The following is a 57,671-nucleotide window of genomic DNA, read 5'->3' on the forward strand; positions in this document are numbered from 1 at the left end:
CATCAGCTTGAGCTTGTTCTAACAATGCTTTTTGTGACTCAATATTGGCCAAAGCATTGTTATAGCTTGCTTTAGCAGTCTCTACATTGGCCTGAGCCTGTTGTACAGCGGCTTGATTGGCGCCGGCGCTAGATTGGTAGTTTTCTGGGCTGATTCTATATAGAGGCTGACCCTTTTGGACCATGCGGCCTTGCGGAAATAAGATTTCATCCACCACCCCAGTAACTTGAGGGCGGATATCGGCAACCTCATAAGCCGCTGTACGACCCGAGAATTCTTGAACTAAAGGAACTGTTTGGAATTGTACAGGAATGACATTGACCACAGCGGGCGGCATTTGCTGCTGAGAAGCGGCAGCATCTGCAGCCTCATCTTTTTTGTCGCAACCGGCAATAAATAAACCAGATACAGCTAAGCTAATAGCAATGAAAAGGTGCGAGTGTTTCATGTAAAAAAACCTTAAATAGTGGGTCATCACAAGCAAATATTTGCTAGCTTGTTACGCTTAAGAATAATGGAAGTTTACAAATTATACGTACTTTAGCAATGATGAGTAAGGCACTTGTTTTAAATTTGTAAATATCCCTTGGCTCAGCCGATATCAAATTAGAATTATGACTGATAATCGTTATGCAGCTATACATAGCTACCTATTTTACCCTCTCATTTGGCAGTTGTTTTTGAGTATAAGCACGCATTACCAAAAACTTTGAGACTTTGATTTTTTGGATAATAAAACCCACCTAAATGCTGTAAAGATAGGTGGGGTGCTTGTTTGGAAGATCGAAAAGAGGTGAAGATAGGTTGACCAATTAGGATATTTAAGCCAATTATGCGGCCTATTATATATTACAAGTGTAAAGTATAACAAACTTTAAATGGTGTTTATGAGCAAATAAAGTTATAACGGGGTTAATAAAGCCAATAAAAAAGCAGCAGCCCATCAGTTACTGGTAGGCTACTGCTAAACCACGCGGGGATTAAGCGCCGGTTATATTTAAGTATAAAATGTCCATGGGTGACGCTACGCCAAACGTGAGCTGGCAAGCTGAGTTAATTGCCACAGACCTTTGCGGTACTCATTATCGGGCAGCTGCGCTAAGGCTTGTTGGGCTAATCGGGTCTCCTCCAAGGCACGATTACGGCAATACTCTAAGGCGCCAGAGTCTTGTACCAATTTTATCAGGCTGGCGGCATCCTCAACTTTACCGGTCTGAACAGCGATACGCAGCTTATCGTAATCGGCAGCGTTACTTTGTTTTAGGAGACGCAGTGCTACGATGGTAGGTAGTGTGGGCTTACCTTCACCCAAGTCATCGCCTAGGTTTTTGCCCATAACTTCGCTATCTCCACTATAATCAAGGACGTCATCGATAATCTGAAAGGCATTACCAAAATGCTGACCGAAGTCGCTAAAGGGCTGCATAAATTCAGGTTTATCTTGCAAGATAGCCACGCCCGCGGTCGCCATCATAAATAGCCGTGAGGTTTTGCCGTCAATGATGTTCATATAATCTGTTTCGGTGGCTTCAGGATTGTGCTGGTGTTGTAGCTGTAGCACTTCACCCTCAGCGATGTCACAGGTGCCATCTGAGAACAGCTTTAATAAAGGTAAGCTTTGAAAACCCACCAATAAGTTAAAGGCGCGGGCAATAAGATAGTCGCCCACTAAGACCGCAGTAGGATTATCCCAAGTGGCATTGGCAGTAGGGCGGCCACGACGCATGCCTGACTCATCAATCACATCATCATGGACTAAGGTCGCTGTGTGTAACATCTCGGTGATGGCAGCCAAATGCATCGCATCTTTAGACTGCTCATCTTTACACAGTCTTGAGCACAACAAGGTAATCAATGGACGCATGCGTTTACCGCCGGCATTAATCACATGCTGAGAGACATTCATTACCAGCTGTACTTTTGAATTTAAGCTACCAAAGACCTGCTTATCCATAATGGCGAAGTCATCGGCGATAATTTGCTGGATATCGGCATAATCGAGCGTTTCATCTTTAATAGTTTCATCTTTAATAATAGGGGTATCGGTTGAAGAGGGCGTGTTTGGTGTGGTCATATCATTGTCAACTGAAGTCAAAAAGAGGTGAGGCATAAGATAAGGCTAATATAGACAGTTAACTCATATAAAGGCCATTCACCTCTACACGATATAATAAAAGATAATTAGCTCAAGCCAACAGCACGTCACCTACAAATGCGTGATAGTTTATTGTGTTATATACTCAGGGTAAGATGGCCAATTTAAAGCACATGGCTTGCAGCGATCTTAAGTGGCGATATTGTAATATAGTTTTGTGTGCAGTAACGGTAAAATATCGTCTTAAGGTTGTGAGTTTGTCTTATTTACCCTTAATTATCTCAAGATGGCCATTGAAAGTGGCTCTTAAGCCAAAGTCAGTATAAAACAACATCATAACATAGGCTTAAATTGCAATCATCTATTGCAATTTAAGCCATAAATGCGTAGAATTCCGTCTTCATATTCAAAGCTTATGCAGTATTTGCTTTCATGACTCAATAAGGTTTGTGCTTAGTAGGCAGATCTTATAAAGCGTAAAAGTAAAATTGTTGCAAAGCTATTTTCTGTAACTTTCCCTGTCGTGTACGTAAATCAGGCAAAAGCTGAAGCGTTATTACAGACACCTTTTGGTATCTTGATAACCACGGCACACGGGTTAAACGGAGTCATAAGATGTACGCAGTTATTAAAAGTGGTGGTAAACAGCATCGTGTAAACGTTGATGAACTACTAAAAGTTGAGCTACTTAAAGCTGAAAAAGGCGAGACCATTAAAATTGAAGACGTATTAATGGTTGTTGATGGCGATGATTATAAAATTGGTCAGCCAGTTGTTGAAGGCGCAAGCGTTGAAGCTGAAGTAGTAGAGCACGGTCGCGGCAAAAAAATCCGTATCGTTAAGCACAAGCGTCGTAAGCATTATCACAAAGAGCAAGGCCACCGTCAGTGGTACACGCTTCTTAAAATCAAAGCGATTAATGTTTAATAGCTGGTAATCACCTTTACACTTATACAGTCAGTCACGTTAAGTAACATTAATTATTTTACAGTACTTATCGAAGTGCTTTAAGATGAACTGACTTATAGTAATAAAGTTTTATAAATTAGTCTCAGTAAGGAGATTTCTCATGGCACATAAAAAAGCCGCAGGTTCAACTCGTAACGGTCGTGACTCTAACCCAAAAATGCTTGGCGTAAAAGTATTTGGTGGTCAAGATGTTGTGGCAGGTAATATCATCGTTCGTCAACGTGGTACTGAATTCCACGCAGGCGCTGGCGTAGGCATGGGTCGTGACCATACTCTATTCGCTTTAACTGATGGTGTTGTTAAGTTCGACACTAAAGGTAAATTCAACCGTCGTTACGTTTCTGTTCAAGAAGCCTAAATAACGATCGCCTAATTATAAAGGTTTTGCCATTTTGTAGAGCTTCTCTAATTAGGTTGCGAATTTATAGGGTAGTGCTTAGTTAACTACCCACAAAAAAGCTCTGATAGCAATATCAGAGCTTTTTTTATGGTCTAAATTCATCTGATAAATCAAGCGGATAGATCATACCGCATAAAAAATAACCGCCAATTAGCACAACCTAAGTTAACAAAAAAGCCTTGTGTGTCACAAAATCGCGGATTGTCCAAAGCAAGTCATAACTGTGTAACAAGCCAGCAGTTTTATTTGCAAATTTCGTCTAGTCAGGTAATAAAAGAAATGGCACACTACCCATCAAGTTATACATCTTCTTGTATATAAGCTATCAATATAATAAAGACGGTGGTGATTTAACGTTGCTACGGTCATTACTTAACCCTTGCTTTAATTTTTGAAGGATAATTTACAACATGCAAAATTCAGTGAATCCTAAAAACAAAACAACAAAAATGATGAAAAATATTATGGGCACCGCGTTATCAGGTGCACTTATCTTTGGCATGCCGATGATGGCAGTGTCACAAGCAGCACAGGCGGCGACAGCAGCGGATAACTTAACTGCAGCCAAGCGTTTAAACGCGCTATTGGCTAATACTAAGAGCATGACGGCAAACTTCACTCAGACCACTAAAGGTGCCAATGGCGGCAAAAGTGGCCTCAGCGCAAAAAATGGTACTTTTTCAGGTAATATGAGTCTGCAACGCCCAAATAAATTCCGCTGGAACATCACCTCACCGTTTGAACAGCAAATCGTGACCGATGGTAGTGCCATGTGGGTATATGACAAGGACTTACAGCAAGCGACCCGTCAAAATGCCGATCAGCAATTAGGTAATACCCCAGCTTTACTGCTATCAGGCGACCCAAGTAAAATTGCCAGCAACTTTAAAATCACTCAGCCTGATGCCAAAAAGAACTATTATGTCCTTTATCCAAAAGCCAGCGGCAGTAACTTTAACAGTCTAGCGGTGAGCTTCAATGGTGGCAAACCCATTATGATGGTACTTAATGACTCTTTGGGCCAAGTGACCTCTATTAAATTTAGCAATGTAAAAGTTAATCCAAGCATTAATAGCAGCCAGTTTAAGTTTACGCCGCCTAAAGGTGTCGACATTATTAATCAGTAAGGGAGTCGAAGAGACTCAGACAGTAGGCTGCTCATCGGTCATTGGCGTTTCTTATAGTCTGTTATTGATGACCTAATATTTTAAGTCTAATTTTTTAAGTATAATTAAAGTTAAATTTAATAAAACCCGAGCTTAATGCTTGGGTTTTATTGGTTTTGAGTAAAGTGCTTTACATGGGGCGGTGTGCTTTAATATGGTCTGAACATCAATCTAGTCTCAGCATGCTTCACTTCAGAGCGTATAAAGTTTAGATATGATAAACTTAACTTTTGGATACGTATTTTCGCTATGACATAGTGAAGGTTATTCGGTTTAAACAAACTTATTTTTAAATCATTAAGATACAGTAATTAGTGAGGTTTAAAGGGATAAGAGGATAGAGCAATCTGGGTGATTTTAATCCGTTTTTATTTGCTAACCTGCTGTCCACTTATCGCTTGGAGGTGAAGTGACCATGAATTCAAAAGTAAGCTGTGCTCCGCAAAAACGCTCAGAGCAAAAGCGTTCACGTGAGACCAAATGCAAAATCATTAAAGCGGCACTTGCTGAGTTTGCGTCTGCTGGGTTTGAGGGTGTATCAACCCGTGCCATTGCCAGTAGAGCGGGAGTGAATCATACGTTAATCACTCATCACTTCGGCACCAAAGAAGATCTATGGAAAGCGGCAGCTGCTGCTATATTTGACACTTATCTAAGCGAGTCAGAAAAGTACCGACAAAGCCTTGGCCATCTTGAGCAAATTGAAGTGGTTCGAGAATTACTCAAGCATTATATTAACTTTAGTGCAGAATTTCCGGACTTTCATCGCTTTATGATTCAAGCCAATCATGGCGACTCTGAGTTATTAAATTGGTTCACTGATGAATATATCAGTCCTTATGCCGACTCTGAGTTAGATCTATTACAGCAGGCTCAAAAACTGGGCTTAATGCCAGAAGGGGATAGCTTGCACGTTCGATACTTATTTATAGGGGCAGTAAATTCTATATTCACCTTTGCCCCACAATTTAGGAGATTATCAGCAACAGACCCTTTTTCTAAGCAAGTAGTAGAGCGCCATGTGGAGTATGTGCTGTCACTATTTTCTGGAAAAAAGTTGTAAATAACGGCGATGCAGCTATTCTACAAGCCTTTAAGCCACAGCGCTTATCCATTTTTTGCAAATAAAATCAACCCTATCATAATAACGGCTATACCTGTAAGCCCGATAAAAGAAGGCATGGGATTGTTTAAAAATACCATGCCGCCTATCAAGGCAAAGATCACCTCGCTGGCCTGAGTGGCATCCACCCCCGCAACTTCACTGGAAGTTTGAGCCCGCTCACGCGCGAACAAGAACAGGCTAGTCGCAATCACTCCTGATAATAAAGCCACCACGAGTGTATTTGTTATCTGAAGCATGTCTGGTAACTTTGGCTGTACCACGGCAGCTAAAACAAACCAAAAAGGAGCGCTGCCTAGCGTCATTAGCCAAACCTTGTTAAAAGAGTTGCGCAGTAACTTAGTATCTATGCTTGGAATAAGACTAATGGCTCGAGACAGCTTTGACTGCGGTAGCGGCTGCGACTCAATCACACAGTTGTTTTCATAAAAATAATCGGCCATATTTAGCGAGATAATTCTGGGCGCAAGTGTGGTCAGAGGCTGAAAGTCACTGTCCACTGACCAAAATTGTAGCTGGCTAATTTTTTGGGCTTGATTGGCCCGTTGTGAGTTAATAACCCGAGCATTGTAAGAGGCCTGCCAGACCAATTGACTGCCTATGGGGTAACTAAAAGAGGCGATAAGGCAAGGCAGGGCGCCATAAAGCACAACATGAGATAACGGAATATCAATAATCATACCTGCCGGAGCGGACAGGGCTTCACTGAGATTCACTAGAATGACACCCAGTAAAAGCAGTGCAGCATAAGCAATAAGCTTTTTGTGAAAGCGGTGGCCAAAAGCCATAAGTACCAATAAACTTGCCACAACAGTGAACATAAAGGTAGCGGCAACCACCCAGCCACTGACATGATCTGCGGCATAACATAGCCCAGCATAAAAAACACCAAAGCCAATACTGCCGGTGAGTATCCAAAATATCCAGTGATCGGTAAACAGTCGCCAAAGCTCGCCAATACGCCTCATACCATGTTGAGCTGCGATGACAAGCGTCAAAATAAGCAAGGTAAATAAATAGCGTAAACTGGCGGACCAAAACCAATGTCCGCCAACATTGCTCATTAGCTCATTTAGAATATAAGTTGAGCTAAAAAATGCACTGGCGATTAAGGTAATAACAATCAGCCTGACCATAAGTAACTCCTTGTAGCTCGGCTGTAGTGGGTTGTTTATTTATTTATTTATTTATTTATTTATTTATTTGCCTTTGGCATCGGCCCAAATGATTTTGTGTAGCTGTAACTGAAGTCTTACTGGTAGGGCATCTGCCAATATCCATTCAGCAAGTTCTCGCGCTAAATTGGGCACATCTACTGCTGCCACATCGCCTTGAGCATCATCATGGACATTAAACATAGGGGAGAACCAGACAGTGCCCACCACTTTATCCAAATTGTGCTCGGCCAATTTCTGTTTGGACCAGTCGTAATCGCTGCGATTCATAATCACAAATTTTAGCTGATCGTGCTGGGTTAAGTACTCTAAGTTCGACCATAGATTCTTATCCGACTCACCGCTACTGGGCGTCTTAATATCCATCACCTTACTGACGGCAGCAGGCACGTCTGCCACTGATAAAGCGCCAGCAGTTTCTAAAGAAATCTCATAACCCTCATCAAGCAGTCTTTGCATCAGTGGTATGGCATTGGGCTGTGCTAGCGGCTCGCCACCGGTTAGACAGATGCGCTTACAAGGGTACTGAGCGATATCGGCCATAATCGCCTCTAAAGACAGACGCTCACCGCCTGTGAAAGAGTAGGTGGTGTCACAATACACGCAGCGCAATGGGCAGCCCGTTAGGCGTACAAATACTGTGGGTAGACCTGCGGTAAGCGCTTCACCCTGCAGGGAGTAGAAAATCTCAGTCATGCGTAAGCCGGCTTCTGGATCAGTAACAGGAATGGCTTGGCTACGCAGCGGTGTATTTTGAGTCATAATGTGTGCCTTGATGAAAGTGGCATGATTTAACAACAGCCAAATCACGCCATAAAGCGATGAATCGATAAAAATGAATAAAGGTGCTTAGAGTTATCTAAGCACCTTATCTAAATCCGTGAGGCTAATTCTTTTCGTAAAGTAGGGGTAAACCCAACAGTTGTAACTGTCATTATCTGGCTGAAGTCAGTCAGTACCGCTCAGCAAGTAGCGTTTAGGTATCAGGTATCAGGTATCAGGTACCTAAGCCATCAAGCCAGACGCAGTAGCTCATTAATGCTGGTTTTTGAACGGGTTTGTGCATCGACTTTTTTGACGATAACGGCACAATACAAGCTGTGTGAACCGTCTTTTGAGGGCAGGCTACCTGAGACTACCACAGAGCCGGCCGGTACGCGGCCATAAGTAATTTCGCCAGTTTCACGGTCATAAATCTTAGTGGATTGGCCGATATAAACACCCATTGAGATAACAGAGCCCTCTTCAACAATAACGCCTTCAACAATCTCAGAGCGAGCACCAATAAAGCAATTGTCTTCAATGATAGTAGGGTTGGCTTGTAGGGGTTCTAATACGCCACCAATGCCGACACCGCCTGATAAGTGTACGTTTTTACCGATTTGAGCGCATGAGCCCACTGTGGCCCAAGTATCAATCATCGCGCCCTCATCCACGTAAGCACCAATATTGGTATAGCTTGGCATTAATACCACGCCTTTGGCGATAAATGAGCCACGACGTGCTACCGCTGGTGGTACAACACGGACGCCGGCTTCAACGAATTGCTGCTCAGTCCAGTTAGCAAACTTAGTGGGAACTTTATCATAAAACTGTACATGCTCACCGGTTTGCATAGGGTAGTTATCGTTCAAGCGAAAAGATAAAAGTACCGCTTTTTTGGCCCACTGATTAACGATCCATTCACCGTCTTTTTTTTCAGCGACACGTAGGCTACCGTTATCAAGTTGGTCTAGTACGCTATTTACCGCATCTTTTACCTCTTGTGGCATAGTCGCGGGGCTATATTCGGCACGTTTTTCAAAGGCTTGTTCAATAATTTGTTCTAATGACATAGGGGTTCCAAATAAAAGGGTTTAAGTGCAAAGCGTCCGATTAAACCGGAAAATAACGCTCAAGCTATTGTCGCTAATTTTTTGCTTATTAGCAAATCAGACCACTTAACAGTAGCGGTCAAAGTTTAAGACTGACTTATCTGTGTGTTTAACCAGCTTGCAAGCTCTGCATAGACGTCTTGCTTGTCTGTTTCATGCAGCGGCTCATGGCGCATGAGCGGATATATTTGACGACTTATCTTAGTGAAGCCTTGCTTTTTTAAGCGTTTGGTCAGTTTGCGAATACCTTTTCCCATATTGCCCACAGGATCATTTTCACCACTTACAAAAAACATAGGGAAATCATGGTCTATGGTTTCAGCCCAGTTTTTGTCAAGGCCGGTATCCATTAAGTTGAATAAAGTCCAAAACCCATTATTGGTAAAATAAAAACCACAAAGTGGATCATTTTCATATTCAGCAACCCCTTCAGGATTACGTGCCAGCCAAGCAAAGGGCGAGCTTGAAGATTTGTCTTTTAGTTGGGCATTAAACAGCTTAATCATTGCTGTTGCTAAAACGGGGTTGGGGCGTTTAGGCTGCAACTGATTGAGCACTTTGGCGATGGGTAATGCCACCTTAATCAAGGGGTTATAGTCACTGCTGCCCATGATTATGGCACCAGCAAATTCACTACTGTGCACTTGTAGCACATTGCGCACCACAAAAGAGCCCATAGAATGACCCATAATAAAATGGGGCACATCAGGATAATGAGACTTTAGCTGGTCAGCCATAATGACCGCATCTTTTAGCAGGGTTTGTACCGGATATGACTTGGTAAAATATCCCAGCTCTTCGGCATTATTGATGCTGCGGCCATGACCCAACTGATCGTAGGTTAAAACGGCAATGTCTTGATCGGCCAAATATTGAGCAAATTTCTCATAACGACCGCTGTGCTCGGTCATACCATGGACTATTAATAAAGTGGCCTTGGCATTATTTTTAGGTGCATATAAAGTGTGATGTAGAGTATGCGCTTGATCTGAAGACAAAATGGTCTTAGCCATGAAAGGTCCTTATGAGTAGGCATTAATTTTGATCTGTTAAAAAGGTATTTATTTAGATGGTTATGATAGTTCTGGAGTCAACTCTAGCTTAATGCTATGAATGTGAGAGACTTTCTACCTATATTTGACGAATTTTTTGATAAACCGTATAAAAGATACTGTCTAGGTAGTCGGTTATGTGGATATTATAACTTAAATGGCGTGATTGCGTTATGCTGTCGTCTGCTTATTGCTTATCTTTTGTGTCACCTTATATTTACCCCCTAAAATGGGTAGTTTTACAGTGATTTATAATAAAAAGGAGGCCCATGAGTTAGGCCTCCTTTTTATTTGATGGTATTTTACGAATTAAAATAGCGCTTAACAGCCAAGCTTACCCTCAGCTTCTAAAGCTTTTTTGCTGCGAATTGGGGCAGGGCAGTCTTCACCATAATACTGACGATCAGCAAAATAGCTTGAGCGAACCATAGGGCCGGCCCAAATGCTAAAAAAGCCGATTTTTTTGCCATAATCCATATAGCGCTGGAACTCATCAGGATGGACATAACGATCGACAGGGGCATGGTTTTTACTCGGCTGCAAGTACTGGCCAATGGTAATCATATCCACATCGTGTGCTTTTAGATCATCAAGTAGAGCGTATACTTCTTCTTCAGTTTCGCCTAGGCCAACCATAAAGCCGCATTTGGTAGCGATATCAGGACGACGCGCTTTATACTGTTTAAGTAAGTCTAGTGAGTGCTGATAATCTGAGCCCGGGCGGAACGCTTTGTACAAGCGAGGCACTGTTTCGATATTGTGGTTAAACACATCAGGCGCGGTTTCGGTTAACAAGTCTAATGCCACATCCATACGACCACGGAAATCTGGCACTAAGATTTCAATTAAGCAGTTTGGGCTTAACGCTTTTGACTCATTGATGACATCCACAAAATGCTGAGCGCCGCCATCTTTTAAATCGTCACGGTCGACAGAAGTAATCACCGCATATTTAAGTCCCAAGCCTTGAATGGTTTCAGCAGTATGACGAGGCTCATCTTTATCAAGCTCATTAGGACGACCGTGCGCCACATCACAAAATGGGCAGCGTCGGGTACAAATATCACCCATAATCATAAAGGTGGCGGTACCATCCCCAAAGCATTGCGGCAGGTTAGGGCAAGCGGCTTCCTCACAAACGGTGTACAGCTTCTGTTTTCGCAAGGTTTTTTTGATGCGATCGACCTCAGCAGGTGAAGACATCTTAACGCGAATCCAATCTGGTTTTTTAGGCGCTTCAACCGTTGGAATGACTTTAATTGGGATTCGAGCCACCTTGTCATAGCCACGTAGCTTTTCGCCTTTAATGGCTTTTTTTGGTTTAGGTGGTGCTTCCGGCACGAAGGTTTCTACTGTAGTTGTCATAATCAGCTTTTGTCCTAACCCTTGATAGTATTAGGGTTTGTTGGTGGGTCAAATTATAAAAATTATTGCGCTTATTATAGCAGATATTAGGTTAAACGCGGAGAATTCAACCCGATAACAACAGCAAAATAACCTTAAGTTAGTCAGCCTTAATTTTTAATTAAAGTGGATCTTGTAAGTCAATGCCAAGCTCGGTTAGGGCATCAATGGCGGCTCGGAACGCCTCTTGGGTGGTCGGCGCGCCGCAGTAAGGTAAGCTGTGCATGAGTACTTCACGGATTTCGGCAACGGTTGCGCCATTATTAATAGCACCTCGAACGTGACCTTTAAGCTCTTGCGGACTTTTTTGGGCAATTAAAAAAGCCAGGGTAATTAAGGAGCGATACTTACGCGGCAGTATGTCATCATCTTGCCAAGTGCTGCCCCAAGCGTGTTCGATAATCCAGTCTTGAAGTGGCTGAGTGAACGGGGTGGCAGTCTCTAAAGAGCGTTTGACATGCGCTTTACCCATCACTTGGGTACGAACTTCTAGGCCGTTTTTATAAAGATCGCTTTTTGACATCACTGATACTCCTAAATCTACGGTTAAAAAATATAAAAAACAAAAGATAAAAAATATAAAAAACAGTGGGCTTCGCTGCGGACGGCCTAGATTTGTTAAAAATAAGCCGTTCTTTTTTGTGAGCAGGCTCAAGGTTTGTGAGCAAGGTTTGCGGCATGATATGAATGACAATGGTCTCTTATTTTACTGTGCTTACCTAAAATTAATAGGGGCTATGCGTGCTCAATAGTGACCTGCTGAGCGCTGAAATTATAATATGGGCTGTGCGCCTTGAACTATAGTAGGTATTTTTAAAATAAATATTGGATATGGCCTTAAAAAACCTAGCCTGTGACGTTTGGTGATTAACTTTTTGACCATTTTAGGCTATATTAGTGGCGAAAGTTAAACCCACCTGCAAGGTGCCGGAAGCCACCACAAAAATTTCACTATTGGCTATTTATAGTTATGCAAATTTATAGCTAAGCAAATCGACAATAGTGACCCATCCCAAGTGGAAGCAACCTAGCCTGCATAAAATAATGAAAGAGGACGCTTATTGTGTTAGACGCCTATCGTAAACATGTCGAAGAACGTGCCCAACTTGGTACAGTACCCCTACCACTATCTGAGCATCAGACTGCCGATTTAGTTGAGCTATTAAAAAACCCACCAGCCGGTGAAGAAGAGTTTTTGATGGACCTTTTGGTTAACCGTGTACCTGCCGGTGTTGACCAAGCAGCTTATGTAAAAGCGGCCTTTTTAGCAGCGATCGTAAAAGGCGAAGCAACCTCACCATTAATCACTAAGCAAAAAGCAGTAGATATCCTAGGCACTATGCAAGGCGGTTATAACGTATTGCCTTTAGTTGAAGCGCTAGATGATGCTGAAGTGGCTGAGAACGCAGCAGAAGCTCTAAAGAAAACCCTATTGGTATTCGATGCTTTCAATGATGTGACCGAAAAAGCAGAAGCGGGTAACGCTAAAGCCAAAGAAGTGGTTCAGTCATGGGCTGACGCTGAATGGTTCTTAAACCGTCCTGAAGTACCACAAAAATCGACTTATACGGCGTTCAAAGTAACGGGCGAAACTAACACAGATGACTTGTCTCCAGCACAGGATGCGTGGAGCCGTCCGGATATTCCACTTCACTCATTGGCTATGCACAAAAACTCTCGTGACGGCATCACTGCTGATGAAGAGGGCGTACGTGGTCCAATGAAGCAGATTGAAGCGCTAAAAGAAAAAGGCTTCCCTCTAGCGTATGTGGGTGACGTTGTGGGTACCGGTTCTAGCCGTAAATCTGCTACCAACTCAGTACTTTGGTTAATGGGCGATGATATTCCTAACGTGCCAAACAAACGTGCTGGCGGTCTGGTATTGGGCGGCAAAATTGCGCCTATCTTCTATAACACGATGGAAGACTCAGGTGCACTACCGATTGAAAATGTAGCTGTTGATAACATCAATATGGGCGATGTATTTGATGTTTATCCTTATGAGGGTAAAATCACTAAGCATGACTCAGATGAAGTACTATCAACCTTCAAACTAAACTCAAATACCTTACTAGATGAAGTTCGTGCCGGTGGTCGTATTCCATTAATCGTGGGCCGCGCCTTAACCAACCGCGCTCGTGAATACATGGGTCTTGAGCATTCAGACGTATTTGCAAAACCTGAGCAGCCTGCGTCATCTGATAAAGGCTTTACTTTAGCTCAGAAGATGGTTGGTAAAGCATGTGGTATGGAAGGTGTACGTCCAGGTATGTACTGTGAGCCTAAGATGACCACGGTTGGTTCGCAAGATACCACTGGTCCTATGACTCGTGATGAGTTAAAAGACTTAGCTTGCTTAGGTTTCCAAGCAGATCTAGTGATGCAGTCTTTCTGTCACACAGCCGCTTATCCTAAGCCAGTTGACGTTGAAACTCAGCACACACTGCCAGATTTCATCATGAACCGCGGCGGTGTTAGCTTACGTCCAGGTGACGGTATCATCCACTCATGGTTAAACCGTATGCTTCTTCCAGATACTGTTGGTACCGGTGGTGACTCGCATACTCGTTTCCCAATGGGTATCTCATTCCCAGCAGGTTCTGGCTTGGTAGCTTTCGCAGCAGCGACGGGTGTTATGCCACTAGATATGCCTGAGTCTGTCCGTGTTCGCTTCGTTGGTGAGCGTCAGCCTGGTATCACCCTACGTGACCTAGTACACGCGATCCCATTACAAGCGATCAAAGAAGGTTATTTAACCGTTGATAAGAAAGGTAAAATCAACGAGTTTAACGGCCGTATCTTAGAGATTGAAGGTCTAGAAGACTTAACGGTAGAGCAAGCGTTCGAACTATCAGACGCCTCAGCTGAGCGTAGTGCAGCGGGTTGTACCATCACTTTATCTGAAGAGTCAGTTACTGAGTACCTAAACTCAAACATCACGCTTCTTAAGTGGATGATCTCTGAAGGCTACGGCGATGCTCGGACGCTAAGCCGTCGTATCGAAGCGATGCAAGAGTGGTTGAAGAACCCAAGCTTGATGCGTGCTGACGCTGATGCTGAATACGCCATCGATATGACCATCGATATGAGCCAAATCAAAGAGCCTGTACTGTGCTGCCCGAACGATCCAGATGATGCCAAGACTTTATCTGACGTCGCTGGCGACAAGATTGATGAAGTATTCATCGGTTCTTGTATGACCAACATCGGTCACTTCCGTGCCGCAGGTAAACTGCTACAAGAAGTACCAGCAGGTAGCCTGAAAACTCGTCTATGGATTGCACCACCCACTAAGATGGATGCACGCCAGTTAATGGAAGAGGGCTACTACAATACTTACGCACAAGCCGGCGCACGTACTGAGATGCCAGGTTGTTCGCTATGTATGGGTAACCAAGCACGTATTGCACCAAACTCTACAGCGGTATCTACCTCTACCCGTAACTTCCCGAACCGTTTGGGCCAAGGCGCTAACGTATACCTAGCTTCAGCTGAGCTTGCGGCAGTTGCTGCGGTACTTGGTAAGTTGCCAACGAACGAAGAGTATCAGCAGTACGCTGGCATGCTAAACAGCATGGGTGACGAAGTATATCGTTACATGAACTTCGATCGTATGGAAGAGTACACCGAAGAGGCGGATAAAATTAACGTGGCGCAATTGTCATAATATGACCTGAAAAACGCTTCGTTATTAAGCAAAACGTCGTTAAACAAAAAGGCCCCGTATCCTTAGGATGCGGGGCCTTTTTTTGCTCGTCTAGATAGCAGTTTTTTGTTTGCAGTGCCTCAATAGTGTGAACTGCCGCTCATCTAAGCATCCGCTTTAGACAGCAGAACTTAATAAGGGGAGTTGGCTTTATCTGTAGCGGTTACAATTGCTGCTAGACGTATGAATGGCGGGTTCTATATACTGGCTTATGATAATAATTTACGTCAAATAATGGCCCCAAAAAGCACGCTAGCAATTATAAGCCCATCTACGCCAGTCAACCCAACTTGTTATAAAAAGAGAGCGATATGCAGTACGAGTTTTCAGAGGTGATTAACGGATTAAAACCCTCATTTATCCGCGAAATATTAAAGTTAACGGTTAAACCAGAGATTATCTCCTTCGCCGGTGGTTTACCAGATCCTACCTTGTTCCCACATCAGACCATCAAAGATGCCAGCAATGCCATGTTTGACCGCCAAGACAATGGTATCTTTCAGTATACCACCACTGAAGGTCACTTAGGCCTGCGTCAGTGGATTGCTAAGCGTTTCTCAGATGCTCATCATGTACAAGTCGATGCAGATCAAGTGATGATTGTGTCCGGCTCACAGCAAGCACTAGATTTATTTGGCAAAATCTATATCAACCCACAAGATGGCGTGGTAATGGAGGCGCCGACTTATCTTGGGGCAATCCAAGCTTTTCGTATGTACCAGCCTGAGTTTAAAGAAGTTGAACTGTTAGAGGATGGAATAGATACCGATCAGTTTCGCACTACCATGATGCAGTCAGACAGTAAGTTTTTTTATGGTATTCCAAACTTCCAAAACCCAACGGGATTAACTTATTCTGCTGATAAGCGTCAGCAAGTGGCCGATATCTTAAAAGATAGCGGCAAGCTGATGCTAGAAGATGACCCTTATGGCGCCTTATTGTTTGATGATCCAAATACTCAAGGTATGACTACTCGTCCGATTTATGCACTGGCCCCTGAGCATGTGGTGTATATGGGCTCGTTCTCTAAAGTATTTGTCCCCGGATTTAGATTGGGATGGGTAATTGCACCTAAGCCTGTGTTGGCTAAAATGGTCATCGCCAAGCAAGCAGCTGACTTGCACACCAACTCCTTTGTGCAGGAGCTGCTGTATCAGTATGTCACCACCAATGACTTAGATGCCCATATTGATGTCATTCGCCAGACCTATTCTGCTAAGAAAAGCTGCATGGTAGAGGCCATTCATACTTATCTAGGCGATGAGGTTGAGATGGCACCAGCCAATGGCGGTATGTTTATCTGGGTACGTGTACCGGGCGTGGCCGTGATGGATCTGCTCAAATATGCCATTGATAATAATGTCGCTTACGTGCCAGGTGAAGCCTTCTCATTGTCAGGAGAATATAAAGACTATATGCGTCTAAACTTCACAAGCTTAGATGATGAGCAGATTATTGAAGGAATTAAGCGCTTAAAAGCAGCACTGGATGCTTATCGTGCGGCTCAATAATATCGCAATAATTCATTGAGTCAGTCGTAATTTTGCAGGTGCAGACAGTAAAAAGTCACCGATTTAATCGGTGACTTTTTTAACGGCTATTTTTACTGCTTTAGCTATCGCTTAACAGCTCGGTCAAGAATCACACTACTGATTATAAACCGGCTTACGCTTTTCGATAAAAGCCGTGATGCCTTCGATGAAGTCATCCGTTTTGGCCAGTCTAGCTTGCTGATGCACTTCCATATCTAAGGCTTCATTAAGACCCATATAAGCGTGGGTGTTAAGCAGATGCTTCATAGTCTCTAATGCCTTGCTAGGCAGGGCGCATAGGCGATTGGCAAGCTTTAACACGGCATCATCTAGCTCATCGGCGCTGACCACGTCATTGACTAAATTTAAATCCGCCATGTCTTTGGCAGTAATCTTATCACCCAGCATGACAAGCTCAGTGGTCTTAGCTGGCCCCACCAGCTGATTTAATAAGTACACGCCGCCGGCATCTGGCACCAAGCCAATATGGACGAAGGCTTGGACAAATTTGGCATTGTCTGCTGTGATACGAAAGTCACAGGTTAAGGCCAAGTTCATACCCGCGCCTGCCACCGCACCTTCTAGCTTAGCAATAATAGGTTTATGGATTTTGCGCAGCAGCAAACTTACTTCACCGGCACCGGTGACCATGGCTGCCAATTTATTTGAGAGCGTCTCTTTATCAAGGCCTTCAGAGATCATCTCTTTGATATCGCCGCCACTAGAGAAGTTGCCACCTGAGCCTTGTAAAATAATGACACGTACCTGCTCATCATTATTCGCCTCTTCTAGACTTTGTATGACAGCATTTTTTAGCGGGGTACTAAATGCGTTAAGGCTTTTTGGGTCATTTAAGGTAAGGGTAGCAATGTGATTATCAACGCGATACAGCACGATATCTTGAGACTGGGTCATAAGCGACCTCCTGACGAATTTAAGAAAAAATAACGAGTCAGCCAAGTTTGGCAAACCAAATTTGTTGATGATAAGTGGGCACTTACAAAGCCACTAAGGCTATGCTCAGTGCCCTAATGCAGCACTTATATGTTATACAGGTTTCTGCTTAATCATACAAAAACAATTGGTTGCGTTCATAGCAAGATTTAGTTATTCGAGGTGGCCTTTTGTAACAGTTGTACGAATCGATCCACTTGCATCTCAGGTGTGGCCCAAGAGGTGACCAAGCGGGCGATACTAAAGCCGTTATCTAGCTGCTCCCATTCATAAAATTCGAAGTCATTTTTTAAGGTGGCAATCAGCGCCTGCGGCATAAGTGCAAATACTTGGTTACTTTGAGCAGGAACAAATAGCTCAATGCCACAAGATTGGATGCCTTCCGCTAACTTTTTGGCCATAGTGTTGGCGTGATGGCACAGCTCAAGATATTTGTTGTCTTTTAACAATACCTCAAATTGTAACGCCAGAAGATAGCCTTTGGCCATTAAGCCGCCATGACGCTTTAGGTAAATATTAAAATCGGTGGCGATTTTTTTATTAGGAATGATCAAAATCTCACCGAACATAGCCCCCATCTTAGTGCCACCGAACCAAAATATATCGGTTAGCTGGGCATAGTCAGCGATACTCATGTCCTTATCATTAGGATTAGCATGGCTACTGGCAATGGCAGCACCCAACCGTGCCCCATCCATAAATAGATACATATCATGCTTGCGGCAATAATCTGAGATGGCCTTAAGCTCATGATAACTATATACGGTACCAAGCTCTGTGGTGTTGGAGATATAGACGGCTTTGGCACGCACGACATGCGGCGTGAAACTGTGGCGAACTCGCACCTTATCTAAGGCCTCTATGGTCAATTTGCCATCTTTAGACTCCGCCAAAATAACTTTGTGTCCTGTCGCCTCAATAGCGCCGGCCTCATTGACCGCAATATGGCCGGTATCACAGGCAATGATGCCATCAATAGGGGTCAGCATGGCATCGATGCATACCAAGTTGGCCTGAGTGCCTGTGATACCAAAGTGAATGGCAATATCTGGATCAGACAGCTGTGCTTTTATTTGGTCGCGTACCCGCTCAGAGTACTCATCGAAGCCATAGCCTTTATGTTGTTGTAAGTGGGCATCGTGCATGGCAGTGATGATGTCAGGGTGGGCGCTTTCGCTATAATCGTTTAAAAAATGAAACATAACTTGGTTTTAAACTCTCTTAGATTAAGGTTTTGAACGTTAAAAACAAAAAGGAGCTACTAAACAATACGTTAAGTAGCTCAAGGAAAACCCATCAACACGATGAGTCAGATCTATATAGGCGGCTAACGACTACTCATCATTTTCGAAGCTGGCATCGGCCATATAATGATCCGGCGTTAGATTAATAAAGCGAGTATATTGACCTTCAAAGGCAAGGCGAACGGTACCAATAGGGCCGTTACGCTGTTTGCCGATAATAATCTCTGCCACACCCTTTAAATCTGAGTTCTCATTATAAACCTCATCGCGATAGATGAAAGTAATTAAATCCGCATCTTGCTCAATGGCGCCTGATTCACGCAAGTCAGACATGATAGGGCGTTTATTAGGACGGTTCTCTAAGCTTCGGTTCAGCTGTGATAAGGCAATCACTGGGCAGTTTAATTCACGGGCTAAAGCTTTTAAGCTTCGAGAAATCTCAGAAATCTCTTCCACACGGTTGCCGCTTAAGCTGGGTACTTTCATCAATTGTAGATAATCAACCACCACCATGCCCATTTTGCCATCATGATTTTTGGCAATACGGCGACAACGTGACCGCAGCTCAGAGGGCGGAAGGGCGGTACTGTCATCGATGTATAGGTTTTTGTCTTGCAAGTGGGTAATGGCATTCATCATGCGTGCCCATTCATCCTCATTCATTTGGGCAGAGCGCAGACTGGTTTGGTTAATCTGACCCCAAGAGGACAGCAAACGCATCACAATAGATTCAGCTGGCATCTCCATTGAGAACACCACCACGGGTAGGTTTTCGTGGAAAAGCACACCTTCGGCTAAGTTCATCGCAAAGGTAGTCTTACCCATAGAAGGACGGGCGGCGACGATAATAAGATCCCCAGGTTGTAGGCCTTGGGTCTTGTTGTTGAGCTCAGTAAAGGGGGTTTTAAGACCAATCATACCGTCTGGATTGTTTTTAAGCTCATCCATTTGTTCGACGACGTTGACCAGTACTGAGCCGATATCCACCGGACCTCGCTGCTCAGCCCGCTTGTTGTGCTGCTCGTTAATGGCGAAGATTTTAGACTCTACTGTGTCAAGAATTTCACTCACCCCGCGCTCACGTGGGTCATAGGCGAGTGCTAGCATCTCATTGCCAGTGGTTATTAATTGGCGTAAAGTAGACAGCTCACGCACCCGCTGTGCATAGGCAGTTAGGTTAAATAAGGTGCCGGGGCTTTGGGTTAAGATATCTGCCAGATAGCTTTCGCCGCCAGCTTGCTTGAGCAGTTTTTGGGAGCTTAGCCAGTCATGCACCATGACTGTGTCGTAAGGCTCATTAATTAATGCCAAATGCGAAATGGCGGCAAAAATATGCTGATGGCGGCCTGCGTAGAAGTCATCTTTTGAGACGATGTCAGAAATCTTATCAAAAGACTCCTCAATGCTCATTAAAGAGGCAATCAACGCTTTTTCGATATCAATATTATGGGGTGGCTGCTGGCTAAGTAGATCGGTTAAGCCAACATCATTGTTCTGTTGTGGGGCGGTTTTCTTTTTGCTATCGGCCATAATTTTCGGGTCTTTATCAGGGGGCTACAATATAAATAAGCTTGGCCATGTTGGGCTGGCAAGAAGCTAAGGGATAGTGAGGTTTTACGCAATAAACATTATAATTTTAATAGAAGATAGAGTGGTATATGGTGGGTATTGCTCTATATTTAAAGGGCTAAGCTAATATATGCTTTTGAGGCAGTAGGCTAGATTAACACAAGCCTTGATGACGGCACTGCTGTATTTGCTGCTGTATATTAGGGCTAGAAGTTTATCACATTGAAGCTTGGTTCAGGCCAGATTTTGTTATCATAAAAGGGTTGCTATTTTAAAAAATGAGGCACAATTAACAATTGTTTCAGCCAAAAACTCACTCTAAATTTAATACCACCACGGCTTAAAACCATCTGGCAGCATTTAACAGCAAATATAAAAACCATCACTATATTCATCCATGCGATGACCATTAAGGCCACCCTTATGAGCACAACTTATCCGCTGACCAAAACTTCCTCTATCAATGTCAAACCTAGCAGTGCCTCGTTGGTGGTTACCACAGGCGAGCCAGCGGGGATAGGGATGGACATCCTATTACAATTGGCCATGCAGCAAAAATTAGGCGAGCTGAGCTATCCGTTAATCGTGTTGGCTGATGAGGCCGCCTTACAGCAGCGCTTTGAGCTTATTTATGGTAGCGGTGTCTCTAAGCTAAGCGGGCCGCTTTGGCAGCGGATTGAGTCGGTAAATGACTTGCAGCAGATATCAGGGCAGACAAAAGGCAACGCTTTACCGCAGTTTTATTTGTTGCACGTGGCCTGTGCTGAGCCTGTGGTGGCCGGACAACTTAATGTCAATAACGCCGCTATGGTGGTTCAGCAGTTACAAATTGCGCATCAATGGGCAGCGTCAGGGGCTGCCAGTGCCATTGTCACTGGGCCACTGCAAAAATCGGTGCTAATAGATGCCGGTATTACCTTAGAAGATGGTGGTATGTTCACCGGCCATACTGAGTTTTTTATGCAAAAAAGTGGCTGTCAAAAAGTGGTAATGATGCTGGCCAATAGTGCCATGAAAGTAGCCTTGGTCACCATTCATATGCCCCTAAGACAAGTGGCTGATGCCATAACGGCAGACAATGTGCGTCAGACAGTGCGCATTGTTTTGAATGATTTGCGCCAAAAGTTTGGCCTGCCAAATCCTAAGATTTTAGTCTGTGGCCTTAATCCACATGCAGGAGAAGATGGCCATCTGGGGACTGAGGAGATGGATATTATTAATCCGGTGCTGCGTGAGTTTCAGCAGCAAGGGGCGAATATTTCACTGGCCATGCCTGCAGATACTTTATTTACCACCCGTCACTTACAAGATTGTGATGCGGTGATTGCCATGTATCATGATCAAGGGTTGCCGGTGTTAAAGTCTCACGGCTTTGGAGATACGGTGAATTTAACTTTAGGGCTACCTTATATCCGCACCTCGGTGGATCATGGTACCGCACTTGATTTGGCAGGCAATTCGGCCACAAGTGATGTTCAGCCAAGTAGCAGCAGCTTGTGGCAAGCGCTTATCATGGCTGAGGCAATGGTCCACTCACAGCAGAAGTAAGCTGAGCTTTTTAGCCACAAGCTCACGCTTTAGCACTGCAAATTATGCTACACTAAATCCTTTTTTAATTGATAAATATCGACTTATGACGCAATCAGACACTACAAAACATCCGTTACACAATACCCTGCAGCGGGCAGCCAAGCACCAGCCTCGCAAACGCTTTGGGCAAAACTTCTTGCATGATGCCAGTATTATCAGTGAAATTGTTGACGCTATTGGGCTTAATCGTGATGATAACTTGGTTGAGATTGGACCAGGGATGGGCGCTTTAACTGAGCCGCTGCTAGAGCAAGTTGATGCGATGACCGTCATTGAGCTTGATCGTGACTTGGCAGGCAGTTTACGCATCCGTATTGGGGCCAACAGTCATCCAAATTTCACCATCGTGAATGCCAATGCGATGCAATTTGATTACCATAGCTTGTATGATGCTGACAGTGAAACTCCAAAAAAACTGCGTGTGGTCGGTAACTTGCCCTACAATATCTCAACGCCCTTGTTGTTCACCTTGCTTGAGTATGCCGATATTATTGAAGACATGCATTTTATGCTACAAAAAGAGGTGGTGGAGCGCATTACCGCAGAAGTGGGCAGTAAAATATATGGCCGTTTATCGGTAATCATGCAGTATTTCTGTGACACCCAATATTTATTAACGGTACCCAGAGGCGCCTTTAATCCGCCACCAAAAGTGACCAGTGCTGTGTTCCGTCTGCGCCCACATCAAGTGAAGCCGGTGCAAGCTGACGATGAAAAACTGTTCGCTTTGGTGGTGCGCGAAACCTTTAATCATCGCCGCAAAACCTTGCGTGCTATTTTTAAACAGTCCTCACTCATGCCCACGTTGACTGATGAGGATCTGGCGAGCATAGGCATTGATGGCAATGCGCGTCCTGAAACTTTGGATGTGAATGATTTTGTGGCGCTCAGTAACTTGGTGATTGCTAAGCAAGCAGAGCAAGAGCAGCTGTAGGCTGGATAATAGATGCTTATCGTGTTTTATGTCTAATAAACAAGCGGTTCACAGAGTGTCTGCTATAAAAACTCACCTGCAATAAGAGTAAATACTATCAATTAATATAGAGTGATGCTATGAAGTACCGAGCCGAGTACGTAATCGGAGACCTACAAGGGTGTTATGCCGCTTATCTTGAGTTGTTAGATAAGATAGATTTTGACCCAAAGCAAGACAAGCTGTGGTTTGTCGGCGATTTGGTGGCACGTGGCGAGGACTCATTGTCAACTTTGCGCCATGTCAAAAATCTGTGTGAGCAGGGCGCTGCTGCCACGGTACTGGGCAATCACGATATCAACTTAATTGCGGTTTGGCGTGGTTTTGCGCCTTTAAAAAAGAAGGACAAAACTGAAGATATTATTAATGCACCTGATTGTGACGAGTTGTTAAATTGGCTGCGTCGCCAGCCGCTGCTGCTTTGTCCAAACGAGCACACAGTGATGGTGCATGCCGGTATCCCACCACACTGGAGTATCAAACAGGCCAAACGCTATGCCCGTGAAGTCGAAACGCAGCTGTCTAGTAGCTTGTTTCAATTAAACCGAGTGTTGCCTAAGCTTTATAGTGGTGAGGCCGATGAGTGGTCAGAGCACCTTAATGGCTTTACTCGTATTCGCGCCATTACCAACTACTTCACAAGAATGCGTCTGTGCAAAAAAGATGGTGCGCTTGAGTTTAACTTTAAGTCAAGCTTAACCGATGAGATGCCTGCTGATTTTCGGCCTTGGTTTGAGTGGCAAGTGCCACGTGAGCGTAAGATATTGTTCGGTCACTGGGCAGCGTTAAAGGCCGAGGTGGATTTGCCTAGTGCCAGAGCTTTAGATGGTGGCTGCGTGTGGGGCAATTGCTTGGTGGCTTATCGCTTAGAAGATGGCAAGATATTTAGTGCCTCTGAGCGCTGCCCTAAAGACTAGGGACTGCAGCACACAAGGGGTAAATGCCAGACCTAAGCTTATCTTTAGTCAATGACAGGCATAAAAAATACGATGTTATCTTAGTTGATAATATCGTATTTTTTTGACCAAAACACAGCTTAGGCCACTTAAGGCGCTGCTGAGTATTTACTGAGCAGTTAAGCCACCATCGACGATGAACTCTGATCCGGTGGAGTAACTAGAGTCATCGGAGGCTAAGAACAGTACCATGGCGCTGACCTCCTCAGGCTGAGCCACCCGTTTTAGAGGGATGCTTTTTGCGAAATTCTCTACGGCTGTCTTGGTGTCGCCTTGCATAATCATAGGTGTGGCAATCACTCCAGGATGCACGGAGTTGACTCGGATGCCATACTGCGCCAGCTCTAAAGCGGCCGCCTTACTCATACCGCGCACGGCAAATTTAGAGTCGGTATAGCCGATAGCACCACCGACCAATCCATTAATAGAGGAGATGTTAATAATAGAGCCATGCTCGCTTTTTTTCATTGAAGGTACCACAGATTTCATACCTAAAAATACCGAGACTTGGTTGATCTCAAGAATACGGCGGTATTCATCTAATGAGGTGTCTAATAGCGACTTTGCCATAGTAATACCGGCATTATTGACCAAGACATCAACGGGGCCAAAATGCGCCTCTGTGGTGCTCACAACGTGCTGCCAATCCTCTTCATCGGTCACATCATGCTTAATAAATAGTGCCTTATCACCAAGCTTAGCGGCCAATGCTTGTCCTTTTTCGGCATTAATATCGGTGAGAACCACTTTTGCGCCCTCTGTCAGACACAGGCGAGCATGGGTCTCGCCCATACCTTGTGCTGCACCAGTAATAATAATAACTTTGTCTTGTAAACGGGCCATCTTGCCCTCCCTTTTTTATAGTGAATTTATGCTGGGTGTCATCGCTAAAGACACACAGTATCGCATGGTGTCTTATGTGACGGATCATAGAAGGTGTTTTACACCCAATAGGTCAGACTATAGTAGCCCAAGCAGCACAAGGTATTGTTTAGGGTTTGTAGGACATAAATAACCACAGTTAGCGGTGATACTCATGCCCCCAAACTTGCGAATTACTCAGGCAGTTTGGGAGGGTTTTTGGGTTTAGGTAAGGGCGTTTTGGCATTTTTGGTTTTGTCCTGTTTTTCTGGGGCAGCAGGGTCTATATCTTCGGTCTCGCCAATAGGCGTCATAACCTCTGTGACCTCGCCAATAGGCGTCATAACCTCTGTGACCTCGCCTAAGCTTTCTGCGCTCACCAGTTCAAACTCAGCATCATCAAGTACCACCACTTTTTTGTCAATTGTGGGCGGCTGATCACCGCTATGATCCAGCTTTTGTTGGAACTCATTTTTTTGAGCGGCTTCCTCTAAGCGCTTGGCATCGATACCGACGCCCTCAGGCATGATGCGTACACTTGACAGACGACGCACGGCGAAGTGTTTGGGAAACAGCTTGTTTTTTTGAGTCTTATTGGTATCTTCATGAATCATATAGCCTTGGCTGTCGATTTTGGCATATTTCATCGGCTCAGGACGCGGTAAAAAGAAATCACGGGGCTGTGTAAACAGATGGGTATACATCAGCTTACTTAGCGTCTTCCACTCGACCACTTTAACGCCTTTAGAGCGTAAGGCCACAATCATAGCCAGCGAGAAACTGACCAATAAGTTGGTAATACCGATTAAAACCACCCCAAGTAGTGAAATGATCACCAGACCAAACCCAAAGTCATCGGCTGGAATATTGAACATTCCGTGTGAGAAGTTAGCTGATGCAAAGGCAATATGGCGAATATCAAGCGGCATACCAAAGATAAAGCCGACGGTGGCAGTACTGCCTAAAAACACACCAAATAAGAAGTTACCCATAATGGCGCCTAAGTTGTTTTCAACAAAAACCCCTAAGCGCTCAACTGAGTGTTTTGGCAAAAACTTAAGCAATAACTTATGACGGCTGATACGCTCACCGATATTGTTAAATAAAGCCAAATTGTCATAATAACCAGCGATCAGGCCGGACATAAATAAGAACACCCCAGCGATGGCAGCATGAAAAATAGCCAAGGAATGAAAAGGGTCTAAATCATGCAATAAGTGTTCTGCCTTATCGCCACCAATCATCGGCTCACCACTGACCTGTAGCCAAACAAAGGAGATAATGAGCGCCAGTGGCATGGCAATAAGTACGTTACCCATGATGGCGATAAATTGGGTACGTATGATGTCAACCATCAGCTCTGATAGCTTGGCCAATTGATGCGACTTTTTGCCCGAGCTGTCAGAGATGGTAGAGGCAATAGCGGCTGCGGTCATGGCAGGCTGCTTGGTAGCCACCGTACCGTGAATAATATGAATAAACACGAAGCCGAGGCCGTAAATCATACTGTTCACAAAAGCTCGGCTCATAGGCGCCAAATCTAGGTCGTAAGACAGGATTTTTATGGTGGCCATAAAGGCAATGATAAAGCCCCCAACCGCCGCCATCTTAAACATTTTTTTATAACCGGATTTGTCGGTGCTGATGTAGTGCTCACCGACACGACCCGAATTTTCAGTGATTTTGCGTGACAATAGCTTGGTGTTGTTATTGATTAAATAACCAATGCTGTAGCGGCGTTTGACACTGACGATAATGGCTTGTGCCAGCTCAATGATGGCGCGGTCACGATTTTTGTGATTATCAGCGAGCAGCTCACTTAAGATGCGCATTCTTTTTAGGCTTTGCTCAAGGCGCAGCAGCATATTGGTCAAGCGAATTGAGATACCCGTCTTATAAATACGCTTACGTACCGTACTCACGATATTATCGCACTGCTCAAGCATCACCAATAGTGGGGCAGGGTCAATTTGCTGCCGCGGTGTCACATCTTTGTAGTTGTCTAATTGATGCGCTTCTCGATACTCATTGGCAAACAATACCGCCTCTTGGTTTTGTGCCACAAAGGCAGCAGAATAGTCGAGCATCTGCGGATAGGCCTTCATTAAGTCAGGGTGCAGACCTATGCCACTCACGCGGTAAGATAAAATGACCATGGCATTTAAGATATTGTTTTTTGCGGTGGCAACTAAGTCAGAGTGTGCGTCATCGACCATCACCAAGTCGACCAGCTCATCCCATAGCCGGCTGTCGATGCTGGCAAGCCAACGCTCATCGTGTTTGCCATCGAATAAATAAGCCACAAGCTCAACAATAGAATCATCTTCTGGAAGCAGGGGCACAAAGCGGTGGCCAATTAAGCGCATAAGGCTATTGGAGAAGGTTTGATCTGATAAGATACCGGTATCGGTAAATAGCGACATGCGGTGGTATTTATTTAGTAAGGTCAACACGAATATGGCCAAGCCGTTGGCGTATTCTGGATGCTTACGTAGCAGCTCATTCAGCGCTCGAATCTGCTCATTAATACAGGCTGGGTTGTCTTTATATTCGGTCTCTGATACTCGCAAAGTATCAATTAATCTTTTGAGCACATAAGGCTCAGGGGTGTCGCTTAGTGCATTTATTTTATGCAAAATATCTTTTAATTCTGCCACTTAGTTACCCTTATTCGATCAGATAGTGTGAAGGTATCTTAAAGTCCTAAAAATTACAATAACTTTAATGACATATAGCCCGTCGCAACCCGCTAAATCAACAAAATTATTGCAACTTTTTATTACCAAAAAAACCGCAACACACTACGACAAAAAAGACAGCTACGAGAGCTGTCTTCTTGCTAATTTGAGGGTTAATTATAGCTTATTTTAAGAAAATTAAAGCTGTATTAAATAATTAGCTAATATTTTGTTCAAAATAGTCTAAGTCAAAGTCCATGATAGGATCGCTGCCTGTTTTAACCATCTCAGCATGAGCATGGATACGTGGTAGGATACGGCCGACGAAGTAGGTTGCTAGTTTTAGCTTGTTCGCATAGAACTCACCTTCTTTGTCGTGTGCTGCTTCTACCATCATTGAGAACATAAACGCATAGCATAGGTAGCCCATTGCGTGTAGGTAGTCTACCGCACAACCATTGATTTCACTCTTACGGGTGCTAATATTAGTCAGAACGGTTTTGGTTAGCTCCTCAATGGTGTCTGCTGCATCTAACGTTGCTTGCTTGATTTCGTGATCGGCTTTCATATTAGCAACGAAGTCACGGATTTCAGCCAAGAAGTTCTCTAGGTATTTGCCATTGTTACGGGCAATTTTACGGCCTAATAAGTCTAGGGCCTGAATGCCGTTTGCGCCTTCATAGATTTGAGAGATGCGCGTGTCACGAACGATTTGCTCCATACCCCATTCGCGGATATAACCATGACCGCCGAATACTTGCTGGCTGTCTACTGCCGCTTCGAATGCTTTATCCGTTAAGAATGCTTTAGCAATAGGGGTGAGCAGGGCAACGCGAGCAGCAGCAGCTTGGGCGTTATCAGCATCAACACTGAATTTAGATTCATCTAATTGCTTAGCCACATACATCGCAAAGCAGCGTGATGCTTCAGCGTTTGCACGCGCGTTTAATAGCATACGGCGGACATCTGCATGGTGAATAATAGCATCAGCAGGCTTCTCAGGGCTTTGGATTTGAGTGTCACTACGGCCTTGGCCACGATCTAGAGCATAAGCTGCTGCATTTTGGTAGGCAAGCTCAGTACCACCTAGGCCTTGAAGACCCATGGTGACACGCTCATAGTTCATCATAACGAACATAGAGGCAAGGCCTGTGTTTTCTTCACCAACCATCCAGCCTTTAGCGCCATCAAAGTTCATCACACAAGTGGCTGAGCCTTTGATACCCATTTTGTGTTCGATAGAGCCTGCGGCCAATGCGTTACGCTCACCCAAGCTACCATCTGCATTCACAATGAATTTAGGCACGACGAATAAAGAGATGCCTTTAGACCCTTCTGGGGCATTGGGGGTTTTGGCCAATACTAAGTGGATGATGTTCTCAGTAAGGTCATGCTCACCGCCTGTAATGAAGATTTTGGTACCAGAGATAGCATAGCTGCCATCCTCATTAGGGGTAGCTTTGGTCTTGATGATGCCCAAGTCAGTACCAGCATGCGGCTCAGTTAAGCACATGGTGCCGGCCCATTGGCCTGAGTACATTTTTTCAAGGTAGGTTTGCTTTTGTTCTTCAGAAGCTGATGCTAATAGGCAAAGGGTTGCACCAACAGATAAGTTAGGATAAAGAGCGAAAGCTTGGTTGGTGGTAAAAACCATCTCTTCGGTTAACATGGTTACCATTTTAGGGAAGCCTTGACCGCCGTATTCAGGGTCACCGCCCAGACCAATCCAGCCGGCTTCTGCATACTGCTTAAAAGCATCTTTGAAGCCGGCAGGTGTGGTAACCACGCCATCACCTTGATAAGTAGCACCTTCTTCGTCACCAGTACGGTTTAAAGGGAGCAATACGTTTTTAGACAGCTTAGCCATCTCCTCTAGCACCATGTTGACCGTGTCCATATCAACGTGAGCTAGGTTTTCGTTCGCTTGCCAAAACTTTTCAACGTCAAAAACGTCGTTTAGCATAAAACGCATTTCATCTAAGGGGGGATTATAAATAGCCATAAAAAGTCCTTTAATATTTTTAGAATTGTACTGAGCTAAGTTTAGCTTATAACAAAGCTTGAATACGGTTTGGTCACTTATAGATACAAATTTTTTAGATACAAATTTTTGTACAGTCAGCTTTAACAGACCGACTTTCAAGAGTCGCTGATGTTGTAGTACAGAGAGCAGTACATAGGCTGATACCGATAGGGCGGGCAAAATAAGTGCTACTGTCTCAAGAGTAGCACTTATTGGCCTAGCTATATAGCGGCTATGAGTACCTAATCATAGAAGCAGTTTATTAAAAAACAAACTGATCCACATCCATGCTCATGTAAGGCTCAGCGCCTGACTCGATACGGGCTACGTAAGTGCGAGTGCGTGGTAATAACTTGCTGTAGTAGAAGTGAGCGGTTTTGATTTTCGCATCATAAAAACCGGTTTCTGTGGTGCCATCAGCCAATGCTTTTTGAGACACAGCAACCATACGTGCCCATAAGTAAGCTAGGGTCACATAGCCACTGAAGTACATGTAGTCTACGGCAGCGGCACCTACTGAATCTGGGTTTTTGGTCGCTTGCTCACCGATACGAGCCGTTAATTCAGCCCACTCAGTATTTAGCTTTTCAAGAGGGGCAATGAATTCAGCCATCGCTTCATTGTCTTGATGTTCTTGACAGAATTTATGAATAACTTTGGTAAAGTTGGCCAGCATCTTACCTTGTGAGCCCAATACTTTACGGCCCAATAGGTCTAAAGATTGGATTTCAGTGGTGCCTTCATATAAGCATGCGATACGGGTGTCACGTACGTTTTGCTCCATACCCCATTCACGGATAAAGCCATGACCACCATATACTTGAACGCCATGGTTGGCAGCTTCATAGCCAGTTTCTGTTAAGAATGCTTTGGCAATTGGCGTCAATAAAGACAGCATTTGATCCGCGTACTGCTGCTCTTCGCCTGTGCCTTTGGCCACAGTATCAGCAAACATGGCCAAATAATAAACTAAGGCGCGTCCACCTTCAGCGAAGGCTTTTTCGGTCAATAGCATGTTGCGAACAGCCGGATGCACGATAATAGGATCGGCTACTTTCTCTGGCGCTTTAGCACCAGATAGTGAACGCATGGCCAGACGCTCTTTGGCATATTCTAGCGAGCCTTGGAACGCCACTTCTGATGCAGTCAGACCTTGAACGGCGGTACCGATACGCGCCACGTTCATAAAGGTAAACATACAGTTTAGGCCACGGTTTTCTGGGCCAATTAAGTAACCGGTTGCACCATCGAAGTTCATCACACAGGTGGCAGAAGCTTTGATACCCATTTTGTGTTCAATTGAGCCACAAGTGACTTGGTTGCGCTCCGCTAAGCTACCGTCAGCGTTAACGTTCACTTTTGGTACGATAAATAGTGAGATACCTTTGGTGCCTTCAGGGGCGCCTGGTAAACGGGCCAATACAATATGAATGATGTTATCAGTCATATCATGTTCACCGGCTGAGATGAAGATTTTTTGACCGGTAATGGCATAAGTACCATCGCCTTTAGGTTCTGCTTTTGTACGGATAATACCTAAGTCGGAGCCGGCATGCGCTTCGGTGAGACACATGGTGCCTGACCATTCACCGGTGACCATTTTTTCTAAGTAAATGGCTTTTTGCTCATCCGTACCGTGGTGCTCAAGTGTGGCAATCGCGCCATGAGATAGGCCAGGATACATTGAGAATGACCAGTTGGCTGAGCCCATGATTTCGTTAACCACAGTACCTAAGGAGAACGGCATGCCTTGACCGCCAAACTCTTCTTCAGCAGCAAGCGCTGCAAAGCCTAGCTCACAGTATTGTTTATACGCTTCTTTAAAGCCTTTTGGTGTGGTTACTTCACCATTATTAAACGTACAGCCTTCTTCGTCACCGCTGCGGTTTAAAGGGGCAATTTCGTTTTCAGCAAAGCTGGCAGCAGCTTCAATATAGCTGTCGATAATGTCACGTTCTACCTCTTGATATGGCGCTAAGCTTTGGTAATGTGCAGTGCTGTCTAAAAGCTCATGTAAAACAAACTGCATGTCACGAAGAGGGGCTTTATATTGCATGAGGCTATCCTTAAATGATAATAGTTTGGTTGAAAACCTAGAGGTTTAGACTGAACAAATCATATTGTTTGCACTAACGCTTTGGCTTATCTGACCAGCGGGCACTTAAATAAGTACAGTTGAAGACCGGGTAGGTATATCAATAAAAAATGATTTGGGGTACAAGCTATATAATTTGTTAACTATCAATGTCAGCAAGCCACAGATAGGCAGAGACAAAATTATAAGTAAAGACTATAACTGCTAAATATAAGCTATGGCTATTGCTATCACTGATAAAAACTTTTCAGGTAAAAGATAGATGCTAAGCCGTTATTTTACAAGCAGTTGCACAGACTTATGGGTCACAAAAAATATATTGAATTAGCCATCGAATGGTTTTTACATCCAAAAAAACAGTAAATTCTGTATATAAAAACAGGGGTGAGCACCTGTTTTGACCCCGTCTTATTAAGCGGCGAGGCCAAATGCAGCAATGAAATATAGAAGTGTCAGGATAGGGATAAGGCGCGATAATGAGCAGTAAGACTGAGCAGAAGTGACAAAGAAAACCAATAGAGCTGTGATAAATAGGCCACTATTGTCGAAGCGACAGCAAGTCACTTAAATTTAGCTCTGGAATTTAGCTTTGGAATTTAGCTCTGCAAGTTAGTTCTGGGCGGCGTTGGTACTGATGTACATCAACGTGGCCAGTGCCACCACAGGAGCAGTCTCGGTGCGTAGGACACGGTTGCCCAGCTGCCACGGCAAGTAGCCGGTATTGCGTGCCAATTGATATTCAGCCTCAGATAAGCCGCCTTCTGCGCCAATGAGAATGTCAAAGCGGGGGAGGTAGGCTGCCGTAGAGTCAGGGTTAGTGCCCTTTATGTTAGCCGAGGCAAAGTGATCGGTTATTTGAGCGTTAATATCTAGGGTTTGTTGTTCTTGTTGACTGGGCACCGCCAATACCAAAGGTAGGATAGGCTGCTGTAAATACGACTGATAATAGTCTGCGTCATATAAGTGCTGCACCATGTGATGTACCGCACCCATCTCACCTTGAAGCCACTGCTCAATACTCAGTGGAGACAGGATTAAGGTGGGGCGATTGAGCCGGCACTGCTCACTGGCGGATAATGCCACTTGCTGCCAGTGACTGAGTTTTTTGTCCACCTGATTGGCTTTGAGGCGTACTTCGCCATGCTGGCTGGTCAGTAGCTGAATGGTGGTCGCCCCAAGTTCAGTGGCTTTTTGAATGGCATAATCCATTCTATCCCCACGGCTCATGACCAAGGCTATGGTGCTATGATAGTTGCAAGTATTTTCAGCAGTATCTTGATGGATAATCTTGACCGTGGCTGATTTTTTATCAATGCTTTCAAGCTCAACCAAGCTTTGACCACCAAGCCCGTCAAATATCCAGCTTTGCTCACCAACTTTGGCACGTAGCACTCGGCACCAATGGTGATAAATGTCATCGGTTAAGCGTAGTGAGTCGCCTAACGGCCGTTGATGCAAGGCCTCAATAGATGCGGTATGGTGCAAGCTTGAGTTGTAAAAAAAACGACGCATTTGATTAAGCCTGTGTGCTGACAGAAGATAGCCCTAAAGATTCAACGAGACGCTTATTGGGTTCCACTCGGTTCATACTATAAAAATGAAGGGCAGGTACGCCTTCAGAGATTAAGGTTTCGCATAAGCGGTGTACCACCTCAAAGCCAAATTCACGAATGGCCTTGCGGTCATCGCCATAGTCAGCCAATTGCTTACGAATATAGCGAGGGATATCAGCGCCGCAGCTGTCAGCAAAGCGAATCAGACTGCTGGCGTTAATGATGGGCATGATGCCGGCCACAAGGTTGTGTTTGTCAGTATCTACGCCGCGCTTTTCTAGCGCATCACGTAGGTATAAATAGCTCTCAGCGTTATAAAAAAACTGAGTAATGGCTGAGTTTGCGCCTGCATTGAATTTATTCACCAAGTTTTGAATGTCAAAGTCGAAGCTTTTGGCTTGAGGATGCATTTCGGGATAAGCGGCAACTTCAATATGAAAATGGTCAGCACTGTGCTCACGGATATGACGCACTAAGTCTACTGCAAAAGGCAGCTCACCCATGCCCACTTGGCCAGAAGGCAAATCACCGCGTAGCGCAACCATACGGTTGATGCCGATGGATTTATAGAAGTCTAATAACTCTGAGATCTGTACTTTGTCATCACCAATACAGGAGATATGCGGGGCAATAGGCGTGTTGGCGCGATTTTGTAGCGTCTCTACGATACCTAAGGTACGGTTACGCGTGGTACCGCCAGCACCATAGGTGACTGAAAAGTAACTGGGCGCCAATTCATTTAAAGCATCAAAAGTTTGGCAGAGCTTTTCTACGCCCTCACTGGTCTTGGTGGGGAAAAACTCAAACGAGAATCTTGGCTTATTCATGTCCTGTCCTTGATAAAAAATATACAGCGCCTTAATAAAATAAAGAGGGCCTTAATAAGAGGCTGAGAAATTATTCATTTCTCAGCCCTTAATGTAACCCGTCTATTGTCTAACGCTAAATACTAAAAAGGTTTAAGGTTAGTACTTATAGTCATCAGCTTTAAATGGACCTTCAACCGGCACACCTAGATACTCTGCTTGCTCTGGGGTTAGTTGGGTCATAACGCCATTGAAGCCAGCTACCATAGCGGCGGCTACTTCCTCATCAAGTTTTTTTGGTAATACTTTTACGTATAGACCCTTAGCACGCTCATCAGCGGGTAGCTCAGAGAATTTTTCTTGGTGTAAGTACATTTGAGCCAAGACTTGGTTGGCAAATGAGCCATCCATGACACGTGATGGGTGACCGGTGGCGTTACCTAGGTTTACTAGGCGGCCTTCTGCCAATAAGATGAGGTAATCGCTTTGATCTTCTGAGCGATACACTTGGTGAACTTGTGGTTTGATTTCTACCCAGTTCCAAGTATCACGCATGAACTGAGTGTCAATTTCAGTGTCGAAATGACCGATATTACAGACCACAGCGCCTGATTTTAGAGCAGCAAGCATGTGCTTATCACACACATGGTAGTTACCTGTCGTGGTGACAATAAGGTCGGTATCTTGTAATAGGCGAGTATTGATGCCTTCTGCTGAATCAGTATTTTTACCATCAATATAGGGAGATACTAACTCATAGCCGTCCATACAGGCCTGCATAGCACAGATAGGGTCTACTTCTGAGACACGTACAATCATGCCTTCTTGACGTAAGCTTTGCGCTGAGCCTTTACCCACATCGCCATAGCCGATAACCAGAGCACGACGGCCGGCAAGTAACATATCAGTGGCACGTTTGATGGCATCGTTTAAGCTATGACGGCAACCATATTTGTTGTCGTTTTTAGACTTAGTAACCGCATCGTTTACGTTAATGGCAGGTACTTTTAGAGTGCCTTTATTAAGCATATCGATTAGGCGATGTACCCCAGTGGTGGTCTCTTCTGAGATACCATTGATGGTCTCAAGCATTTGTGGGTAATCATTGTGAATCAGCGCTGTTAGGTCACCGCCATCATCTAAGATTAAGTTGGCATCCCAAAGCTGGCCGCTGTCTTCACCGCCGACAAATAATTGTTGACGTAAGCACCACTCATACTCTTCTTCAGTTTCGCCTTTCCAAGCGAATACCGGTACGCCGCTGGCCGCAATAGCCGCTGCTGCATGGTCTTGAGTTGAGAAGATGTTACATGATGTCCAGCGTACTTCAGCACCTAGAGCGACTAAAGTTTCGATCAGTACGGCGGTTTGGATGGTCATATGAATACAACCAAGAATCTTGGCACCTGCTAGAGGCTGTGCTTCGCTGTAGCGCTTGCGTAGGCCCATTAAGGCTGGCATTTCAGCTTCAGCTAAAGCAATCTCAAGGCGGCCGTAATCGGCTAGGCTGATATCGGCGACTTTATAGTCGTGGAAGTTTTCTAAATTGGTTTTTGAATCGACGTTAGACACTGCGTCCATCTCGAGCTCCTTGGTAGAAAATAAAAAAATTAAGGGGAAGAAAACGCAGGTGTCGTTGTTTGCCAATAGCAACCAAAGCGTATGAATTTAGTAAAATCAGCTTAATCTATTGCGAACGCAGGGTCAGCAGCAGAGTACTGGTTTATCAATTCAATCTATTTTTGTAACGCTATTTAATAAGGGCTAACCGAGCCTGACAGTAAAGCTTAACCAACAATAAAATACATGCTATACTATATTGCTTGATTTTGCTGAACCGACGCAACACCTCTCGGCAGCTGCCTATTGTAATGGAAATGAGGCTCAAAGTCATCTGCTGTGTTAGCATTAATGATGTGCCTTGAGCGTGATTTATTTTCAATAAAGAGCATCCAATTAGGCGTCAAGATAAGTAGGTTCACTTACAAACTTTAAGTAAAAATTACAGAATCCCTATTAAAAGGTAACTTTTGGGGGATGACTTTAATTGTAAAAAAGTGTTTAATAGGCGCATATTGATACGAAAACCTCAATAGGGTGTCTCATGGACGAGCAACTTAAGTGATTTATATAGAACTGTGCATTGTATTTAAATTTGATATTTGAATTTGATATTTGAATTTGCACAGATCCAATATAGATGATGGCTTAAGTTGCTTTTTAGATTGTGGCCTCTTAATTTACGGTTCATTTAAGTTTATACTTTGGAGATGTTATGAAACTTTTTAAATTAACAGCAATCACTGCTGCAGTACTAGGTTCATCAGTAGCTATGGCTGCTAACACGGTTGTTGTTGACAACACTCAAGCTGGTAACGACGTCGTAGTAGTTACTGATGCGCAACCAGTTGGTTATCAGTATGACCAAAACGCTGGTGTTATCGCTAACACGACAGGCGCTTTAGTAGGTACTGGCAAAACTTTATTCAACACTGCAGTTCATCCAGCTGCTGTAAGTGCTGAGATTGGTACTTTAGGTTACGGTGCTAACATCGCTTGGGGTCTAAACGAAACTACTGAACTAACTGCAGGTTGGAACGGTTACAACGACGACGGTACTAAAGACTTAGACGCTAGCGATTCTTGGATCAACTGGGGTAAAGTATTAGGCGACGGTTGGGGTAACTTCGAAGGCGATATGAGATATGATATCGACGCTAGCAACCCATACATCGGTGTAAACTTACGTCCATGGGCTACTAACTTCACAGTGGGTACTGGTATCTTAGTTCCTGATAATAAAATTAAAGCTTCTTTAACTCCTACTGGTGATAGCGCACGAGTTAAAATTGATGGTGAATCGTTCACCATCAATAATGGTGAAACTGTTGATGTTAAAATTGAAAACAAAAACAAACTTGCTCCATACTTAACTGTTGGCTACCGTCCAAATATCAACCAAAACTGGGGTCTATTCGGCGAGCTAGGCGCAGCTTACATGGGTAAAATGAAAGCTGACGTTAAATCTAGTGCTGGTGATGTAGCGTTAGAAGAAGCCGCTAAGAAAGAAATCGAAGATGACAACATCTGGTACCCAATCGTTAAAGCTGGTGTAACTTACCGCTTCTAATAATTGCTTATCTTATGGCGATAAAAAAACGACCTCTCGGGGTCGTTTTTTTATGCTTGTTATTTATTAAAGCCTTTAATTTATTAACGTTATGAGACCGAACCCATATCATATACCACCGCCCAAGCATGTCTTGGATGATATAGGTATTGCCGGCTAGACTCGATAGAGTTGTTACTGGCGTGGTGAACACTTGCTAGAGACAAGGCGTTGGGCTGACGTGCCATATCTATTAAAGCTTGAGCTGGCAATAATAAGTCAACGCCTAAAGCGTGCATGAGATTTGCGGTTGTGGCACTGGCCGCCACTTGGTATTTGCCGTGAGCCTCTTTTAGCATCCATAATAGATTTAGCGCTTGCTGCTGCTCAGTGATCGGTAACTGCTGCAGCCAGCTTTGCTCATCGTGTGAAAAAAATCTTTGACTAATCTTGGTGGGTATGGGGTTTTGTTCGATATCTATGCCGATAGCCCCTACAGTACTTAGTGCACAAGCCACCGTATTTTGAGAATGAGAAAAGCTTACGGTATGGCCTAAAGGCTGCAGCCGATAAGGATAGCGTGACTCATCTAAGCTGAGCTTTGTATTTAAGGCGGTTTGAGGAGGGATAGCACCACGGTTATTTATGATATCTAAGTTGCAAGTAGCGGTAGTTTGCCTATCTATCTTGTTATTGACACATTCATTAGCAATAGGCAATTGGTTAAGTAGCTTATTAAACAGCTGACGCACCGCCTGTTTTTGTAGCGTATGTAAGGTGATCTTTTCAGAGGGCTTTGATAGATGGTTATAAGAGGCGCTTGAGAGTGTCGCATCAAAAAAAGAGCTGGCTATCCAGACACAGGCTTTTTTATCATCGACTGCGCAAGGCTGGCCTTGGGGATTAATGCCCCAAAATTGTGTGTCATATAAGGCTAAGCTCGGTTTGTCATAAAAGGTATTAGATGGCATTAATTTAAACTGTCTTATCTTATTTATAAAAAAGGTGGGATAGCGGATACGAAGTTCTGTAGCTGTCAATAAACATAAACCCAGCAAAAGCTGGGTTTATGTTTATTGACCACTGTAACGGCTAAGTGACTTGCTTAGTTGTTTATTTGGTTACTTAGTTATTTGGTCATTTATTTACTTACTTACTGGTTACCGGCTAGGCTGCTAACTGAATAAGTGACAGTGACTAGCGGGGTTCTTAGCTTAGTAAGACAGCTCAGCACGGCGGTTTTGGCTGTAAGAGGCTTCATCAGAGCCTGCAGCCACAGGACGATCTTCGCCGTAACTGATGGTTTCAACGCGTGCATCCATAATGCCTTTTGAAGCTAAGTAGCTTCTAACGGCTTGTGCACGGCGCTCACCCAAAGCGTGGTTGTATTCGCTACTGCCGCGCTCATCGGTATGGCCTGCGACCAATACTCTGGCATCTGGATGGCTTGATAAGAAAGCGACTTGCTCATCTAAGATATTGGCCGCTTCTGCATCAATGTCGTAGCTGTCAAAAGCAAAGCGTACGACGCTACGCAAGTTTTGAGCATCGGCTTGGACTTGTTCCGAGTTGGTGACCAGTGGCCCAGTTTGATAAGCAGCGTTACCAGGTACAGCCATAGGCGCTACCACGAACTCTGAAGTGTTAGACTTGCTGGCACAGCCGGTGGTAACCAATAGGGCGGCAGACACTAGGCTAATGGCTGAAATTTTAAGCGTTGAATACATATTTTTTCCTCAGATTACTCAAAATGGGGCACTAAACATAGCCTGCTATGATTTAAGGCCACTCATTGCGTTAGTTATTAAATCGTTGCACACCTAATTTTTAAATACTCATTTTTTCACATACTCATAGGTACTGGCAATGGCATCACTGCCGTTAAGTCATGATTTATGAGTGTTTGGTAGCTTGAATAAGCCTATATTTCGTTATTGCAAATATAGCACATTTCACAGAAGATGTTATTTTATGTAAGTAGTCTTACTGTAAAGTGATATTAGACAGATTAGAATAGTGACAAAGTTTAATAAAGATAACAAGCATTTTATAGCAGTGCGGGATGATTCGCTACGCAATTCTTCTCATTATCCGTATTAGGCCTGCTTTACCAGCGGTATTTGTCAAAGTTTTCTGGGTTGGCCCAGAATCTGGCATTTAGCCAATCCGGCTGGCGTTTGTAATCATACAAATTAAATTGCCAGCAGTGGCTATAACAGTCATCGGACTCAGTGATAGGCAGTAAGGTATAGCCTAAATCATTAAGGCTAAACTTATCAGTAACACCATCAGATTTATCCGGCCCACCACAGTGGCCGCTGACGGCCAAAAACAGCAAGCTTTGTTCAGCAAACAAATCTCTTAATCGAGTGGCGATGAGTTTTAGGGTATCGGTGTCTAGAGGGGTTAATGGCTGCAATGGCTGATTGTCAATTAAACTCCCCTCAATAAAACAGCCCAAATCATAGCGCTTATTAAAGTTAATTTGTATAAAGTCTTGGGGACTATGGGTGGTAATAGCCAAACCAAGCTTATCTTTAAATCCTGTCTCAAGTGCTTTAGCCACAGACTTGGTATGATCAGTGGTGCTGATTAATAAAAGCTCAAAACCAGCTGCGGGTTTGTTTGAGGCGTTATCACTATCGACGCTCTGCTGCTCAACTAAATGGGTAATGATTTGAGCGATATGCTGGGTCAAAGCTTCGAGCTGGGAAGTTGGGGCTGACATCATAAAAACTCTTTAAAACCTTTTAAAAACTTGGGGAGGGTGGCCGCAGTCTATTACAATAAGCTTGAAAATATGCTGAGTGTTACAATATAAGCCTTATGGCTATAAATGCAACGCTTAACTGTGGCTTGCTAAGTATTCAATGACCGATTACATCGCATTGAACAGTCAACAATCCCTGCCTCTTGATCATTGCAATTAAAAAAAAGAGAACCTTATGAGTAGTAGTGTCAACAAGATTTATCTCAAAGACTATACCCCGCCAAGCTTCGCTGTGGATTCTGTACACTTAAATATTAAGCTGTTTGAGGATCATGCCACTGTAGACAGTGTGCTGAATATGAGTCGCCAACACCAAGGTGATTTGGTTTTATTTGGTCAAAATATGAGCTTAACGGCCATTAGTATTAATGATCAGCCATTGCAGCCATCAGAGTATCAGTTAGATGATACCCAACTGGTGATTGCCAATGCGCCGGATACCGCTGTGGTTAAGATAAGCGTTCGTCATCAACCACAAAAAAACACCGAGCTTGAAGGCTTGTATATTGCCGGCGAGGGCGATGATGTGATGTTCGTGACTCAGTGTGAGCCTGAAGGATTTCGCAAAATTACTTATTACCCTGACCGCCCTGATGTGCTGTCGGTATTTACCACTCGATTGGAGGCGGACAAAAAGTTCCCCACCTTACTGGCTAACGGCGACTTAATTGAGTCAGGTGAGGTGGCAGAGGACAGCTCGCGTCACTATGCCGTTTGGCATGATACCAGCAAAAAGCCAAGCTATTTATTTGCCTGTGTGTTTGCTGACTTAGCAGTATTAGAAGACCGCTATACCACCATCGAAGACCGTGAAGTCAAGCTTGAGATTTATGCCAAAGCACATGATATCGATAAATGTCATGTGGCGATGCAGGCATTAAAAGACTCTATGCAGTGGGATGAAGAAAACTACGGCCGAGCGTATGATTTAGACCGCTATATGATTGTTGCGGTGAGTCAGTTCAATATGGGCGCGATGGAGAATAAAGGTCTAAACATCTTTAACACCTCTTGTGTGCTGTCGAGTCCTGAGACGACCACAGATGCGCGCAGTTTTAGCGTGAAATCGATTATTGCGCATGAGTATTTCCATAACTGGACCGGCAACCGAGTCACTTGCCGAGATTGGTTCCAATTGTGTTTAAAAGAGGGCTTGACCGTCTTTCGCGATCAGTCATTCTCAGCAGATCATCAGTCGCCAGCAGTGCAGCGTATCGATGATGTGTCTATGTTGCGTGCCCATCAGTTCAGTGAAGATGCAGGCCCACTGGCGCATCCGCCTCGTCCGAGCAGCTTTGTTGAGATTAATAATTTTTATACGTCAACTGTGTACGAAAAAGGCGCTGAAGTGGTGCGTATGTTGGCCAATACCTTAGGTGAAAAATACCGTCAGGGTACAGATACTTACTTTGAGCGTTATGATGGTCAAGCAGTGACTGTTGAGGACTGGCTATCGGCGTTAAGCGCACAAGGTAAATCGGTTGAGCACTTTATCGACTGGTACACCCAGCCCGGCACTCCTGAGGTGAGTGGCCATCAAAATTATCAATACGATGAGCAGACCCAACTGGGCAAGCTGACCGTTAGCCTCTCGCAGAAGACTCGTCAAGTAGAGGGGTACGACGCCCCAAAAGCTTTGCCGATTCCTATCAACGCTGCGGTGTTTGATAAACGCACGGGCGCCATCATTGCAGAGCGTCTCTTGATGCTCGATGAGGACAGCCAGCAGTTTGTGTTTGACAACCTAGCTACGGTGGATGGCACTGAGCCTGTCTTATCATTACTGCGTGACTTTAGTGCACCGGTACAAATGCGCTTTGAGCACAGTGACGAGGATTTGGCCTTCTTGTTGGCCCATGAAACCAATGGCTTTAACCAGTGGCAAAGTGCTCAGGCATTGGTCAATCAGATTTTATTGAATCAAAAAGACCCTGCGATTTATCTGGAGGCGGTGAAAAAGGCCTTTTTAAGCTTGGCTCAGACTGATGCCATGCTGGCGGCAAGAATTTTGGATATTCCTGCTGAGCGTGAGCTTGCCACCGCGGTCAATACCAACTATAAGCCTGAGCAAATGAAACAAAAATGGCAAGGCTTAAAGCAGCAATTGGCTGATATTCTGAAGGCGCAGTGGACACAGATTTATGAGCAGCTGCCTATTACGCAGTACCAAGATACGCCAGAGGCGCGTGGCCAACGGGCACTACGTAATGTGGTGCTGGATATGGCACTTACCGCAGGTATAGATGAGGCCCATGACTGGGCAAAAGCTCAGTATGATAATGCACGCTGTATGACCGAACGCTTGGGTGCCCTAAGTGCGATGGTCAATCACCAGCACCCTGATAAAGCTGAGATGTTAGCCGACTTTTATCAGCGTTTTAATCAAGAAGCCTTGGTGATGGACTTGTGGTTTAGCGTACAGGCCAGTGATGACAATGCCAGTGTGGCAGAAGTTGCCGCCTTGATTGAGCGTAAGGACTTTGACTGGGGTACGCCCAATAGAATTCGTGCTGTGGTAGGTAGCTTTGCCGCTCAGCCGACCAAGCTATGGACGCCGCAAGGGGTGCAGCTATATATCTCTGTCGTTAGAAAGCTTGATGAGACAAACCCAGTATTGGCTTCTCGTCTATTACAAGCTTTATCGCGTTGGTACACCCTCGCTGAGCCGATGCGTGAGCAAGCCAAGCAGCAGCTACAGCAGCTTAGCAGCCAGATCAAATCTAAGAATGTCACCGAAAGTTTGCAGACCTTACTTAAGGCCGGCTAGAGCAGCATCATACACGCTGTTATGTGTCATTTATCGTTATCTGCAAATAAAAACGCCTAACATCAAGTTAGGCGTTTTTTTTAATCTTAGTCTGCTGTTAGCGTGAAGGTAGGACCTCTTTAATGGTGTTACGCAGGTTGCGTAAAGAGGCAACCGTACTGTCCCAGTCCAAGCAGCCATCAGTGATAGACTTACCGTATTCAAGCTGACTTGGGTCGCTGGTGAGCTTTTGATTACCACCTTTTAAGTGACTTTCAATCATCAGGCCCATAATCGATTTATTACCATTTTTGATTTGCTCAGCCACGTTTTGGATAACCATGGGTTGTAAGTATGGGTCTTTACCTGAATTGGCATGGCTTGAGTCAATCATAATCTTGACCATAGCATTGCCTTTTTCAAGCTCGTTCTCAGCCTGTTCAACCGAGGACTGGTCATAGTTAGGTTTGCCATTACCGCCGCGCAGTACCACGTGCGCGTAAGGGTTACCTTTTGACTTAATGATACATACTTGGCCATCGCTGGATAGGCCTAAGAAGTTGTGACCAGATTTTACAGCGTTCATGGCATTGACCGCGACTGTCATACCGCCATCGGTACCGTTTTTGAAACCCACAGGACATGATAAGCCTGAGCTCATTTCACGGTGAGTTTGACTCTCTGTGGTGCGCGCACCAATGGCCGACCAACTGATTAAGTCTTGCATATACTGCGGGGTGTTGGGGTCTAACGCTTCTGTGGCACAAGGTAGCCCTTTTTCATTTAAGTCTAATAACAGCTTGCGTGCCATACGCAGACCTTTTTCGATATCAAAGCTGTCATTCATGTCAGGGTCATTAATTAGGCCTTTCCAGCCCACAGTGGTGCGCGGTTTTTCAAAATAAACACGCATCACAATATAGATGCTGTCTTTTAACTCATCGGCCAGCTTCACCAGCTTATCTGCATACTCATGAGCCGCTTTGACATCATGAATAGAGCAGGGACCCACAACAACTAACAGGCGTTTGTCAGTACCATCAAGGATATTTTGGATGGTGGTACGGCCGGTAAGTACAGTGTTATAGGCGGCTTCTGATAAAGGATACTCAGCTTTAAGACTGGCGGGTGTAATTAGCGGGATAAACTGTTCAATATTCACGTCGTCAATGTCTGCTGTGTGGGTAGTCGATGTTGTGGTCATAATCGGTTTGCCTAGTTTAGAGTATTGTTAAAATAGTTGCTAAATTAATTATTGGTATAACGTTACAAGAATAACGGTTTGAATGTGAAATATGACTTAACAAATATAAATCAAAGGGCTTAATTGGAATAAATAAGTTTGCTCTAACGTCTTACTGTAGCACAAAGCTCAGATGGGCAGTAAGCTGTGGATATTTATCACAAATTAAGGCAACACCTATTTATCGTCTTAACTTTATTATGGGGGGTTAATTCAAGATTGACAAGTGCTAAGCGTGGCTAATTGCTTTATATGAGGAATAGGTAAGACAAAAATTTGTTATACTGGTGCCTATATTTACACAGGGGCGCTGCTGGGTTTGTCCCTGATTATTTCTAGGTCCATTTGATAAAAAAGTAGAGTTTGCCATGCTAGCAAGTGCTGCAAGTCAGCCCCTCTCAACATCCTCTTTTGACGCATCACTAAGTAAGCCTCTGGTGATTGGTATTGTGGCTGGTGAGGCTTCAGGAGACAGCTTGGGCGCAGATTTTATGGCGCAGATGAATAACCTATATGACAATGTAGTCTGGGTAGGTGTGGGCGGACCAAAAATGAAGGCGCAAGGTCTGCAGTCGCTTTTTCCATTAGAGCGCTTGGCGGTGATGGGCCTGGTGGAGGTGTTGTCACAGCTGCCTGATTTGCTCAAAGCGCGTAAAGAGTTGGTTCAGGCATTTGCTCACGCCAATATTGATTGGTTTATTGGTATTGATGCGCCAGATTTTAACCTACGTGTGGCCAAAAAGCTCAAGCCCAAAGGTATATTTTGTGTGCAATACGTCAGCCCCTCAATTTGGGCTTGGCGTGAGTCTCGTATTGAGTCCATCAAGCAAGCCACGCATTTGGTGCTGTGTCTATTTCCTTTTGAGCTTGAGGTATATCAGCGTCACAATCATCCGGCCATCTGTGTGGGTCATCCGCTGCTGCATAATCTGCCCAGAGAGCTGGTGGAGATTTCGACACTTGAGCAGCGCCGAGAGTTGGTGTGGAATAACTCTGAGCTGCACAGCTTTTTTGCTGAGCGTAAAGAGGACATCAGTCTTATGATTTGCCTGATGCCAGGCTCTCGGCGCTCTGAGATTAATGCCATTTTGCCGTTAATGTTAGATGCTGTGGCCCGCTTATTAATGGTCGATGAGCACTTATGCTTTGTGATACCGACCGTCGATAAAAACCATCAATATATCGTACAAGATTTAATCGATCGTCAAGATGAGTCGCTACGGGCAGCAGTGGCTGTGGCCTATGATGAAAGTCAGACTAAGGCTGATTTTAGTCAGTCTATCATGGCTATGTGCGACATGATTGTGCTGGCTTCTGGTACGGCTACCTTAGAGGCTATGCTGCTTAACCGTCCGATGGTGGTGGTGTATCAAATGAAAAAACTCACCTATGCCATTGCCAGTCGTTTGGTCAAGGTGCCTTATGTGTCCCTGCCCAATATTTTGGCCGGTGAGCAAATTGTGCCTGAGCTTATTCAGGATCAAGCGACAGGAGACAGTATTTGCCGTGCAGTAACCCGCCTGATGCGTACCAGAGTCTATGATGAGCAGCTTAATCGCTTAGCACAGACCACCGCTTGGCTGAAGCAACAAAGCAGTCAAACCCCAGTGTCGGCAGTCATCAACACCTGGCATGATTATCAAAATCAGCGGTTAAATGGTCAGCCATTATCGTAGCGGACAAAAAATTAATTCATAAAAAGATGTTGTGGTTATGATGGTAATTGAACAAAGTATTTATTCTTCCTCGCAAAGCACAGGTACGGCCCAAGCCAACTTAGAGCTGCCTTTATCATCACCGCTTCATTTAAGCGGGCGGATAAATACCAAGGCGTTATTTAGCCCAGACAATCAGAGTCAATCTGGTGGGTTTGAGTTTGAAATAGGGGTAGATGAGGTCGGTCGTGGCCCTTTATACGGTAGTGTGGTAGTGGCAGCAGCGATATTGCCAAAAGCTTGGTCTGGGGAGACGGAGGTAGGCTTACTACAAGACACACCGCTTGCGATATTGACCGATTCCAAAAAACTGACTGAGCGTAAGCGAGAAAAGCTATTTGAACCGGTAAAGCAGCACGCTTTGACTTATCTGATCGTAGAAGTGCCTGCTGGCGTCATTGATGAGATTAATATCCTGCAAGCCACTATACTAGGGATGCGCGTAGCTTGTGAGCAGCTGATGATTGAGATTACCAAAGTGTGGCGTGATGCATCTGAATTGCCGACTGCACCCTCAACGCCACTCGGGTTTAAATTGCTGATTGATGGCAATAAAGTACCTGATTTGGATGAGGCGCGATTGGCAACTCATGGTATTTGCTTAGCAGATATGACGGTCACACAGCCAGCAGGCATGGTCAAATTCTGCGCTGAAGCTTGGGTCAAAGGCGATGCACGACATAATGCCATTGCCGCGGCCAGTGTCTTAGCCAAAGTGTACCGAGACAGACAGCTCATTGCAGATGGGGCTCGATATCCAGGCTATGGCTTAGAGGGGCATAAAGGCTATCCTACGAAAGCGCATGTTGAAGCCATTGCTCGCTTAGGTGTATTGCCTGAGCACAGACGTAGCTTTAAGCCGGTACAACAGGCTATTGAGGGCACATTAGCGGACACACACTATAGCTGATACGCTTAAGGTAGAGCAGGTTTCGGTGCACCGCTGGTAACAATGAGTCAGCTACAGTTGTGGCTAATTTTGCTGTCGCTGCTGCGGCGGATGCTGGCGTAAATGCTGATGCAATATCTTACGTAAGGTGAGCACCGCCTCTGGGGTCTCTTGGATACTATGACCTCCGCTAATAATGGTCTCGCTGGCGGCCCCTTCTAAATGCGAGCTGCTATAAGGCACGATGCCATCAGAGGAAGCCGTGGATAGCGTCTGCGAGATATTGCTCTTTATATCCTCTAGTGCTTTGGCCTTGTCAGGATCTAAGGACGCTTTGTTGGCCTCCATTTCGTTGAGGTTCACACCGGCCTTAAGCGCTTGAGCCTCATCGTTATTTGATAAGGATGTGGTTGGCGTTGAGGCGATATTGAGCTTTAATAAGCCGTTATACAAGTCTGAGTCTCTATTGGCAATAATCGAATGATAAGTGATATTGTCGGCAATAGGTAAGTCAGCGGTGAGCTGCATAAATGAGGACTTATCACTTAACTGACTGGCCCCATTTTCAAAGTATAAGGCGCCTAAAGGATTGGCCGCCAATTCCCCTTCAGTAGCAATGCTGGCAAGGTTGCCACGAATGGTTTGAGCAAAACCAATAGGCAACTGAACCACACGGCGCAGTAGCTGAGTAAACCAGCGATCAGCGAAGTCAGTCCCTCTAAAGGGTGCAGAAATAAATACCGCCGTATCCACGCTTTTTAATTGGTGTAAATGTAGTCTGTTTTTAACCTTTGATTTATCGAATTGATCCTCTAATAGTTTGTTTAAACGCAGATTGTTTTGCTGGGTATTTAGCGTATTAAATTTTTCTTCCAGATTTTCATTAGAGACCAACATGCGGCCAATAACCCCGCCCATGCTGTGACCTATAAGCACACTATTATGGCTAGCAGGATGAACCCCTTCTGGGTCATTCATATGATAGGTAGTCTCAATCAGCTGTTGAATACGATAGCGATTCTCCAAGATAGGGATATTGGTGGGATAAAATATCTGCCATACTTGATAATTGTCGCGTAGCTTGGTGTCATTTGAGATATCGTTGGTGATACTGACCCAAGTTTCAGGGCTTGAGGCCAGACCATGCAACATGATAATTACCCGCTTATTGGGGTCATAAGGCTCTAACATGAACAGCTGCGGTAACGTTAGGGTTTGCTGTTTAGATAACAGGCTAAAGTAGCCAACGTTGTTTAGGCGGTTCTCTGATAGCCAGATACCGTAGCTTGCTGAGAAGTTGGCCGCCAGATAATACGGCTCCCCCAAGATATCCACACTTTTGACATGATGTGGGTTATACATCTTTATATCAAAATGTTGACTATTTAACACCTCATCTAAGGTATTGCCGGCGGGTAAAATCATACCGGTTAACAAAAGATTGCCGGTTAAATGGATGCGGTCTAATGGATCCTCAGAGTTTAAGGTTTTGTTATCAGACTTAATCAGATTGGTCACTGATGTGTTTAAGCGATCATCAAATAAAGTGACATAGCTAATCCCAAAGCCTTCGCGCTCACTGATGGTGTTTAGCCCCGAAAAGCTTAGGTCATGGCTGGCATACAATTTATCTATGCTTTTGTTATAGCGGGTGGTGTTTTGTAAATACTCAGGCTCATTAGGCAGATATAAGTCGATAGAGGTCTCTACTGAATTTAAGTCTTTACTGAGCTGTTTGGTTGAATCTGTCTGTTGTGTGCGCTTCAAATCCTGATTGTCAGTATCGGTATTAAGGTCTTGCTCAATGGGCGGGAAGGTGAAGTTTAAGACTTTAATTTGATCGCCATATTTAATGCCATTGGCATATTGAGCACCCGTATTCATAGACAATTTAGCATCATCAATTAGATCAGAGTTAATAAAAGACGTCATTTTAGCGATTTGCTGGCTGTGGTCTTTGTTGGAATACAGCTGTTTTATAAGGGCGTCTGAGGCCGCCTCATAGACATCTTGAGTTTGAATGTCTAAATTGGAGGGTAGGTTATTGGGTTTTACCGCCATGTTAGCAGTATTAGCGGCTTCAGGATTTAGCTGATTATAGAATAAATAGGCATAGCTGTACTTTATCGCGCTTAATAAGTTATTGCGATAGTCAGTATTGCACTGTCTTAAGTAGCTTATTCTTTGTTGTTCTTGCTCAGGGGTATTTGGTGCATTGGCATAATAAGTATCAATAGGTGGTCGTAAAATCTTCTCAACACAGTCCTCTAATGCCGAAATCTCTTTGGCTTTGGCCAGGTATAGCTCAGCATATAGCGCTAGGGCTTCTTTAGAGTCTTTGTTGAATAAGCCGGCATCAATCTTTTGTAGACACTCATCAAACTTTGGTAAGCATTCTCTAGCCGGCACACCTATAGATACCAAGACCGAAGCGCTCTTACTGCTTAAAGCATTTGTGGTGACCACATTACTGCGCTTTTTTACAATGGTCTGACTGGAGTTTTTTTTGTCAACAGATACGGTGCTACATCCTACTGCTGTCAATAGACCGGCGGTTAAGGCTAAGTTTAGAGTTAATCGTGCCACAATAAATTTTTTTTGCATAAAAAAAGCCATCAGCGGTAAGGGTGAGGATAAAAATTAAAAACAGATAAGGAGGATTAACAGTAAATGGCCAAAGCCAATCGGTTAACCATGTTGCAAAAAATTAGCTAAAAGATAAGTGCATAAAAAAAACACTTCTATCTTGTAGGCAGATAGGGTCTGAGTCAAGTACTGTTAATGACTGAGTTTAACTTATTATCAGGTGGGTAAAATGACAGCTAAAAATAAAGCCACATAACGTGGCTTTATTGCTTAATGATTAAAAAATTTAGTACCGCTTATTGCTTACCTGATAAGTCCCAGATGTAGTATTTGCCATCTTCAACAATCTGAATTTGTTTGGCAATGGTGGCATCATCAGGATGTTTTTGCTGCAGGGTCTTTAAACGAGAAAGTGCCGCAGGGCGGTTGTCATTTAATAAGTCAGCTTGCGCCAAGCTTTGCTCAGCTTCCTTGTAGCTTTGAGAAGCTGCTTTCATTAGGTATTTTTTACCCTCTTTAAAGCCGCCACCCTCTGATAGCATCATGCCATAAATAAAGTTGGCTTCAGCGCTCTCTGGCTGTCTGTCAATCGCTTTGGCAATAAAAGTACTGCCGCGCACTGCGTAGTCTGAGCCGAGATCTAGGTTACGACCCATACCATTTAATTTGGCCGCTCTTAGCAGTACTTCATAAGAGGCATCTTGGTCTTCGGCAAAAGGACGGATCCACTGCTCAAGCTCTTTTAGCTTCTCTTTGGCATAGTAGCGGTCTGAGTTGGTTTTAAATGTTGGCGGATAGTGACGTGCACTGGGGCTGATTTCTGCAATAAAATCATCTAGTAAACTGACATCTAATTGATCAGCTTGGTTGTTGCGTAACTTAGGAATAAGCACTGTAGGTACGTAGCTGACCGCAGAGACATTAACAGTTGGGGTAGGAATACCTGCTAAGCGAGTTTTGGTAATGTCAGTGGCACTTAGTAGGGGATCGTTTTGCAGTTCACTGGCACTATATTTGACACGATGTACTGTCTCTGAGCTCTGTTCGGCTGCTGCCGCGGCATCCATAGGTGTGGTATCGCCATTGGTATCCATAGTAGCGGCCGGGGTGTTGGTGGCGGCGTTGCTGCTAGAGGTAGGTAGTGCTTGACAGCCTGTTGCAGCCAGTCCAAGTAAAATCACACTCGAAAGAAGTTTTGTAGATACCTGCTTAGTCATTATTAGGTCCTTGTTTTTATGATAAAACTCAATGAAATGAAAGGGGTACAGCTTAATTAGGCTGCATAAAAGAGACGTTTAGCCCATAACCATAACAATTTTTTATGCGCCATTAAAGTGAGCAGATGTAACCGTAGTTAAAGCTTAGCGGCTTATAAATGATAGGCTAGATTTTTCATGCGGTTGGCCATCCAGCGCATGGAAATACGAACCGGCGCTGATAACGCCTTGCCGCCATGATTTAATGCCGCCTCACGGTGCTCAAGCTCTTCAATATTCATTTGGGCTAAAATCTCTTTGCTGCGGGTGTCTTGCTCCGGCAACTGATCAATATGGTCTTGCAGATGCTCACTGACCTGTGCTTCTGTTTCGGCCACGAAGCCTAGGCTAAACTCATCTGATATGATGCCGGCAATGGCGCCTAGGCCAAAAGACAGGCCATACCAAACGGGCGTAAAGACGCTGGGGTGACTGCCCAGCTCATCTAAGCGGGTCTCGCACCAGACCAAATGATCAATCTCTTCATCAGCGGAGTGCTGCATGGCTTGTTTGACCAAATCATCTTTTGCAGTAAAGGCTTGGCCATGGTATAGACCTTGGGCACATACTTCGCCGGTATGGTTGATGCGCATAAGTCCCGCCACATGGCGAGACTCAGTGATAGACAGTTGGGGCAGGGCATCAGAGCTAACAGGAAGCGGGCGGGCGGTTTGATTTGAGTGTGGAATAATGGCGCGCAGACTGCTGTCAAATCCCACAATAGCACGGTCGATAATACTCAAGTTTTTTGCCATAAAGCCCTCTGTATCCTGTTAGTTATCAATAAGATAGGCGGTGAATATCACCCCATCTATCTAGCTTATTTAAGCTCTACACTAGCGCCATTTTCGATGTTGGCATACACCTCTAATACGTCCCAGTTGGTCAGACGCACACAGCCTGCTGAAGCTTGGCGACTGATGCCTTCAGGTACGGGAGAACCGTGGATACCATAAGAGGGTTTTGATAACCCCATCCAGACCACGCCTACTGGGTTATTGGGTCCTGGCGGCAACATAAACACTTGTTTTTTATCACCATTTTTCACAGTTGATTTATACCAAGGCATTTTCACCTTGTTAACAATTTTAAAGGTACCAGTCGGTGAAGGGGTGCTGGTGCTGCCCACAGTGGTGGGATAAGTGGCGACCAATTGATTGCCATTATAGGCATAAAGGGTCTTGTCAGCTTTGTTGGCAATCACGCGGTTAATCTTAGCTTTTAACGGGTCACCCACGTTAATGACAGTAATGGTTTCACCTTCAACAAAGCGCTTGCCCTTGTTTAATTTTTCAAGATAACGTACGTCCATATGGAAGCGCTCACCAAGCATCTCTTTGATATCTTGGTAGTACAAACCTTTCATTTTTGATTTGGCTTCAGAGCCTGAAGGCGTTGGCGCTAAAGGTGTATTAGCGTCTTCCTTGGTCAAGGTGTATTGCACCAATACCGGCTGTTTTGGATTGATTTTTTTTGTCAACTCGTTCCAAGTGGCGGTATCCATTTTGCCTGTACTTGGCAGGCCGCGCATGGTCTGGAAGTTGGCCAATGCCTTCGTACTGTTCATACCCCAGCCACCATCGATCGGACCGGGTGAGGCATGGTTCCAGTCTAATAATGCTTGCATTTTGACCGACATCGCCGTGTTTTTGCGCATGTTAGGGGTCCATACCGCTTCGTTCACTGCCCGTGCATAATTAGATAGGTTCGTGGTTTTGTAGATTTTACCATCTTTATTTTCGATGCTCTTAATCGAGCTGTCATCTTTGTTCGGTGCAGCAAGCTCTACGGCTTCACCGTCACTTTCATCCTCTGAGACTTGTTCAGCGATTTCGCTGTTAACTTGTGCTTGTACTGCTTTATCTTCTGCGTCGTCGCTGTCTAGATCAGGGTCTGGCATTGCCGTACTTTGAGCATTCGCCATAGATTTGGCGGCAGCCGCTTTTTGGTTGCTCTCAGAGGTATTAATAAGCTGTTGTAGTTTGTCGACAGGCTTAGGCTGGGTTTGCACCGCCATCGCGCTGCTGCTTAGTGCCATTAACGCGGCAGTAACCGCAGTTACCAAAGATTTTGGCGCAAAAAACGTGCTGCGGGGAGTTGGTTTTAAAGACATAGTCATACAGGTATTCACAATTAATAAAGAGGTGCTGCTATTATGCGATGAAAAAGGGTAACTGGCAAATGTTTACCACAAATTCTAAAGTAACAGTAACAATTGTGCGAGTTAAGCGGACAGCTATAAGCTAATTGGGTGAACCCGTCTTAGATTATAGAGCAGCAGAGCCCCTTTTATCAGATTATCAGAGCAATGTTGGTTATAATAGAGCAAAATTGCTGGACAGGTATGCAAACAAAACTGAAATTTTTGAACGATTTCATATAGAATGTTTTATCAGTCCGATTTTTTCATTCAAATCTTTTAACTTAGCGCTTTAAGCTGATCGCTGAAAACTCAAAATAGCCCTTGACTAATGAAAATAGCCCTTGACTAATGAGAGTTGGAAACTGAGCAGTTTAACGACAAGCTACGTGGGTAATTAAATAACCGTGGGTAATCAAATAATTATGTCAATAGATAATACTCAGCAAGACAATGTACAGAGCCAGGCCTTGGATTTAAGCAACTTAGATGCCGAAGCTTTATTGGCCCAGATTCAAGGCGCAAACAGTGGTGATCTAGAAGAGGATACATTGGCGCTAGATGGTCAATTTGACACCTTAATCGCTGACTGTGATGAGGCAGTGATTGCGCTTTATACCATCCGTGACTTTATTCGTTTTTGTGTCACTCAGCTGCGTAACTATGATGTGGTTGTGGCCCAAGGTACCAATGATGTGTTTGCTGAAGCGGCGGCAATTGTATTGCACACTTTATCGTTAGATTGGTCTGCCGATGAGCAGATTTTAGATTGCCGTCTTACTGCCTCTGAAAAAGCGGAGGTATTGGCCTTGTTGCAATCTCGTATTATAAATCGTCAGCCGCTAAGCTACTTGGTCAACCTAGCTTATTTTTGTGACTTACCTTTTTATGTCGATGAGCGTGTGCTTATCCCAAGATCACCAATAGCTGAGCTGATTCGCCAGCAGTTTTATCCTTATTTTGAAACCAACGAAATGGCTCAGCCGCTTGGGGCTGATTCTACCCCTGACTTGCCGTCATTTTATCTGCATGGCTTAGAGAACAAGCAGCTGTATCAACCTGAGCGTATCTTAGATTTGTGTACCGGCTCTGGCTGTATTGCGATTGCGCTGGCTAGCCGCTTTAGAGATGCGCTAGTGGATGCCGCTGATATTGATAATTCAGCGCTTGAGGTAGCCGCAGTGAACGTTGAGCACCATGGTATGGAGCATCAGCTTAATCTTATTGAGTCTGACTTGTTTGAGAAGATTCCTGCCGAAAATCAGTATGAGCTTATCGTAACCAATCCCCCTTATGTCGATGCTGCCGCCATGGCTGAGCTGCCCCCTGAGTTCATCCACGAGCCTGAGCATGCGTTAGCGGCTGGTCAAGATGGGCTGGATTTGGTGCACAAAATATTAAATGAGGCAGCCGATTATCTGTCTCCTGAAGGCCTGTTAGTGTGTGAAGTGGGGGATAGTGATTGGGCGCTGCGCCAAGCCTACCCAGAGATTCAGTTTAACTGGTTGAGCTTTGCTCGCGGCGGTAGTGGTGTTTTTGCCATTGACCGTGAGGAATTAATCACTTATCGTCATCTGTTTGAGGCTCAAGTGGCTCAGCTAAATTCATAATTGATTTAAGCCACATAAACCGTTTAAATAGAGCTAATCGTTGAGTGTGAGCGCAAATTAAGCCAATAAACACCCCGATAATTGATACCATAACTGATACGATAAATAAGATTGAGCATGATATGGCAGGAAATAGTATTGGACAAGCATTTAAGGTAACCACGTGCGGTGAGTCACACGGGGCAGGACTGATGGCCATCGTTGATGGGGTACCGCCTGGATTGCCATTAACCAGTGAGGACTTGCAGTTAGACTTAGATCGCCGCAAACCCGGCACCTCTAAATTTGCCACCCAGCGCCGTGAGCCTGATGAAGTAGAGATTATCTCAGGTGTGTTTGAGGGTAAAACCACAGGCACCTCTATTGGTCTATTGATTCGCAATACCGACCAAAAATCAAAAGACTATAGCGATATCAAGGATACCTTCCGCCCCGGCCATGCCGATTATACTTATAGTATGAAATATGGCTTTCGTGACTATCGCGGCGGCGGTCGCTCCTCAGCACGTGAGACAGCGATGCGGGTAGCGGCAGGTGCCATTGCCAAGAAGTACCTAAAGCAGCGCTTAGGTATCGAAATTCATGGTCACGTGGTATTGATGGGCAATGAGGCGGCCGCTGTAACAGACCCGAATCAGATTGATTGGCAGTTTGTGAACAGTAACCCGTTTTTTTGTGCAGACCCTGACGCTCTGCCTCGCTTTGAGGCGTTGATTGAACGCCTGCGCAAAGAAGGCACCAGCTGCGGTGCGAAACTTGAAGTGATCGCTTCAGGCGTGCCTGTGGGTCTGGGTGAGCCGGTATTTGATCGCTTAGATGCCGATATTGCCCATGCCATGATGAGCATTAATGCGGTAAAAGGCGTGGAGATTGGTGATGGCATGCGTGTGGCTGAGCAGTTTGGTCATATTGCCCGCGATGAGTTAACGCCCGATGGCTTTACCGCCAATCATTCAGGCGGTATCTTAGGGGGCATCTCATCAGGCCAGGATATTAAAGTGAGTATTGCTTTAAAGCCCACATCCAGTATCACCACCCCAGGTAAGAGTATTGACCAGCAAGGTCAGCCAGTGGATATGCTTACCAAAGGTCGTCATGACCCCTGTGTTGGCGTAAGGGCCACGCCCATTGCTGAAGCGATGCTGGCCATTGTGCTGCTCGATCATTATTTGCGTCATCGAGGCCAAAATGCTGATGTCACCCAACCGGTGGCTCCTATTGCTTAAGCGCTACAGGTAATAGGTATCCGCAGCAGATAGGTGGGAGGTGATGGGCCAAAAACTTGGCCTTATCATCTCCTATTTTTTTGGCTCAGCCTTGAGTAAACAAAGCGCGGCTTATGTTCATGTGAAACTTGGTATGACCTTTGCTACATGATGGCAGGCGAGCTTTAGTAGCAGTTTGGTAATAAACATTGTAATACAAGCATAAAATGCCAATATATAAAGGGATAGGATATAAAAAATCAGAGGATATTATGATGAATAACACCCTGCAGGACGAGTTTGAAACCAGCGATCAACGGGCGGATGCGACGCAAATACAGTCTGCTAAGGTGAGTGATGAGCAAGTTATCAACTGGATTAAATCTCGCCGCAGTATTGGCAATTTAAGTATTCCTGCACCCACGAAGCGGCAGCTTGAGGCCGCCATTGAATGTGCCATGAGCGCCCCAGATCATAAGAAGCTACAGCCTTGGCGCTTTACCGTTACTCAAGGGCAGGCAAGACATGAGTTAGGCCGAGCCTTATTGGCAGCAGCACAGGCTAAAGCTTTGCGTGAGGGCAGTGAGCTTGATGAACGTAGCGCAGAGAAAACCTTAAAAATGCCGCTGCGGGCGCCCGTTATTATCACGGTAGTGACACGGATGAGATATCATGAAAAAGTGCCTGCCTTTGAGCAGCTATTAAGTAGTGGCGCCGCTGTACAAAATCTTATCTTGGCACTGCAAGCTCAAGGCTTTAGCACGGTTTGGCGTACGGGGCCTTTGGCCAATGAGCCTGCCGTAAAAAGCTACTTTAATGTGGGTGCAGAAGATTATATAACCGCCTTTGTCTATGTGGGCAGCAGCCACTGTGCCATGCCTGCCCGCGGTGACATTGATACCCAAGGCTTTGTGACTTATCAAAACGGATTATAACGGTAGCTTGGCTACTGCATAGATTTTTTATTGTTTATAACTTGATACTTTTATTATTTTAGCGAGAAAGCCATGTCAGATAATACCCAAAAACAACCAGATGCAGACGCCCAAGAGCATCAAAAATTGAAAAAGTCGGTAACGCCCGATGGCTCAGATAGCCATCAGAACGACCAGAACAACCAGCCAGACGCGGCTCAAGCCGAGCGCCAAAACGAGCAAACGGGTGCTGAAACCAAAGCTGAAAAGCCGGTCTTTAATGCTGGTTTATTAAGCAGCTTATTTGAAAAAGCCACTAAAGTGAGTAAGGCTAAGCGCACCACCCAAACCTTAGATCCTACTGTGGTAGAGGAGACGGTGATGCACAATATGGCCAAGCCTCAAGGCACTAAGTCGCCACATACGCTGCGCTTGGCCTTTTTGGGTGGTGGCAGCTTTGGTACCGCTATGTCAAACTTGGCGGCACGTAATGGCTGTGATTCAACGCTTTGGGTACGCAACAAACGCACGGTTAAGTCGCTACAAAAAAACCGTGTTAATAAAAAGTATTTACCCGGCTATATTTTGGATGAGCGCTTAAAGTATGAGCATGATTTAAAGGCGGCGGTACAAGACAAAGACATTATCTTCGTGGCGGTACCGAGCTCTGCTTTTAGAGAGACTTTAAGGAAGATTCGTCCTTATTTAAGTGGTCAGTCGGTGGTTTCGTTGACCAAGGGTATGGAGAAAGACACCTTTAGCTTAATGAGTGACATCATCAGCCAGGAGCTGCCGGAGGTGAATTTTGGGGTAATGTCAGGGCCTAACTTGGCGGTTGAGATTATGCAAAACATGCCTTCAGCCTCTGTGATAGCCAGTGACTCTGAGCCTTTGCGCCATGCTGTACAGTCAGCGCTGCACAGTGCGTTTTTTAGAGTATTCGCCTCAGATGATATTAAAGGGGTTGAGCTTGGCGGCGCATTAAAGAATATTTATGCCATCGCCATGGGTATGGCGGCCTCCTACAATGTAGGTGAGAACACCAAGGCCATGCTATTAACAAGAGGTCTGGCAGAGATGAGCCGCTTTGGGGTGGCATCCGGTGCCAATCCTCTGACTTTCTTGGGTCTAGCTGGGGTGGGCGACTTATACGCCACTTGTAGCTCGGAGCTAAGCCGCAACTATCGTATTGGTAACATGCTCGGCAATGGTATGAGCTTGGAGGCTGCCATTAAGAAGCTGGGTCAAACTGCTGAAGGGGTGAACACCATTCAGCAAGTGCATGAAAAAGCCACTAAGCTTGGGATTTATATGCCCATCACTCATGCGCTGTATGCGGTTATCTTTGAGGATCAAGCGGCATTAGGTGTGGCACTAAATCTTATGGAATCAGGATTTAGAAGTGATGTGGAGTTTGTGATGCCGCATGAGTACAGCAATGAGAGCTTAAATGCCCAAATGAATGCCACGTCAAAAAAATAAGGAGGCCTTATGCAGGTTATTTTCATGCGCCACGGTGAAGCGCAGAACTATAATGATAATGACGCCGAGCGGCAACTAACTCAACTTGGCCAACAACAAGCGGCCGAAACCGCACAGCATCTGTTAAGTCAGTATCAGCCAGATGCCTTTGTGGTCAGCCCCTATGTTAGAGCGCAGCAGACCTTAGAGGCGCTGCGTCAATTTGCAC

44 protein-coding genes (2 of these 44 running past the window's edge) are annotated in these 57,671 nt (G+C 44.7%); 18 read left to right on the forward strand and 26 right to left on the reverse strand.

All coding sequences use genetic code 11. The features are described 5' to 3' along the window. A protein-coding gene (locus DLE54_RS04490) for an efflux RND transporter periplasmic adaptor subunit (protein WP_011960160.1) crosses the window boundary here: on the reverse strand, nt 1-448 show its start. The gene continues 962 nt to the left of window position 1, outside the view; only the first 448 of its 1,410 coding nucleotides appear in the window; it begins with the start codon at nt 446-448; the stop codon falls past the left edge of the window. Nucleotides 449-1,024: 576 nt separating this feature from the next. Next, entirely contained in the window at nt 1,025-1,954 is a 930-nt protein-coding gene (locus tag DLE54_RS04495; protein ID WP_413775372.1) for a polyprenyl synthetase family protein, read from the reverse strand. Between the two features lie 756 nt (nt 1,955-2,710). On the opposite strand from DLE54_RS04495, the gene rplU reads away from it, so the two are divergent. The 4 genes from rplU (at nt 2,711) to DLE54_RS04515 (ending at nt 5,693) form a co-directional block, all read left to right on the forward strand. Then, nucleotides 2,711-3,022: a 50S ribosomal protein L21 gene (gene rplU, locus DLE54_RS04500; RefSeq protein ID WP_007393805.1), complete on the forward strand. Its 312-nt coding sequence runs from the start codon at nt 2,711-2,713 to the stop codon at nt 3,020-3,022. Between the two features lie 142 nt (nt 3,023-3,164). Beyond that, nucleotides 3,165-3,422 (forward strand): 50S ribosomal protein L27, encoded by a 258-nt coding sequence (gene rpmA, locus DLE54_RS04505; protein ID WP_011960162.1) that lies wholly within the window; start codon nt 3,165-3,167, stop codon nt 3,420-3,422. A gap of 452 nt (nt 3,423-3,874) precedes the next feature. Beyond that, entirely contained in the window at nt 3,875-4,591 is a 717-nt protein-coding gene (gene lolA / locus DLE54_RS04510) for an outer membrane lipoprotein chaperone LolA (RefSeq protein WP_011960163.1), read from the forward strand. A 454-nt stretch (nt 4,592-5,045) separates the two neighbouring features. Beyond that, nucleotides 5,046-5,693 carry a TetR/AcrR family transcriptional regulator gene (locus tag DLE54_RS04515; RefSeq protein ID WP_110816395.1) on the forward strand — a complete coding sequence of 216 codons (648 nt, stop codon included), beginning with the start codon at nt 5,046-5,048 and terminating at the stop codon, nt 5,691-5,693. 44 nt (nt 5,694-5,737) lie between these two features. On the opposite strand, the gene DLE54_RS04520 is transcribed toward DLE54_RS04515, so the two are convergent. The 6 genes from DLE54_RS04520 to DLE54_RS04545 all read right to left on the reverse strand — a co-directional run bounded on the left by DLE54_RS04520 (nt 5,738) and on the right by DLE54_RS04545 (nt 11,781). Next, a complete protein-coding gene (locus DLE54_RS04520; RefSeq protein WP_011960165.1) occupies nt 5,738-6,889 on the reverse strand; it encodes a multidrug resistance efflux transporter family protein in 1,152 nt (383 codons plus the stop codon). A gap of 63 nt (nt 6,890-6,952) precedes the next feature. Then, on the reverse strand, nt 6,953-7,690 hold the full coding sequence (gene queE / locus DLE54_RS04525; protein ID WP_110816396.1) for a 7-carboxy-7-deazaguanine synthase QueE: 738 nt from the start codon (nt 7,688-7,690) through the stop codon (nt 6,953-6,955). A gap of 251 nt (nt 7,691-7,941) precedes the next feature. Next, nucleotides 7,942-8,763 (reverse strand): 2,3,4,5-tetrahydropyridine-2,6-dicarboxylate N-succinyltransferase, encoded by an 822-nt coding sequence (gene dapD, locus DLE54_RS04530; protein WP_011960167.1) that lies wholly within the window; start codon nt 8,761-8,763, stop codon nt 7,942-7,944. Between the two features lie 125 nt (nt 8,764-8,888). After that, nucleotides 8,889-9,815, reverse strand: coding sequence for an alpha/beta fold hydrolase (locus tag DLE54_RS04535; protein ID WP_110816397.1), 927 nt, complete (start codon nt 9,813-9,815; stop codon nt 8,889-8,891). A 360-nt stretch (nt 9,816-10,175) separates the two neighbouring features. After that, entirely contained in the window at nt 10,176-11,219 is a 1,044-nt protein-coding gene (lipA, locus tag DLE54_RS04540; RefSeq protein ID WP_011960169.1) for a lipoyl synthase, read from the reverse strand. A gap of 160 nt (nt 11,220-11,379) precedes the next feature. Next, complete coding sequence (locus DLE54_RS04545; RefSeq protein WP_011960170.1) at nt 11,380-11,781, reverse strand: carboxymuconolactone decarboxylase family protein; 402 nt, start codon at nt 11,779-11,781, stop codon at nt 11,380-11,382. 540 nt (nt 11,782-12,321) lie between these two features. Between DLE54_RS04545 and acnB the strand changes: the two genes are divergently transcribed. Both acnB and DLE54_RS04555 read left to right on the forward strand, forming a co-directional pair. Continuing rightward, a complete protein-coding gene (acnB, locus tag DLE54_RS04550; RefSeq protein WP_110816398.1) occupies nt 12,322-14,925 on the forward strand; it encodes a bifunctional aconitate hydratase 2/2-methylisocitrate dehydratase in 2,604 nt (867 codons plus the stop codon). Nucleotides 14,926-15,275: 350 nt separating this feature from the next. Next, a complete protein-coding gene (locus tag DLE54_RS04555; RefSeq protein ID WP_110816399.1) occupies nt 15,276-16,475 on the forward strand; it encodes a PLP-dependent aminotransferase family protein in 1,200 nt (399 codons plus the stop codon). A 135-nt stretch (nt 16,476-16,610) separates the two neighbouring features. Here the strand turns inward: DLE54_RS04555 and DLE54_RS04560 are convergent, their stop codons facing one another. The 3 genes from DLE54_RS04560 to dnaB form a co-directional block, all read right to left on the reverse strand. Then, the gene (locus DLE54_RS04560; RefSeq protein WP_110816400.1) at nt 16,611-17,411 is read right to left on the reverse strand and encodes an enoyl-CoA hydratase/isomerase family protein; all 801 of its coding nucleotides are present in this window, start codon (nt 17,409-17,411) and stop codon (nt 16,611-16,613) included. A gap of 188 nt (nt 17,412-17,599) precedes the next feature. Next, on the reverse strand, nt 17,600-18,652 hold the full coding sequence (locus DLE54_RS04565) for a threonine aldolase family protein (RefSeq protein ID WP_110816401.1): 1,053 nt from the start codon (nt 18,650-18,652) through the stop codon (nt 17,600-17,602). 132 nt (nt 18,653-18,784) lie between these two features. After that, complete coding sequence (gene dnaB, locus DLE54_RS04570) at nt 18,785-20,224, reverse strand: replicative DNA helicase (RefSeq protein ID WP_011960175.1); 1,440 nt, start codon at nt 20,222-20,224, stop codon at nt 18,785-18,787. 462 nt (nt 20,225-20,686) lie between these two features. Here dnaB and pdxA point away from each other — a divergent pair, with 462 nt between their 5' ends. From pdxA to DLE54_RS04585, 3 genes are all read left to right on the forward strand, one after another. Further along, nucleotides 20,687-21,811 (forward strand): 4-hydroxythreonine-4-phosphate dehydrogenase PdxA, encoded by a 1,125-nt coding sequence (gene pdxA / locus DLE54_RS04575; protein ID WP_110816402.1) that lies wholly within the window; start codon nt 20,687-20,689, stop codon nt 21,809-21,811. Nucleotides 21,812-21,896: 85 nt separating this feature from the next. Continuing rightward, complete coding sequence (gene rsmA, locus DLE54_RS04580; RefSeq protein ID WP_110816403.1) at nt 21,897-22,787, forward strand: 16S rRNA (adenine(1518)-N(6)/adenine(1519)-N(6))-dimethyltransferase RsmA; 891 nt, start codon at nt 21,897-21,899, stop codon at nt 22,785-22,787. Nucleotides 22,788-22,906: 119 nt separating this feature from the next. Then, nucleotides 22,907-23,743, forward strand: a complete 837-nt coding sequence (locus DLE54_RS04585; RefSeq protein ID WP_110816404.1) for a symmetrical bis(5'-nucleosyl)-tetraphosphatase — start codon at nt 22,907-22,909, stop codon at nt 23,741-23,743. A 147-nt stretch (nt 23,744-23,890) separates the two neighbouring features. Here DLE54_RS04585 and DLE54_RS04590 read toward each other — a convergent pair whose 3' ends face one another. The 7 genes from DLE54_RS04590 to ahcY form a co-directional block, all read right to left on the reverse strand. Continuing rightward, nucleotides 23,891-24,625: a glucose 1-dehydrogenase gene (locus DLE54_RS04590; protein ID WP_011960179.1), complete on the reverse strand. Its 735-nt coding sequence runs from the start codon at nt 24,623-24,625 to the stop codon at nt 23,891-23,893. A 212-nt stretch (nt 24,626-24,837) separates the two neighbouring features. After that, entirely contained in the window at nt 24,838-27,300 is a 2,463-nt protein-coding gene (locus DLE54_RS04595) for a site-specific recombinase (protein ID WP_110816405.1), read from the reverse strand. 238 nt (nt 27,301-27,538) lie between these two features. Next, the gene (locus DLE54_RS04600; protein WP_110817303.1) at nt 27,539-29,323 is read right to left on the reverse strand and encodes an acyl-CoA dehydrogenase C-terminal domain-containing protein; all 1,785 of its coding nucleotides are present in this window, start codon (nt 29,321-29,323) and stop codon (nt 27,539-27,541) included. 283 nt (nt 29,324-29,606) lie between these two features. Continuing rightward, entirely contained in the window at nt 29,607-31,400 is a 1,794-nt protein-coding gene (locus DLE54_RS04605; RefSeq protein ID WP_110816406.1) for an acyl-CoA dehydrogenase C-terminal domain-containing protein, read from the reverse strand. 648 nt (nt 31,401-32,048) lie between these two features. After that, a complete protein-coding gene (locus tag DLE54_RS04610; RefSeq protein ID WP_110816407.1) occupies nt 32,049-32,951 on the reverse strand; it encodes a 16S rRNA (uracil(1498)-N(3))-methyltransferase in 903 nt (300 codons plus the stop codon). A 4-nt stretch (nt 32,952-32,955) separates the two neighbouring features. Continuing rightward, a complete protein-coding gene (locus DLE54_RS04615) occupies nt 32,956-33,819 on the reverse strand; it encodes a methylenetetrahydrofolate reductase (protein ID WP_110816408.1) in 864 nt (287 codons plus the stop codon). Between the two features lie 138 nt (nt 33,820-33,957). After that, nucleotides 33,958-35,379 carry an adenosylhomocysteinase gene (gene ahcY / locus DLE54_RS04620; RefSeq protein ID WP_110816409.1) on the reverse strand — a complete coding sequence of 474 codons (1,422 nt, stop codon included), beginning with the start codon at nt 35,377-35,379 and terminating at the stop codon, nt 33,958-33,960. Between the two features lie 694 nt (nt 35,380-36,073). Between ahcY and DLE54_RS04625 the strand changes: the two genes are divergently transcribed. After that, nucleotides 36,074-36,928, forward strand: coding sequence for a hypothetical protein (locus DLE54_RS04625; protein WP_110816410.1), 855 nt, complete (start codon nt 36,074-36,076; stop codon nt 36,926-36,928). A gap of 89 nt (nt 36,929-37,017) precedes the next feature. Here the strand turns inward: DLE54_RS04625 and DLE54_RS04630 are convergent, their stop codons facing one another. The 3 genes from DLE54_RS04630 to DLE54_RS04640 all read right to left on the reverse strand — a co-directional run bounded on the left by DLE54_RS04630 (nt 37,018) and on the right by DLE54_RS04640 (nt 39,638). After that, nucleotides 37,018-37,878 carry a 4'-phosphopantetheinyl transferase family protein gene (locus DLE54_RS04630; RefSeq protein WP_110816411.1) on the reverse strand — a complete coding sequence of 287 codons (861 nt, stop codon included), beginning with the start codon at nt 37,876-37,878 and terminating at the stop codon, nt 37,018-37,020. A gap of 243 nt (nt 37,879-38,121) precedes the next feature. Further along, nucleotides 38,122-38,634 (reverse strand): peptidoglycan-associated lipoprotein Pal, encoded by a 513-nt coding sequence (gene pal, locus DLE54_RS04635; protein WP_110816412.1) that lies wholly within the window; start codon nt 38,632-38,634, stop codon nt 38,122-38,124. A gap of 380 nt (nt 38,635-39,014) precedes the next feature. Continuing rightward, complete coding sequence (locus DLE54_RS04640) at nt 39,015-39,638, reverse strand: DUF6231 family protein (RefSeq protein ID WP_110816413.1); 624 nt, start codon at nt 39,636-39,638, stop codon at nt 39,015-39,017. 214 nt (nt 39,639-39,852) lie between these two features. On the opposite strand from DLE54_RS04640, the gene pepN reads away from it, so the two are divergent. Continuing rightward, nucleotides 39,853-42,444 (forward strand): aminopeptidase N, encoded by a 2,592-nt coding sequence (pepN, locus tag DLE54_RS04645; RefSeq protein WP_110816414.1) that lies wholly within the window; start codon nt 39,853-39,855, stop codon nt 42,442-42,444. Between the two features lie 97 nt (nt 42,445-42,541). Here the strand turns inward: pepN and DLE54_RS04650 are convergent, their stop codons facing one another. After that, complete coding sequence (locus tag DLE54_RS04650; RefSeq protein ID WP_110816415.1) at nt 42,542-43,627, reverse strand: 3-deoxy-7-phosphoheptulonate synthase; 1,086 nt, start codon at nt 43,625-43,627, stop codon at nt 42,542-42,544. A 407-nt stretch (nt 43,628-44,034) separates the two neighbouring features. On the opposite strand from DLE54_RS04650, the gene lpxB reads away from it, so the two are divergent. After that, a complete protein-coding gene (gene lpxB / locus DLE54_RS04655) occupies nt 44,035-45,342 on the forward strand; it encodes a lipid-A-disaccharide synthase (RefSeq protein WP_110816416.1) in 1,308 nt (435 codons plus the stop codon). A gap of 37 nt (nt 45,343-45,379) precedes the next feature. After that, nucleotides 45,380-46,291, forward strand: coding sequence for a ribonuclease HII (locus tag DLE54_RS04660; protein WP_227535532.1), 912 nt, complete (start codon nt 45,380-45,382; stop codon nt 46,289-46,291). Nucleotides 46,292-46,354: 63 nt separating this feature from the next. Here DLE54_RS04660 and DLE54_RS04665 read toward each other — a convergent pair whose 3' ends face one another. The 4 genes from DLE54_RS04665 to DLE54_RS04680 all read right to left on the reverse strand — a co-directional run bounded on the left by DLE54_RS04665 (nt 46,355) and on the right by DLE54_RS04680 (nt 52,231). After that, nucleotides 46,355-48,874: an esterase/lipase family protein gene (locus DLE54_RS04665; protein ID WP_227535534.1), complete on the reverse strand. Its 2,520-nt coding sequence runs from the start codon at nt 48,872-48,874 to the stop codon at nt 46,355-46,357. Between the two features lie 278 nt (nt 48,875-49,152). Next, nucleotides 49,153-50,073 (reverse strand): tetratricopeptide repeat protein, encoded by a 921-nt coding sequence (locus DLE54_RS04670; RefSeq protein ID WP_110816418.1) that lies wholly within the window; start codon nt 50,071-50,073, stop codon nt 49,153-49,155. A gap of 152 nt (nt 50,074-50,225) precedes the next feature. Next, complete coding sequence (coq7, locus tag DLE54_RS04675; RefSeq protein ID WP_011960196.1) at nt 50,226-50,867, reverse strand: 2-polyprenyl-3-methyl-6-methoxy-1,4-benzoquinone monooxygenase; 642 nt, start codon at nt 50,865-50,867, stop codon at nt 50,226-50,228. Between the two features lie 65 nt (nt 50,868-50,932). Continuing rightward, entirely contained in the window at nt 50,933-52,231 is a 1,299-nt protein-coding gene (locus DLE54_RS04680) for a L,D-transpeptidase family protein (protein WP_011960197.1), read from the reverse strand. Between the two features lie 446 nt (nt 52,232-52,677). Between DLE54_RS04680 and prmB the strand changes: the two genes are divergently transcribed. From prmB to sixA, 5 genes are all read left to right on the forward strand, one after another. Next, the gene (gene prmB, locus DLE54_RS04685) at nt 52,678-53,862 is read left to right on the forward strand and encodes a 50S ribosomal protein L3 N(5)-glutamine methyltransferase (RefSeq protein WP_110816419.1); all 1,185 of its coding nucleotides are present in this window, start codon (nt 52,678-52,680) and stop codon (nt 53,860-53,862) included. Between the two features lie 122 nt (nt 53,863-53,984). Next, nucleotides 53,985-55,088, forward strand: a complete 1,104-nt coding sequence (gene aroC / locus DLE54_RS04690; protein ID WP_110816420.1) for a chorismate synthase — start codon at nt 53,985-53,987, stop codon at nt 55,086-55,088. Between the two features lie 254 nt (nt 55,089-55,342). Then, a complete protein-coding gene (locus DLE54_RS04695) occupies nt 55,343-56,002 on the forward strand; it encodes a nitroreductase (protein ID WP_041773300.1) in 660 nt (219 codons plus the stop codon). A 72-nt stretch (nt 56,003-56,074) separates the two neighbouring features. Beyond that, complete coding sequence (locus DLE54_RS04700) at nt 56,075-57,463, forward strand: NAD(P)H-dependent glycerol-3-phosphate dehydrogenase (protein WP_110816422.1); 1,389 nt, start codon at nt 56,075-56,077, stop codon at nt 57,461-57,463. 9 nt (nt 57,464-57,472) lie between these two features. Continuing rightward, a protein-coding gene (sixA, locus tag DLE54_RS04705) for a phosphohistidine phosphatase SixA (protein WP_011960202.1) crosses the window boundary here: on the forward strand, nt 57,473-57,671 show its start. The gene runs 257 nt beyond the window's last position; the window shows 199 of its 456 coding nt (coding positions 1-199); the start codon lies at nt 57,473-57,475; its stop codon lies beyond the right edge, outside the window.

The organism is Psychrobacter sp. YP14, from assembly GCF_003209315.1.
GTDB classification, from domain to species: Bacteria; Pseudomonadota; Gammaproteobacteria; order Pseudomonadales; family Moraxellaceae; genus Psychrobacter; species Psychrobacter raelei.

What these genes read in the sequence shown, in the direction of transcription:
- DLE54_RS04495 (WP_413775372.1), bottom strand. Translation starts at nt 1,954, where the DNA reads ATGGATAAGCAGGTCTTTGGTAGCTTAAATTCAAAAGTACAGCTGGTA.
- rplU (WP_007393805.1), top strand. Translation starts at nt 2,711, where the DNA reads ATGTACGCAGTTATTAAAAGTGGTGGTAAACAGCATCGTGTAAACGTT.
- rpmA (WP_011960162.1), top strand. Translation starts at nt 3,165, where the DNA reads ATGGCACATAAAAAAGCCGCAGGTTCAACTCGTAACGGTCGTGACTCT.
- lolA (WP_011960163.1), top strand. Translation starts at nt 3,875, where the DNA reads ATGCAAAATTCAGTGAATCCTAAAAACAAAACAACAAAAATGATGAAA.
- DLE54_RS04515 (WP_110816395.1), top strand. Translation starts at nt 5,046, where the DNA reads ATGAATTCAAAAGTAAGCTGTGCTCCGCAAAAACGCTCAGAGCAAAAG.
- DLE54_RS04520 (WP_011960165.1), bottom strand. Translation starts at nt 6,889, where the DNA reads ATGGTCAGGCTGATTGTTATTACCTTAATCGCCAGTGCATTTTTTAGC.
- queE (WP_110816396.1), bottom strand. Translation starts at nt 7,690, where the DNA reads ATGACTCAAAATACACCGCTGCGTAGCCAAGCCATTCCTGTTACTGAT.
- dapD (WP_011960167.1), bottom strand. Translation starts at nt 8,763, where the DNA reads ATGTCATTAGAACAAATTATTGAACAAGCCTTTGAAAAACGTGCCGAA.
- DLE54_RS04535 (WP_110816397.1), bottom strand. Translation starts at nt 9,815, where the DNA reads ATGGCTAAGACCATTTTGTCTTCAGATCAAGCGCATACTCTACATCAC.
- lipA (WP_011960169.1), bottom strand. Translation starts at nt 11,219, where the DNA reads ATGACAACTACAGTAGAAACCTTCGTGCCGGAAGCACCACCTAAACCA.
- DLE54_RS04545 (WP_011960170.1), bottom strand. Translation starts at nt 11,781, where the DNA reads ATGTCAAAAAGCGATCTTTATAAAAACGGCCTAGAAGTTCGTACCCAA.
- DLE54_RS04555 (WP_110816399.1), top strand. Translation starts at nt 15,276, where the DNA reads ATGCAGTACGAGTTTTCAGAGGTGATTAACGGATTAAAACCCTCATTT.
- DLE54_RS04560 (WP_110816400.1), bottom strand. Translation starts at nt 17,411, where the DNA reads ATGACCCAGTCTCAAGATATCGTGCTGTATCGCGTTGATAATCACATT.
- DLE54_RS04565 (WP_110816401.1), bottom strand. Translation starts at nt 18,652, where the DNA reads ATGTTTCATTTTTTAAACGATTATAGCGAAAGCGCCCACCCTGACATC.
- dnaB (WP_011960175.1), bottom strand. Translation starts at nt 20,224, where the DNA reads ATGGCCGATAGCAAAAAGAAAACCGCCCCACAACAGAACAATGATGTT.
- pdxA (WP_110816402.1), top strand. Translation starts at nt 20,687, where the DNA reads ATGAGCACAACTTATCCGCTGACCAAAACTTCCTCTATCAATGTCAAA.
- rsmA (WP_110816403.1), top strand. Translation starts at nt 21,897, where the DNA reads ATGACGCAATCAGACACTACAAAACATCCGTTACACAATACCCTGCAG.
- DLE54_RS04585 (WP_110816404.1), top strand. Translation starts at nt 22,907, where the DNA reads ATGAAGTACCGAGCCGAGTACGTAATCGGAGACCTACAAGGGTGTTAT.
- DLE54_RS04590 (WP_011960179.1), bottom strand. Translation starts at nt 24,625, where the DNA reads ATGGCCCGTTTACAAGACAAAGTTATTATTATTACTGGTGCAGCACAA.
- DLE54_RS04600 (WP_110817303.1), bottom strand. Translation starts at nt 29,323, where the DNA reads ATGGCTATTTATAATCCCCCCTTAGATGAAATGCGTTTTATGCTAAAC.
- DLE54_RS04605 (WP_110816406.1), bottom strand. Translation starts at nt 31,400, where the DNA reads ATGCAATATAAAGCCCCTCTTCGTGACATGCAGTTTGTTTTACATGAG.
- DLE54_RS04610 (WP_110816407.1), bottom strand. Translation starts at nt 32,951, where the DNA reads ATGCGTCGTTTTTTTTACAACTCAAGCTTGCACCATACCGCATCTATT.
- DLE54_RS04615 (WP_110816408.1), bottom strand. Translation starts at nt 33,819, where the DNA reads ATGAATAAGCCAAGATTCTCGTTTGAGTTTTTCCCCACCAAGACCAGT.
- ahcY (WP_110816409.1), bottom strand. Translation starts at nt 35,379, where the DNA reads ATGGACGCAGTGTCTAACGTCGATTCAAAAACCAATTTAGAAAACTTC.
- DLE54_RS04625 (WP_110816410.1), top strand. Translation starts at nt 36,074, where the DNA reads ATGAAACTTTTTAAATTAACAGCAATCACTGCTGCAGTACTAGGTTCA.
- DLE54_RS04630 (WP_110816411.1), bottom strand. Translation starts at nt 37,878, where the DNA reads ATGCCATCTAATACCTTTTATGACAAACCGAGCTTAGCCTTATATGAC.
- pal (WP_110816412.1), bottom strand. Translation starts at nt 38,634, where the DNA reads ATGTATTCAACGCTTAAAATTTCAGCCATTAGCCTAGTGTCTGCCGCC.
- DLE54_RS04640 (WP_110816413.1), bottom strand. Translation starts at nt 39,638, where the DNA reads ATGATGTCAGCCCCAACTTCCCAGCTCGAAGCTTTGACCCAGCATATC.
- pepN (WP_110816414.1), top strand. Translation starts at nt 39,853, where the DNA reads ATGAGTAGTAGTGTCAACAAGATTTATCTCAAAGACTATACCCCGCCA.
- DLE54_RS04650 (WP_110816415.1), bottom strand. Translation starts at nt 43,627, where the DNA reads ATGACCACAACATCGACTACCCACACAGCAGACATTGACGACGTGAAT.
- lpxB (WP_110816416.1), top strand. Translation starts at nt 44,035, where the DNA reads ATGCTAGCAAGTGCTGCAAGTCAGCCCCTCTCAACATCCTCTTTTGAC.
- DLE54_RS04660 (WP_227535532.1), top strand. Translation starts at nt 45,380, where the DNA reads ATGATGGTAATTGAACAAAGTATTTATTCTTCCTCGCAAAGCACAGGT.
- DLE54_RS04665 (WP_227535534.1), bottom strand. Translation starts at nt 48,874, where the DNA reads ATGCAAAAAAAATTTATTGTGGCACGATTAACTCTAAACTTAGCCTTA.
- DLE54_RS04670 (WP_110816418.1), bottom strand. Translation starts at nt 50,073, where the DNA reads ATGACTAAGCAGGTATCTACAAAACTTCTTTCGAGTGTGATTTTACTT.
- coq7 (WP_011960196.1), bottom strand. Translation starts at nt 50,867, where the DNA reads ATGGCAAAAAACTTGAGTATTATCGACCGTGCTATTGTGGGATTTGAC.
- DLE54_RS04680 (WP_011960197.1), bottom strand. Translation starts at nt 52,231, where the DNA reads ATGACTATGTCTTTAAAACCAACTCCCCGCAGCACGTTTTTTGCGCCA.
- prmB (WP_110816419.1), top strand. Translation starts at nt 52,678, where the DNA reads ATGTCAATAGATAATACTCAGCAAGACAATGTACAGAGCCAGGCCTTG.
- aroC (WP_110816420.1), top strand. Translation starts at nt 53,985, where the DNA reads ATGGCAGGAAATAGTATTGGACAAGCATTTAAGGTAACCACGTGCGGT.
- DLE54_RS04695 (WP_041773300.1), top strand. Translation starts at nt 55,343, where the DNA reads ATGAATAACACCCTGCAGGACGAGTTTGAAACCAGCGATCAACGGGCG.
- DLE54_RS04700 (WP_110816422.1), top strand. Translation starts at nt 56,075, where the DNA reads ATGTCAGATAATACCCAAAAACAACCAGATGCAGACGCCCAAGAGCAT.